The sequence below is a fragment of the Blautia sp. OM06-15AC genome (assembly GCF_003481425.1).
GTDB classification, from domain to species: domain Bacteria; phylum Bacillota; class Clostridia; order Lachnospirales; family Lachnospiraceae; genus Fusicatenibacter; species Fusicatenibacter saccharivorans.
Genome location: NZ_QULD01000004.1, coordinates 115,343 through 173,013 on the forward strand (window position 1 = coordinate 115,343; position 57,671 = coordinate 173,013).

The 57,671-nt window shown below is 49.0% G+C and carries 45 protein-coding genes (2 of these 45 running past the window's edge); 9 read left to right on the forward strand and 36 right to left on the reverse strand.

Annotation, left to right across the window (positions count from 1 at the left end):
• The 6 genes from DXB83_RS07575 to DXB83_RS07605 all read right to left on the reverse strand — a co-directional run.
• Positions 1–3, reverse strand: partial view of a DUF6145 family protein gene (locus DXB83_RS07575; protein WP_117510128.1) — the start only. Its footprint begins 381 nt before the window's first position; 3 of the gene's 384 nt are visible here — the first part of the coding sequence; it begins with the start codon at positions 1–3; its stop codon lies off the left edge, out of view.
• A gap of 32 nt (positions 4–35) precedes the next feature.
• Positions 36–1,028 carry a biotin--[acetyl-CoA-carboxylase] ligase gene (locus DXB83_RS07580; protein ID WP_118697402.1) on the reverse strand — a complete coding sequence of 331 codons (993 nt, stop codon included), beginning with the start codon at positions 1,026–1,028 and terminating at the stop codon, positions 36–38.
• 167 nt (positions 1,029–1,195) lie between these two features.
• On the reverse strand, positions 1,196–2,185 hold the full coding sequence (gene argF / locus DXB83_RS07585; RefSeq protein ID WP_118697403.1) for an ornithine carbamoyltransferase: 990 nt from the start codon (positions 2,183–2,185) through the stop codon (positions 1,196–1,198).
• Between the two features lie 355 nt (positions 2,186–2,540).
• Entirely contained in the window at positions 2,541–3,509 is a 969-nt protein-coding gene (locus DXB83_RS07590; RefSeq protein ID WP_117761275.1) for an SPFH domain-containing protein, read from the reverse strand.
• Positions 3,506–3,973, reverse strand: a complete 468-nt coding sequence (locus DXB83_RS07595) for an NfeD family protein (protein ID WP_117805259.1) — start codon at positions 3,971–3,973, stop codon at positions 3,506–3,508. Before DXB83_RS07595 ends, DXB83_RS07590 begins: the two co-directional genes overlap by 4 nt.
• An 819-nt stretch (positions 3,974–4,792) precedes the next feature.
• Positions 4,793–5,767: a cell wall hydrolase gene (locus DXB83_RS07605; RefSeq protein WP_118697405.1), complete on the reverse strand. Its 975-nt coding sequence runs from the start codon at positions 5,765–5,767 to the stop codon at positions 4,793–4,795.
• 563 nt (positions 5,768–6,330) lie between these two features.
• Here DXB83_RS07605 and DXB83_RS07610 point away from each other — a divergent pair.
• Positions 6,331–7,458: a hypothetical protein gene (locus DXB83_RS07610; protein ID WP_118641165.1), complete on the forward strand. Its 1,128-nt coding sequence runs from the start codon at positions 6,331–6,333 to the stop codon at positions 7,456–7,458.
• A gap of 89 nt (positions 7,459–7,547) precedes the next feature.
• Here DXB83_RS07610 and DXB83_RS07615 read toward each other — a convergent pair whose 3' ends face one another.
• The 6 genes from DXB83_RS07615 to DXB83_RS07640 form a co-directional block, all read right to left on the reverse strand.
• Positions 7,548–8,273 carry a glycosyltransferase family 2 protein gene (locus tag DXB83_RS07615; RefSeq protein WP_118697406.1) on the reverse strand — a complete coding sequence of 242 codons (726 nt, stop codon included), beginning with the start codon at positions 8,271–8,273 and terminating at the stop codon, positions 7,548–7,550.
• Positions 8,274–8,371: 98 nt separating this feature from the next.
• The gene (locus DXB83_RS07620) at positions 8,372–9,301 is read right to left on the reverse strand and encodes a nucleotidyltransferase family protein (RefSeq protein ID WP_117801631.1); all 930 of its coding nucleotides are present in this window, start codon (positions 9,299–9,301) and stop codon (positions 8,372–8,374) included.
• A 15-nt stretch (positions 9,302–9,316) separates the two neighbouring features.
• Entirely contained in the window at positions 9,317–10,576 is a 1,260-nt protein-coding gene (locus DXB83_RS07625) for a M20/M25/M40 family metallo-hydrolase (RefSeq protein WP_118697407.1), read from the reverse strand.
• A 33-nt stretch (positions 10,577–10,609) separates the two neighbouring features.
• Positions 10,610–11,356, reverse strand: a complete 747-nt coding sequence (locus DXB83_RS07630) for a copper homeostasis protein CutC (RefSeq protein WP_118660421.1) — start codon at positions 11,354–11,356, stop codon at positions 10,610–10,612.
• 86 nt (positions 11,357–11,442) lie between these two features.
• Positions 11,443–11,700 carry a sporulation transcriptional regulator SpoIIID gene (gene spoIIID / locus DXB83_RS07635; RefSeq protein ID WP_055220903.1) on the reverse strand — a complete coding sequence of 86 codons (258 nt, stop codon included), beginning with the start codon at positions 11,698–11,700 and terminating at the stop codon, positions 11,443–11,445.
• 65 nt (positions 11,701–11,765) lie between these two features.
• Positions 11,766–12,590: a C39 family peptidase gene (locus tag DXB83_RS07640; RefSeq protein WP_158581093.1), complete on the reverse strand. Its 825-nt coding sequence runs from the start codon at positions 12,588–12,590 to the stop codon at positions 11,766–11,768.
• 320 nt (positions 12,591–12,910) lie between these two features.
• On the opposite strand from DXB83_RS07640, the gene DXB83_RS07645 reads away from it, so the two are divergent.
• Entirely contained in the window at positions 12,911–13,291 is a 381-nt protein-coding gene (locus DXB83_RS07645; protein WP_022463049.1) for a 4Fe-4S binding protein, read from the forward strand.
• A gap of 221 nt (positions 13,292–13,512) precedes the next feature.
• On the opposite strand, the gene pulA is transcribed toward DXB83_RS07645, so the two are convergent.
• The 9 genes from pulA to DXB83_RS07695 all read right to left on the reverse strand — a co-directional run bounded on the left by pulA (position 13,513) and on the right by DXB83_RS07695 (position 30,447).
• Positions 13,513–17,478, reverse strand: coding sequence for a type I pullulanase (gene pulA, locus DXB83_RS07650; RefSeq protein ID WP_118697409.1), 3,966 nt, complete (start codon positions 17,476–17,478; stop codon positions 13,513–13,515).
• Positions 17,479–18,002: 524 nt separating this feature from the next.
• Positions 18,003–18,881: a sugar ABC transporter permease gene (locus tag DXB83_RS07660; protein ID WP_243108873.1), complete on the reverse strand. Its 879-nt coding sequence runs from the start codon at positions 18,879–18,881 to the stop codon at positions 18,003–18,005.
• A complete protein-coding gene (locus DXB83_RS07665; RefSeq protein ID WP_118697411.1) occupies positions 18,881–20,254 on the reverse strand; it encodes a carbohydrate ABC transporter permease in 1,374 nt (457 codons plus the stop codon). The genes DXB83_RS07660 and DXB83_RS07665 overlap by 1 nt, the downstream gene beginning before the upstream one ends.
• 101 nt (positions 20,255–20,355) lie before the next feature.
• On the reverse strand, positions 20,356–21,669 hold the full coding sequence (locus DXB83_RS07670) for an extracellular solute-binding protein (protein ID WP_118660367.1): 1,314 nt from the start codon (positions 21,667–21,669) through the stop codon (positions 20,356–20,358).
• A gap of 277 nt (positions 21,670–21,946) precedes the next feature.
• Positions 21,947–23,680 (reverse strand): extracellular solute-binding protein, encoded by a 1,734-nt coding sequence (locus DXB83_RS07675; protein ID WP_118697412.1) that lies wholly within the window; start codon positions 23,678–23,680, stop codon positions 21,947–21,949.
• Positions 23,677–25,407: a sensor histidine kinase gene (locus DXB83_RS07680; protein WP_158581094.1), complete on the reverse strand. Its 1,731-nt coding sequence runs from the start codon at positions 25,405–25,407 to the stop codon at positions 23,677–23,679. The genes DXB83_RS07675 and DXB83_RS07680 overlap by 4 nt, the downstream gene beginning before the upstream one ends.
• Before the next feature lies 1 nt (position 25,408).
• Positions 25,409–26,932 (reverse strand): response regulator, encoded by a 1,524-nt coding sequence (locus DXB83_RS17015; RefSeq protein WP_118697414.1) that lies wholly within the window; start codon positions 26,930–26,932, stop codon positions 25,409–25,411.
• 220 nt (positions 26,933–27,152) lie between these two features.
• Positions 27,153–28,724 (reverse strand): AAA family ATPase, encoded by a 1,572-nt coding sequence (locus tag DXB83_RS07690; protein ID WP_117805275.1) that lies wholly within the window; start codon positions 28,722–28,724, stop codon positions 27,153–27,155.
• 148 nt (positions 28,725–28,872) lie between these two features.
• Entirely contained in the window at positions 28,873–30,447 is a 1,575-nt protein-coding gene (locus DXB83_RS07695; RefSeq protein WP_117805276.1) for a carboxylesterase/lipase family protein, read from the reverse strand.
• A gap of 299 nt (positions 30,448–30,746) precedes the next feature.
• Between DXB83_RS07695 and DXB83_RS07700 the strand changes: the two genes are divergently transcribed.
• A complete protein-coding gene (locus DXB83_RS07700; RefSeq protein WP_117805277.1) occupies positions 30,747–32,108 on the forward strand; it encodes an MATE family efflux transporter in 1,362 nt (453 codons plus the stop codon).
• 114 nt (positions 32,109–32,222) lie between these two features.
• Here DXB83_RS07700 and DXB83_RS07705 read toward each other — a convergent pair whose 3' ends face one another.
• From DXB83_RS07705 to DXB83_RS07745, 8 genes are all read right to left on the reverse strand, one after another.
• Positions 32,223–32,933: an HAD family hydrolase gene (locus tag DXB83_RS07705; RefSeq protein ID WP_117805278.1), complete on the reverse strand. Its 711-nt coding sequence runs from the start codon at positions 32,931–32,933 to the stop codon at positions 32,223–32,225.
• 309 nt (positions 32,934–33,242) lie between these two features.
• Positions 33,243–34,127 (reverse strand): homocysteine S-methyltransferase family protein, encoded by an 885-nt coding sequence (locus DXB83_RS07710; protein WP_055220913.1) that lies wholly within the window; start codon positions 34,125–34,127, stop codon positions 33,243–33,245.
• A gap of 214 nt (positions 34,128–34,341) precedes the next feature.
• Entirely contained in the window at positions 34,342–34,614 is a 273-nt protein-coding gene (locus tag DXB83_RS07720; protein ID WP_118697415.1) for a hypothetical protein, read from the reverse strand.
• Positions 34,615–34,861: 247 nt separating this feature from the next.
• Positions 34,862–36,241: a SurA N-terminal domain-containing protein gene (locus DXB83_RS07725; protein WP_118666874.1), complete on the reverse strand. Its 1,380-nt coding sequence runs from the start codon at positions 36,239–36,241 to the stop codon at positions 34,862–34,864.
• A gap of 187 nt (positions 36,242–36,428) precedes the next feature.
• On the reverse strand, positions 36,429–39,953 hold the full coding sequence (gene mfd / locus DXB83_RS07730; RefSeq protein WP_117805280.1) for a transcription-repair coupling factor: 3,525 nt from the start codon (positions 39,951–39,953) through the stop codon (positions 36,429–36,431).
• 5 nt (positions 39,954–39,958) lie between these two features.
• On the reverse strand, positions 39,959–40,543 hold the full coding sequence (gene pth, locus DXB83_RS07735; protein WP_022462621.1) for an aminoacyl-tRNA hydrolase: 585 nt from the start codon (positions 40,541–40,543) through the stop codon (positions 39,959–39,961).
• A gap of 220 nt (positions 40,544–40,763) precedes the next feature.
• The gene (locus DXB83_RS07740) at positions 40,764–41,723 is read right to left on the reverse strand and encodes a TIGR03943 family putative permease subunit (RefSeq protein WP_022462622.1); all 960 of its coding nucleotides are present in this window, start codon (positions 41,721–41,723) and stop codon (positions 40,764–40,766) included.
• A gap of 198 nt (positions 41,724–41,921) precedes the next feature.
• Positions 41,922–43,109 carry a CobW family GTP-binding protein gene (locus DXB83_RS07745; protein WP_117805281.1) on the reverse strand — a complete coding sequence of 396 codons (1,188 nt, stop codon included), beginning with the start codon at positions 43,107–43,109 and terminating at the stop codon, positions 41,922–41,924.
• Between the two features lie 227 nt (positions 43,110–43,336).
• Between DXB83_RS07745 and nhaC the strand changes: the two genes are divergently transcribed.
• The 3 genes from nhaC to DXB83_RS07760 all read left to right on the forward strand — a co-directional run bounded on the left by nhaC (position 43,337) and on the right by DXB83_RS07760 (position 46,835).
• Positions 43,337–44,752 carry a Na+/H+ antiporter NhaC gene (gene nhaC, locus DXB83_RS07750; protein ID WP_118697416.1) on the forward strand — a complete coding sequence of 472 codons (1,416 nt, stop codon included), beginning with the start codon at positions 43,337–43,339 and terminating at the stop codon, positions 44,750–44,752.
• Positions 44,753–44,825: 73 nt separating this feature from the next.
• The gene (locus DXB83_RS07755; RefSeq protein WP_117801662.1) at positions 44,826–45,701 is read left to right on the forward strand and encodes an MBL fold metallo-hydrolase; all 876 of its coding nucleotides are present in this window, start codon (positions 44,826–44,828) and stop codon (positions 45,699–45,701) included.
• A gap of 294 nt (positions 45,702–45,995) precedes the next feature.
• Positions 45,996–46,835 (forward strand): TraX family protein, encoded by an 840-nt coding sequence (locus DXB83_RS07760; protein WP_022462626.1) that lies wholly within the window; start codon positions 45,996–45,998, stop codon positions 46,833–46,835.
• Between the two features lie 143 nt (positions 46,836–46,978).
• On the opposite strand, the gene DXB83_RS07765 is transcribed toward DXB83_RS07760, so the two are convergent.
• A complete protein-coding gene (locus DXB83_RS07765) occupies positions 46,979–47,482 on the reverse strand; it encodes a GNAT family N-acetyltransferase (protein ID WP_117805283.1) in 504 nt (167 codons plus the stop codon).
• 215 nt (positions 47,483–47,697) lie between these two features.
• Here DXB83_RS07765 and DXB83_RS07770 point away from each other — a divergent pair, with 215 nt between their 5' ends.
• Entirely contained in the window at positions 47,698–48,159 is a 462-nt protein-coding gene (locus DXB83_RS07770) for a hypothetical protein (protein WP_118697417.1), read from the forward strand.
• A 22-nt stretch (positions 48,160–48,181) separates the two neighbouring features.
• Here the strand turns inward: DXB83_RS07770 and DXB83_RS07775 are convergent, their stop codons facing one another.
• From DXB83_RS07775 to DXB83_RS07795, 5 genes are all read right to left on the reverse strand, one after another.
• The gene (locus DXB83_RS07775) at positions 48,182–48,847 is read right to left on the reverse strand and encodes an MBL fold metallo-hydrolase (protein ID WP_243108875.1); all 666 of its coding nucleotides are present in this window, start codon (positions 48,845–48,847) and stop codon (positions 48,182–48,184) included.
• 113 nt (positions 48,848–48,960) lie between these two features.
• Positions 48,961–50,919, reverse strand: coding sequence for a 1,4-alpha-glucan branching protein GlgB (gene glgB / locus DXB83_RS07780; RefSeq protein WP_118697418.1), 1,959 nt, complete (start codon positions 50,917–50,919; stop codon positions 48,961–48,963).
• A 14-nt stretch (positions 50,920–50,933) separates the two neighbouring features.
• Positions 50,934–52,295, reverse strand: coding sequence for an alpha-amylase family glycosyl hydrolase (locus tag DXB83_RS07785; protein WP_022461596.1), 1,362 nt, complete (start codon positions 52,293–52,295; stop codon positions 50,934–50,936).
• Between the two features lie 25 nt (positions 52,296–52,320).
• Complete coding sequence (locus tag DXB83_RS07790) at positions 52,321–52,902, reverse strand: TetR/AcrR family transcriptional regulator (protein WP_022461597.1); 582 nt, start codon at positions 52,900–52,902, stop codon at positions 52,321–52,323.
• 551 nt (positions 52,903–53,453) lie between these two features.
• On the reverse strand, positions 53,454–53,657 hold the full coding sequence (locus DXB83_RS07795; protein WP_243108877.1) for a hypothetical protein: 204 nt from the start codon (positions 53,655–53,657) through the stop codon (positions 53,454–53,456).
• Between the two features lie 93 nt (positions 53,658–53,750).
• On the opposite strand from DXB83_RS07795, the gene DXB83_RS07800 reads away from it, so the two are divergent.
• The gene (locus tag DXB83_RS07800; protein WP_118697419.1) at positions 53,751–54,785 is read left to right on the forward strand and encodes a threonine aldolase family protein; all 1,035 of its coding nucleotides are present in this window, start codon (positions 53,751–53,753) and stop codon (positions 54,783–54,785) included.
• Positions 54,786–54,917: 132 nt separating this feature from the next.
• Positions 54,918–55,766 (forward strand): LD-carboxypeptidase, encoded by an 849-nt coding sequence (locus tag DXB83_RS07805; protein ID WP_022461125.1) that lies wholly within the window; start codon positions 54,918–54,920, stop codon positions 55,764–55,766.
• Here the strand turns inward: DXB83_RS07805 and DXB83_RS07810 are convergent.
• On the reverse strand, positions 55,748–57,671 hold the 3' portion of the coding sequence (locus DXB83_RS07810) for an NlpC/P60 family protein (protein WP_022461124.1). 80 nt of this gene lie beyond the right edge of the window; 1,924 of the gene's 2,004 nt are visible here — the last part of the coding sequence; the start codon falls outside the window, past its right edge — the gene reads right to left on this strand; it ends in the stop codon at positions 55,748–55,750. The genes DXB83_RS07805 and DXB83_RS07810 overlap by 19 nt on opposite strands.

The following is a 57,671-nucleotide window of genomic DNA, read 5'->3' on the forward strand; positions in this document are numbered from 1 at the left end:
CATGATTTTTCCTTTCTCTTCCTTTTCCGGTCTCTCTATACGTAGCTGTATAAGCCTCGCACCGAAACCTCGCCGGAATGCACCTCAACGATCGTTCCGTCCTCTTTTTGCACGCGCAGCTCACCGGTCGGCGTGATGCCAAGTGCAACGCCCTCGAACGGTTCCTTCGGATCGAGTACACGCACCGGCTGGTCTTTGTTTGCAAGCACAGCCTCATATGCTTCCTTCAGCCCGGAGAGATCCCCTGCTTCCAGGAATTTTTCATAGTCCTCCTCAAATGCCTCCAGCACTGCTGCGACCACTTTCGCCCGGTTGACGGAATGACCCATTTCTATCGCCAGTGAGGTCGCAATCTCCGCGATTTCTTCCGGAAATTCCATCTGATTGACATTGATTCCGGTTCCGATGACAACATAATTGATGTAATCGATCTGTGCACTCATCTCTGTCAGGATCCCACAGAGCTTTTTCCCATTCAGCACCGCGTCGTTCGGCCATTTGATTTTCGTATCGACACCGAGCGCTCTTTGCACACCCTGCACTACGGCAAGTCCCATTACAATCGTCAGCATCGGTGCTTTGGCCGGCTCAAGATCCGGGTACAGCAGAATCGACATCGAAACGGAAGTTCCCTCCGGCGATTTCCAGACTCTGCCACGGCGGCCTTTTCCGGCAGTCTGCGTCTCGGCCGTTGTCAGTGTGCCGTTCGGCGCACCCTCTTCCGCCAACCGCTTCGCCCACGTGTTTGTCGAATCCACCTCGCGGCTGTAATAAACCGTCTGTCCGACATATTTCGTATGCGTGCGGCTTTCCAGCTCATCCTTCGTTACGAGATCCGGCTCATTTAACAGACGGTATCCCTTATTCTGAACAGCCTCAATTTCGTATCCTTCTTCTTTCAACTGATTCATCATCTTCCATACTGCGGTGCGGGAAATCCCAAAATGTTCACACAGCTCCTGTCCGGAAACATTTTTTCCGGATTCCCGCAGAAGACGCAGCGTCTCGGCTCTCTTATTTTCCAGCATATCGTATTATCACACTCCCTGTGTTGCTTTCTGACTATAAGAAGCACGCTTTATGCATTTCGAAAAATCAACAGCAGCGCTGCGGAAGAGTTTTCCGCAGCGCTGCTGTGCGTGTTTCTTCGTTATTCTATTATACACAGTCTATTCCGGTTTTTCCACCCAAAACTTTATGCTCCGAGGGTCGCTGCCATAACTGCTTTGATCGTATGCATACGGTTCTCTGCTTCTTCGAATACTCTCGACTGCGCAGATTCAAACACCTCATCGGTTACTTCCATCTCGTTCAGGCCGTAGCGGTCGTGGATCTCTTTTCCGATCTTTGTTTTCAGATCGTGGAAGGACGGCAGGCAGTGCAGGAATACGGCGGTATCTTTTGCATTTGCCATTGCTTCTTTTGTGACACGGTACGGAGTCAGATCGTGGATTCTCTCCTCCCATACGCTGTCCGGCTCACCCATAGATACCCAGACATCGGTGTAGATAACATCGGCATCTTTTGTTCCCTCTTTTACGTCCTCGGTGAGGGTGATGGTTGCACCGCTCTCCTTTGCATACTCCTCACACTGAGCCACAAGCTCTGCGTTCGGGAAGTATTTCTTCGGTGCACAGGCCACAAAATCCATTCCCATCTTGGCAGATGCAATCATCAGGGAATTTCCCATATTGTAGCGGGCGTCACCCATGTAAACGAGTTTGATGCCTTTTAAGTGGCCGAACTCTTCCTGGATTGTCAGCATATCGGCGAGCATCTGGGTCGGGTGGTACTCGTTCGTCAGTCCGTTCCATACCGGGACTTTGGAATATTTTGCCAGCTCTTCTACGATCTCCTGGCCGAATCCACGGTACTCGATTCCCTCATACATACCGGCAAGAACGCGGGCTGTATCTTTAATGCTCTCTTTTTTGCCGATCTGGGAACCGATCGGATCCAGATACGTTGTTCCCATACCGAGATCGTGTGCAGCTACCTCGAAGGAACAGCGGGTTCTGGTGCTGGTTTTCTCAAAAATCAGTGCAACGTTTTTACCACGCAGGGTATCCACCGGAATGCCTTTCTTTTTCTTCTCCTTCAGCTCTGCGGACAGGTCCAGCAGATAGGCAATCTCTTCCGGTGTAAAATCTTTCAATGTCAGAAAATCGCGTCCTTTTAAATCCATGGCTTGTTCCTCCTTATATCTGCATATGGTGTATTTTATTATTTCCTATACTGTGATGTTGGGTCAAAAAGTTTTTTGCCCCTTGGTTTCCTTGAATATTCTCTATTATGAAACAGGCCTGTTCATCTGTCAAGAGGAAAATGTATATTTTTGCGTATTTTCTTTATATTATTCATATAATATGCATTTTTATGCACTTTAAAAACACTCTCTTTCCATTTTTCCCGTTATCACGGCTGTCACCGGGGGCTCTTGTAACTGCGGACTTTTGTTCGCTGTCCATGAAAAATCTCCCACATCCGGCATCACGCTTTCTGTGGGAGAATTCTCTTTTTCTTATCGATTTATCTCTATTTTACTTCTGCACTTCTTTTCCTGCCGGCACTTTCTGTTCCTCCACAATACCTTTGAATGTGGTGGCCAGACTTGCCAGTCCCTGCAGATCGGACGGAACAACAATCTTTGTTGCCTTTCCATTTGCCAGAACACCGAGTGCCTCGAGGCTCTTTAAGGTAAGAACAGCATCGTCTGCACCGGCTTCTTTGATCGCGCGGATACCATCGGCATTTGCCTGCTGTACTTTGAGGATTGCCTCTGCCTGGCCTTCTGCCTCACGGATCCGTTTCTCTTTTTCTGCCTCTGCGCGAAGAATAGCCGCCTGTTTTTCAGCCTCTGCATCGAGGATGGCCGACTGTTTTTTACCTTCGGCAACAAGGATGGTCGATTTTTTCTCTCCTTCTGCAATCAGGATTGCTTCACGGCGTTCACGCTCTGCCTTCATCTGTTTCTCCATCGCTTCCTGGATGGCTGCCGGAGGCATAATGTTTTTCAGCTCGACACGGTTTACTTTAATTCCCCACGGATCGGTCGCGATATCAAGCGCAGCCTGCATCTTCGTGTTGATGATCTCACGGGATGTCAGCGTTTCATCGAGCTCCAGATCTCCGATGATGTTTCGAAGCGTTGTTGCCGTCAGGTTTTCAATTGCCATCAGCGGATTAACAACACCGTATGCAAACAGCTTCGGATCGGTAATCTGGAAAAATACAACGGTATCAATCTGCATCGTAACATTATCTTTTGTGATAACCGGCTGCGGCGGGAAATCCACCACCTGCTCTTTTAAATTCACGCGGATGGCCACGCGCTCGATAAACGGAACTTTAAAATGAAGACCGGTTGCCCAGGTGCCTTTGTATTTTCCAAGGCTCTCAACAACGTAAGCACTGGCCTGCGGCACGATCTTCACACACGATGCTGCAATAAACAGTACAATCACAAGAAGCACAATCAATAAAATTCCTGCAACTCCTCCACCACTCATGTTTCATTTCCTCCTTCTTTTTCTTTGACCTTTACAATCAGCTTGACGCCTTCCACACGGAGCACTGCAACAACAGTGTCCACGGGAATCGTGCCTCCTTCGTTTTCTGTCCGCGCGGTCCAGATATTTCCGCCAAGCGAAACCTTTCCGGTTCCCGCAAGATTGGAGATTTCTTCCGTCACGACTCCTTCCATGCCAACCACACGGTCCACGTTCGTCTTCAGTGTATCCTTATTCAGAAAGCGAACGGCGAACGGACGTGTAAAAAACAGAAGTACCAGCGATACAACAAGAAACAGTACGATCTGAATCACAATCCCTGCTCCGCACATGGCAGCGATCAAAGCAACAAGCGCCCCACCTGCAAACCAGATCGTCGCAAGACCAAGTGTTGCTGCTTCAATCACTAAAAAAACGACGAGTGCGATCAGCCAGTAAACCGGCAGGTAAGCTGTAATACCCATGCGTTTTTCCCCCTTTCTGAAAAAATTGGCTGTTGTATTCATCATACTATAATGATGAAAAAATAACAAGCAAAGTTAAAAACATTCAGAAAAAAGAAAGATTTGTCAGGAATCGTCTACAGACTGTCAATTCCAAGCCGGGACATGAAAACGAGGATTGCTGACAGAAAACCATATGCGTGAAGACGTAAAAATAATACGAGGGTGAAGCTTAATAGTTTCCAGAATACCGATTTGATTTGAACTACGTAATGCAGGCAATTCCATATCGTCAGAGTTTTTCGAACAAACGGATCTGACCCATATTGTTTCAGCAGCTTTCTGACCGCAGAAACATTTTTTCCTTCATATGTCATCTCTTCCTTCGCCAGATACATTGCACCAATCACCAGGTGAAACAGCATCAGGTCGCCATAAATGTGTGTTGCTCTGGCCGGTATTTTGGGGAATCACTTTTTTCTGTTTTCTCTCCAATACCTACCGCGTCCGCCATACAACACTACGTCAGACATTAGCAGACTTCCGCGCCGATAACCAGAAAACCAAGCTGTTGAAAATTTTTGAAAATAACGATGTCCCGTAACTGGAAATCCAACAACATTTCCTGTAAAACTCCATAAGGATAGTCTGCACTTTTTGACTATCCGGTAGTATTTGTTTCAGAGTAAAAAAAGAGTAAGTGAACGTCTCCCCTTGTTCACTTACTCTTTTTTCTATACCGTCGATTCCATCTCATTTTTCATGACTTTGAACCGATCACAATCTATGGAAATGCATGCTCCCTCCGCCTATCCCCTTGCGAAGGTTCCACGCCTGTTTTTAATAAAAATGCTGATATCCGATCTGGATTCCGCTGCCGTAGCCGCTGTTAAAATACAGGCATCCGCCAACCGGGCTCTCGCCGGAAAGTGCTGCCTGTGCAGCTGCATAACAGTCACTTCTTGCTCCGCGGGAAAGCACGCTCTGGAAGGTTCCGGTCGCAACCGGTGTAAACTGTCCACCCTGATAAATAACGCCGGAAACACTGTTCGGGAAGGAACCGCTGTTGACACGGTTTACTACAACCGCTCCGACTGCCACCATTCCTGTGTAGCTCTCGCCGCCTGCCTCGCACTCGATCAGTGCTGCAAGCATTGCCACATCATTGCTGTCTGCGGAAATTACCGATGCACTGCCTGCTGTGGAGGCTGCTGCTGCGCTGCTTGCCGCACAGGCCTGTGATGCCTGGTATTCCTCCATGGAAACAGCACCTTTTAACTCCTCTGAAAGTGTCACATAGTCTCCATGAACGTATGCGCTGCTTCCGCTGTACTGGATCTGATACCAGTCTGCCTCTTCGCCGAATACGCTGACCTCACCATTCTGTGTCAGTGTTCCGATCTGCGCAGAATCTGTGGATGCTGCCTCACGGACACGAAGGCTGTCCGCCTGAACAACTCCGGTGATACCGCACATATTGCGGTAATGTGCTTTTGCCTCTTCCCCAAATACCAGATATTCATTCTTTATGTAGCCTTCTACACCATTGGAAGAGATCTTGCTCCACTCGTCTCCTTTTTCTGTTACAGTAACCGCATAGCCCGGCATCAGAACTCCGACGATCTCGGAATCTGCGTTTGCCTCGCTGCGGATGTTGGCATATCCTTCTACGTTTGCTGCAGCCATTGTGCTCCAGTTTGTTTTATTTAAAATGGTTTCTTCCTTTGTCTCTGCTTTTACGGGTGCAGCCATGATGACAGTCAGTGTGAGCACGCTCCCCAGGATGCCCGGCACATAACTTTTTTTGAATGTCATACTTACCTCCTGAACAATTATTACGTTTTTGTTACATCTTGTTACAAATCGATTCTACCAGTGTTACATCTTTTTGTCAACTAGAATATTTCGACAACATTCCTGTCTTTTCCCATCATTTTTTTCATAGAACCCACAATTTTTCACCACTTTTCCGCTTTTTTGACGAATTGGATCGGTTTTTATTCCCACTTTTTCTTCTGCATGCGGCCTGCCTGGAATACTTTTCCGTGTCTTGTTTCCTTCTTTTTATTTTGCTTTTGTTTCACATTCTGCCCTTTCTGCCCTCTTTTTCCGCAAATATTTTTTAAGAAATTGTGACAGTTCTTTTTCTATTTTTCGACATGCATTACAAACCTTTTCCACTTTTGACGCATTTTCAAATTTTCTTTTAATTTTTTATTTTTACATGATATTTCTTTCTACATATGGTATAATCTTTAAAAAGAAAGAAAATTTATATTTTATCAATTATTTTTTCTTTCAATTTATACGTGAAACTTACCGCAGAAAAATAAAACAGACCGACATTAGAAACCGATCAGGTGAAAGGAGGATGTCATATGTTACACAGCACACAGACAACGAAAAAACACACAGGAAATTTGATTCTGAGATTCGGAATGGCAGGCCTCCTGGCGGCCGGATTATTTTTTTCCGCTCCGTATTCGGCAGCAGCCGAGACAGTTCCAAGTGCAGAAAATACAGACGCCGGTGAAATTACCATTCACTTCACCCATTACGATGCACAGGACCTGGAATTCTATCTGAACACCGATCAGGCGGCTCTTGCTTTTACCGATGCTGCCCTGACATTTCAGGATTCCACAATGGATGCGCCGGTCACCATGTCATATCTTTCCGATGATGGTTCCTATGTCCTGTATCAGAACAGCGAACCGGTCGAGGAAGTAAACGGAACGTTCTCCGTATCGATGGTTACGGAACCTGGCTACACACTGGATATGGATCAGATTTCCTTCTATGTTAATGGACAGGCCGTTTCCAATGGCGGTTCCGTTGTGATTACGGATTCTTCGGCGGCGATGACTTCTCTTGTTTACTGTACCGCAATCCCGGAAACACCGGCAACTGACCCGGAGCCATCTCTTCCAGAAGAGCCATCTGCACCGGAAGTTCCAGAAGAACCGGCCGCTCCAGAACCATCCGTTCCGGAACAGCCATCCGCACCGTCAGAAACCCCGACCGTGGTACAGCCATCTGCTTCGGAACAGCCGGCACAGGAAAATATTCTTCCGGAAACCGCAGCTCCTGCATCCAAAACCGCACCGGAACAGGTTCCTGCATCCGAACCGATCGCAGCAGAACCGATTGCCAGCGCAGTTGTTACAGAAGACGAAGAAGTTGATCTTTCCACCATCCACCCGGAAGTTACCGCATCCGCTGTTACTTCTTCCAGCCAGCTTCCAGCCGCAACGCAGATTGTACCATCTGCCAGAACAACAGACCCGGATGCACAGATTATTACTTCGGAAACTGCAGCTCTTGAAAATGCCGCACAGGCCGAGAATACACAGACTGCACACACAGGAATCGGCTCCTGGTTCCATCAGCGAACAAATCAGATCCTCGCAGTCATGATCGCTGTGATCCTGCTTCTGATCCTGATCGAATCACTTCTGGCACTAAAGGATTCCATGAATCAGAAAAGATCGCATCGCTTCTATTAAAAATAAGGTCCATAATAAAAAATAAGCATACAAAAAGAAGGAACGTATCTCATGAAACATGGGATACGTTCCTTCTCTTATATTATTTTTTATCCTCTTTTTTTCGCAGCCGCTTTCTGAATCTCACAGAAATCGTGCAGCGCCTGACGGCCGATTTTTACAATTTTACGGATGTTGATGGAATTTGTTCCTCCCTGACGCGGCTTGAAGCTGATCGGGATGAAACGGATTTTCCGGTGAAAATACGCTCCGAAGGCAGTCAGCAGTGCGTTCGGCAGATTGTAGTTTTCCGGCATCAGCGGCAGATACTCGGCCACGTAGTCTGTTTTCATCAGACGGAACGGGGCATTTGCATCCGGCACGGATACGTGGAAATAGGTCCAGAGCACCGCGCACAGCACTTTTTCCACGACAGCGCGGGAAAAGCCGTCGCCGCGGCTTGTGCGGTTTCCGAAAATGGCGTCGTAGCCCTCGCGGATCTGCCAGAACTTTTCGAACTCCTCCGGATCGGTCTGACCGTCGGAATCGGTCTGGAAGATATAGTCCGCACCGTTTTCAAGTGCATAGCGGTAGCCGTACAGAACGGTGGAACCGTGGCCGCCGTTTGGCTTCGTCAGCACGGTGAGCAACGGGTGGGTTTCGCACTCTGCTGAAGCAATTTCATACGTATCGTCGCGGCTTCCGTCGTTGATGATCACAAGACGGGACGCACCGCCGCCGTTATGCTTCTCCACGACGGGACACCATTCCTCGATCGTTCTTTTGATATTTTCCGACTCATTATAGGCTGGTATTACAATATATAAGGTATCCATTGGTATTCTCCTTGCATTTCCTTCCATCCATTATACAGGATTTCTTTTCATTGCGAAAGATGCACTCATGGAGAAAATTTCCCAGTACCGTTCGTTTGTTATTCTTCCCACAGTTTCTGCGGATAACGGCCCTCGTCTTTTAATTTCTGCAGTGCTGCCATGACATTTTCTTTGTCTTCTTTGTACGTTACGCCGTACCAGTTATCATAGGAGCGGAGTACGGTGACTTCCGCTTTTTTCTCCTGAAGCAGTTCATCGACAACGAACGGCAGGAAGTATTCGCCTTTTAACGGGTTGGTTTTGTATACATTCTCGAGGAACGGCAGGAAGCGGCGTTTCAGCTCGATCAGAATGCTCGGTGTGAAGCCCCAGAGGTTCATGGAAACGACGGTTCCCTGCGGCAGTCCAGTCCAGGTTGCGCCGTCATCCTCGGTGTATTCGGCCTGTCCGCCGTGGTTTTCGATTCTTGTGCGCTCATGAATGCCGACAAGGTGATTCTGATCGTCTGCGGTGCAGATGCCGCGGGCTACGTGGCCATTGTCGGTCAGGGTTTTGTACAGGTCGTAGGCAACCATCGCGTACTGATAGGTCGCGCCGTCCTGCTCGGTTGTCAGCTGGCGGTAGATCTCCTCGAATGCCGTTCTTCCATAATAATCATCGGAATTGATGACGGCGAACGGTGCGCCGTCGATGGCTTCTGCCGCACAGAGAATCGCATGACCGGTTCCCCACGGTTTGACGCGGCCTTCCGGCACTTCGTAGCCTTTCGGGAGAACGTCGAGTTCCTGGTAAACATACTCTACATCCATGTATTTCTCAATTCGCTTGCCGATGCCCTCGCGGAATGCCTCGTCGATGGCTTTTTTGATGATAAAGATGACTTTCTCAAAGCCTGCCTGTTTTGCATCATAAATGGAAAAGTCGATAATCATATTTCCGTACGGGTCAACCGGATCAATCTGTTTTAATCCGCCGTAACGGCTTCCCATTCCTGCTGCCATGATGACTAATACTGGTTTTTTGCTCATGATCTTCTCTCCTTTTTATTCTCCAAAATAAACTTTTAATCTCTCCGCAAAGTCTGCCGGGATTTCTCTTTCAAATGGAAATGGTTCTGCATCCGCCAGATACTCGGCGATTTCGCCCAGGACACCGGCGCTCCGGTTCAGTGACCAGGCGGAGATCCAGTCGATCGTATCGTGGCAGGTGTGCATGCCGAAACCATCGCGGTTCAGCGTCATCGCCGGGATGCCCTTCCATGCGAAGGTGTTGGAATCGCTGCTCCAGATGTTGTTGATGAGCGATACGCCTTTGTCCGCCTGTTTTAAGTGCTCCATGATCGCGTCGCATGCCTCTTTCGTTGCTGCCACGCCAAGCACGGTTCCGCCGATGGCCTGTCCGGCGAGGTCGACGTTCATGTTGAAGCGGTGCTGCGCCAGCTCGGCTTCGTGCGCTTTCACATATGCCCGGCTTCCGCAGAGACCCAGCTCCTCCGCGCCGAACCAGATGCATTCCAGTGTCCGTTTCGGGCGGTTTTCGGCGAAGTAGTGTGCCAGCTCCATGATGATCGCTGCGCCCGCCATGTTGTCGTATGCACCAGGTCCCTGCGGAACGGAATCGTAATGAGCCGTCAGCGTCAGGATTTCCTCTGGCTGCTCGGTTCCCGGGATGCGCAGGATGATATTTTTCGACGTTCTCCTGATTTTTTTCTGCTGTAAAACGAGGCGTGCACGGCTCGCTCCCCGTTCTACCAGTTCCATCGCATCAAGATAATGAATGACGGCGCACGGCAGTTTCGGATTTTTTACGCCGCGCAGGGTGCGGTAGTCCGGCAGACGGTCCTCGTCTTTGTCCAGCGGCGTTCCGGTCAGGATCAGAAATCCGACGGCTCCTGCTTTTTCCAGTTTTTCATAGTTTTCTGCATTGGCACCGCCGTTGATCAGGACGATTTTCCCTTCTGCATGGGAAAGGCTGACCGGGTCGCCGTTTTCTACGTAGAGGAATGGTGCCTCCACGCCTTCCGGAGCGGTATTGGCTGCCGCGAAGCAGCCGCGGACGGTGTATGTTTTCTCATATGGCTCTGTGACCGTAAAGACAGCTTCGTCAACCTGCCATGTCTCAATCTCGAACGGCTCGCGGCGGATCTGCAATTCGCCCTGCCCCCATTTTTCTGCGATTTCAGAAAGTTCTTTTTCGATCCGGCAGGCTGCTTTTTCTTCGCCTTCCGTTCCGGCTTCGCGGATGTAGTTAAACTGGCTGACGAACGCATACTGCCGCTGGCCGCTGATGGTATTTGCTTTCATAATAATGTTATGTCCTTTTCTTTTTTTATTTTCTTAAAGTTCTTCCAGTACCGCTCTCGCGCTGCGCACGGCTTTGACGTCCGTGCGGTAGAGGGTGTATTCGCTTAAGGATGGAAGTCCCATGTTCACATTTTCTTTCCGATACTGCATCGGGCTCGCCAGTTCGATTTTTCCGGACATGTGGTAGGCGGTCACGCCGGTTTTCGGATACAGCTCGCGGATCGCATCCGCGCAGATACCGCCGCCCGCCTGAATACGGATGCGTCCCGCCGCCTGGCGCTGCAGTTCGGCGAGAAGCTCTGCTCCTTTTACCGCACTGTTCTGCTGACCGGAGGTAAGAATGGTGTTCATACCAAGCGATACCGCCTGCTCAAGCGCTTCTTTGGGATCGCGGCAGACATCAAACGCGCGGTGCAGCGTCACGGACATGCCGTCGGCTGCCTCCATCAGCTGTTCCATTGCCGCCATATTCATCGTTCCATCCTCTTTCAGTACACCGACCACAACGCCCTCTGCACCAAGTTCGCGGTACATCGCGACTTCCTCGCGGATTTCTTCTAATTCATATGGGGTGTAGCAGAAATCCCCGAACCGCGGGCGGATCAATGCATGAATCGGAATGGTTGTCTGTCTGCGGATCACCTCAAACAGCTTCGGACTCGGCGTTGTTCCGCCGATCACCAGATTTTGACACAGCTCCAGCCGGCTTGCCCCGCCTTTTGCCGCCGCAAGCGCCGACTCCGCCGAGTCCACGCAGACTTCCAGGATATAATCGTTCATAAAATTCCCTCTGTTTTCGTAATTTTCTTTCTCTATCATACCCTATTTGAGGCAATTAGGAAAGAGCTTCTTTGTTTCACTTTCGTTCACTTCTGCTTCTGATGCAGATATTTTTCTCTCGTTGCCATGCCGCCGCGAATGTGGCGTTCAGACTTGTTCACATCCAGAATTTTCCTCGCCTCTGCCGCCAGACCCGGATTCACCTGTACCAGACGTGATGTCAGATCCTTATGCACGGTACTTTTGCTCACTCCGAATTTTTTCGCCGTCTGCCGTACGGTCGCTTTCGTCTCAATCATGTAAATTGCTGTCTCCACAGCACGCTCTTCGATATAGTCCCTCACAAAAAACCTCCGAAGACGCTGTTTTTACAGTGTATTCGGAGGCTATGACAGGTATGTCTTGTATTTCATTTATAATACACCCATACCGCTTTCGTCTGTTCCAGCACCTGATCGATATCCCAGGTTTTTTCGGAATTTTTTCTGCTGTTTGGGTCGTTGATTTTCAGTCTGCCATTCTGTAATCCGGTAAGAACGATAAAATGACCGTTGCTGGTAAACTCCCCGGGTCCCATCAGGGCAATGATGGGGTTTCCGGCCTGCAGGTTGTTTTCCACCCGTTCCCGTTCCACAGGGATTTCTTTGCTGGAAAGGCCGATCTGCCGGGCTCCTTCCAGCATCAGAGACCAGGCGGTTCCGCTGCCGTCTACGGCATAGCCGTTCTGTGAGGCGAAATCGGCGACCCAGCGCGGATTTTTTGTGATATCGCCGGTCATGAAAATGGCAACCATGGAAAGTGCTGTCGGTCCACAGCCGCTTAATCCCATCTCTTCACCGGCATATCGGTGATAGCCCCATCTCTGATCCCACTGCAAGAGAAGCGGAACCTCCGATGCGGATGACAGGTCGCTCAGGTCAATCTCCGGCTCCTCCTCTTTTTTCAACGGATATTCTTCGACGAACGTCTCCGTCTCATTGTTTCTCTCGTAAAGCGACAACAGCTCCTCCGGGTACTGATCCATTGAAATGCCGTTTGCTTTCGCATACCGCTGGATCGGATTCTGCCGGAAGCGCCGCACACCGCCCAAAAACAGAAGACAGCCGAACAGCAATAGCAGCCCGCGGATCCGCCATACCTTTCTTTTTCGTCTCCGTGCTCTTTCTCTTCTTCGCATCATCTTTTTTCGTTCTGCCGTCTCTTGCCATGTCAGTGTATTGCTTTCACGGATCATGAAAAATCCCCCTCCCGATCTTATTGTGTACTCCCAAAATCTTTCCATTTCTGATTTTGTGAGATGCTTGAGAGTACATTCTTCTCTTTCATCATAACAAATTTCCGATTTTTCTTTTTGTATATTTTCCGAAGAAAAACTGCAATTTTTCTGTCCCCTTCCTTAAGATTTTTTGTAGCTATGCAGAGCCATGCGAAATGGAAGATGGAAGAAAAATCGCAAGTAGGAAAATAATAGCAAATTCCGGAAATATCGTTGAGAAAAAATATCAAAAATGGTAGAATAAGGAAAACACAAACTTTAAGCGGAGGATAAAACAAATGAAAAAACTGAAAGTTAAAAAAGGCAGTACCTGTATGGCTTGTCTTGCCTGTGTGGGAGCATGTTCTGAGGCATTTTATAAGGTATTTGATCCGGACAAGGCATGTCTGCAGATCGTAGAGAAAAAGGCTGTTCGCCCGATCGCCTGTCCGCAGTGCGGTAAATGTGCCGAGGCCTGTCCGGAAGGCGCCATCACCCAGAACCCGAAGGGCGTTTACATGATCAACAAGAAAAAATGTACGGGATGCGGAGCCTGTGCGAAGGCCTGTCCATTTGGCCTGATCGTAAAAACCGAGGGAAATCCGGCTTCCAAATGTATCGCCTGCGGTATCTGCGCGAAAGCCTGCCCGATGGATGTACTGGAAGTTGTGGACGAATAATGATCCGAACTCTTAGATACCGCCAGGATCTCATGTAAGCACAGATCCTGACTCATTGCTCACATAAACATAAAAATGCACTGTGGAACGTCGTCGGACAATTCCACAGTGCATTTTTCTGTTAAACGAAAAACAATTGATTCCCGCTCGCCGTCTGGCAGAATGATCGATGCCCGTTTCCGCAGACAGCATTCCGACAAAAAGGGACAAAATTTACAATTTTACTCCCGCGCCAGCAGAACCATCGATTTTGCCGGAAGCATCATGCTTTCTTTCATCTCTGCTCCATCCTCTGCACAGCGTTTTCCATCGCAGAGCAGTTTCCAGTTTCCTTCCGGGAGTTTCTGCAAAGCTTCTTTTTCCCATGGATTGTAGAAGACGCAGACTGCGCGGCCATTCGGGTATTCCAGTTCGTAACCTGCGATCTGGTTTTCACGGAAAAATGTCTTTTTACAGTCCGGCTCGCACGTTCCGTATGCCTGAAATTTTCGGCGCAGAGCGAGAAGACCACGGTAATAGTCCACCAGCTCTTCCTGCTCTAAGGCGCGTGTCCAGTCAATTTTGTTGAGCTGCCACGACGATTTGAAGCTGTTTCCTTCGCCATGCTTCGTGCGCGCAAATTCCTCACCCGCCTGGAAAAACGGCATTCCCTTGCAGGTCATCACAATGCCCGCCGCCAGACGGTTCATCGAAAGCGTCCGCTCATCCATCTTGTCAAAATCCGGCTCCGCATCCTCCTTCCGCTTCGGATCGGACAGTTTTAATTTATCCCACAGTGTATAATTATCATGTGCCGACACATACGGAATCAGCTGGCTCGCATTGCGCGGCTCGTAGGCTCCTTTTCCGTCCATCCAGCCATCTGTCGCAGAAAGTATTCCTGCGGAAAGACGCTCTTTTCCATTGACATAGCCTCCCTCTGCGGCAATAAAAACGCTTCCCTTGATCGAATCTCTCGTATCGTCGCAGAACATGGAAATGCCATCCATCAGCCTTCCGATATTCTGTTTATCCGACGGAAAATATCCCTCCTGCATTGCGCTTGCCGCTGCTTTCCACGGTTCACCGTAAACCAGAATCTCCTCGCCGCGCGGCATCCGGTTCAGCGCTGTGCGGATCGCATTCATTGTCTCCGTATCGTGCAGTGCCATCAGATCGAAGCGGAATCCGTCGATGTGATACTCCTTCGCCCAGTAGCAAACCGAGCGCACCATAAAGCGGCGGAACATCTCCCGCTCACTCGCTGTCTCGTTTCCGCAGTCGGAACCATTGGAAATCGTGCCGTCCTCCCATTCACGATAATAATAGTAAGGAACTGTTTTCTGAAACGGCGAATCGAGATTGTACGTATGATTGTATACCACATCCATAATCACACCGATGCCGGCCTTATGCAGTGCCTGAACCATTTCCTTCATTTCCCGGATACGTACCTCCCCGTGGAACGGATCGGTTGCATAGGATCCCTCCGGCACATTGTACTGCACCGGGTCATATCCCCAGTTGAACGCTTCCGCATCGTCTTCCGGCACACTGCCGAAATCGAAAACAGGAAGCAGATGCACATGAGAAATGCCAAGCGATTTCAGGTAATCGAGCCCGGTCGCATGAATCCCGTCGCCGTTCAGCGTCGTGCCTTCTTCCGTAAACGCCAGAAACTTTCCACGGTGCTTATCCGAAATACCGGAATGCGGATCACTCGAAAAATCTTTCACATGAAGCTCATACACACAGCGGTCCTCCGGCCGGATTTCCGGCCTTTCATCCTGCTCCCAGCCTGCCGGGTCCGTCTCTGCAAGATTCACCACCATGCTCCGCTCCGAATCAATACCGGAAGCCACGCCGTACGGATCTGTCGTATCAAAGACACCATCCGAGTGCAGGATATGATACGTATAATACGTTCCATACCAGGCTCCCTGCATTGCACAGCTCCAGACACCCTTTTCGCCGCGTGTCATCGCAAGCGAAGCTATTTTTCGGTCCCCATTCTCCCGGCTGCTGCCGCGGGAAAACAGCTCCAGCGAAACCTCCATCGCTGTCGGCGCCCAGAGCTTCCATTCTGTCATAAACTGCTCATCCTTTTTCGGCATCTGCCAGTTTCCATCGCACTCCCCGCTCTTTTTTATCGAAACACCGAGGTCATCCCCTTCGTACGTAAAGTTTTCCACAAATTCTTCCGATTCAAAAAAGCTTTTCCACTCCGCCGGCGTTCTTTTCACCACTGCATTCATCTTCTTTCCCTCTATTTCTTTGTAAACTCGCAGAATCTCTCCGACACTCCACGCCTGCGCATAGCAGCCCTTCGACATCACCGGCGCCGCACCATCATAAATCTCCGCCAGATGAAACAGACATCCTTCCTGCATCCAGCTCGCAAGACGGTCCAGTCCGCGGCGCACTTCCTGTTTTCCCTCCTTCGGGAAATAGTTCAGCACCGCACGGAAATACGCCCCAAGCGGAAATCCCCAGACTGTCCCCTGATGATATGCCCTGTCACGCTCCGCCTGACTTCCGCCGATCCATGGATGAAATGCCGGATCCTCCATCTCCAATGACCGCAGTCCTGCTGTCGTATACAGCTTTTCTTTGACCGCCTGTAAGACCCGCTGCCCCTGCTTCTGACTCACCATCTGAAACGGAAGCGCCAGCACAAAGACCTGATTGCATCGGAACTGCTTCTCTTCATACGTGCCGTTCAGCACATCCTTCAGATATCCTTCCTCTTCCATCCAGAACTTTTCGAGGAAACTCTTCTTCACCTGCTCCGCAAGCTTCCCATACGCCGATCCATCCTTTCCGACAAACGGCGCCAGCTCTTCCAGAATCCTCAGACCATTATACCAGTACGCATTAATCTCCACCGGCTTCCCGTGACGCGGTGTCGGCAGCTCCTTGTCAATCCGCACATCCATCCACGTCACCTGTTCCAGACCGCCCCCGGCCATAATCAGCCCGTCACTGTCCATTTTAATATGGAAATCCGTTCCCTTCTGATACCAGAACACAATATCCTCCATCACCGGAAACGCCTCACGTACAAACTCCACATCTCCTGTCTCAAGGTAATACTCATACACCACATCCAGAAACAAAAGTGCCGCATCCACCGTATTATACATCGGAAGCGCATCCCCCTCCGGAAACAGGTTCGGCATCAGTCCTTCTTTTGTATATGCCATAAAAGTCCGAAGAATGCTCTTACACTCCTCATACTCCCCAATTGCCAACGTGCACCCCGGCAGCGAAATCATCGTATCCCGCCCCCAGTCCGCAAAATAAGGAAAACCAGCCATAATACTCTTCCCACCTGTCGATGCACGTTCCGTAATATACTGACTCGCACTCACCGCCAGCCGCTTTCCCACCGGATCAGAAATCCCGGACTTTTCCGCAATCATCTCCTGCCGCTTCTCTTCCTCTTCTATCCACAGCGCAATCCTTTCCTCATCCCACTTATCCACATCATCCGCGAGACTATACACAACAAAAAAGACCTGCTCCCTGCCGTCTCCCGTCATCTCAAACCGAATCCGGTGATTCACGACAGCACTTCCGATACCATCTCTTCCATCCCGTGCATCCTGCTCAAAAAACAAATCCCTCCAGATCCTCTCCTTCTCCATCTGAAGCTCCCCATTCGTTCCATAAGAAAGAATCACACCATTGCTCGCAATGCACTTCCGGTCCACCGCAAAATTCTGTCCCTCCTGCAGCTGCTCTCCCTTCGCAGCAAACCGCATCACCGGCCGAACCGAAAAACTTCCCTTCTTCCCACTTCTCACCCGATACCGAACAAGAACCGTATTCTCCCCCTGAACCATCCCAATCGTCTTCTCAATCTCAACACCCTTCACCCGGTAAAACCATACCGGCAGACTCCCCATCTCAAACCCTTCCAGAAACCGAAACCCCTCCGTATTCTGCGTCCGATTCACAAACTCCTGTGAAAACAGCTCCGTTTCCTCTCCATCCACCTCCAACGTCTCCCAGACATTCGAAATCAGATGCTCCCGCACCGTAGGCGCCTTCAATGCTCCCATCAACAGCGCCTGATCATTCCTCGCCGCATTCCCCATCACCGTCAGCGAACAATAACCTCCCAGTCCGTTTGTCAGCAAAAAACACTTCTTTTCTCCACTCCGAAAATCCATCCACTCCGACGCATTCAACCTAATCTTATCCATCTCTAAAAACCTCCAACATCTAATCATCTATCTTCAAAACCCAAATTTCCTCATAACAACCTCACGCCGATCTGCCTCCGGCAGATCCAGACCTCAGCCTCCCGTCCCTCGCAAACCTCTCGCATCGCCACAACAATCTCGCGCCGATCTGTCCCTCCGGGACAGATCCAGACCCCCTCCCGTCCCTCACAACGAAAATAAGGATCTCGCTTCAGGTTCCGCGGCTCCTGCCGCGCATCCGGGCGCATTGGCATCGGCGGAAGGTGAATCCTGTGCGCGCGGACGGCGGTGGGTGGGGGATGACGGACGGCCATCAGGGCCGGGAGTCAAGAGGCTCTGAGACGGGAAATCATCAGATTTCCTGTCGAATAGCCTCGGTTCCCCCGCACACCGCCGCCCACACGTCAGGCATTCGCCCGCCGATGCCACAGCGCCCGGATGCGCGGCAGGAGCCGCGGGACCTGAAGTGAGATCCGCCCCCATAACCAAAAGAGCAGCCAACTCCCCGTCGGCTGCTCCACACATCATCCCTTGACGGCCCCCGAAAGTCCGTCTGTATAATACCGCTGCATCACCACAAACAGTATCGCAATCGGCACCGAAATACAAACCGCGCCCGCCGCAAAACAAGTATACCAGCTGTCGATATACTCCTTCTCCAGCATCTTCCAAAGTCCCAGTGCCACCGTATAATATTTCGCATTCGCGCGGCAGATAACCTTCGCGAAAATAAAATCCAGCCATGGTCCTAAGAATGCACTTAAAACCGTGTACACAATAATCGGTTTACTAAGCGGAATCGTCACCTTCGTAAACACCTGGAATCTCGTCGCTCCATCCAGATAAGCCGCCTCATCCAGTGCCTTCGGAACCGTATCAAAAAATCCCTTTGCAAGCAGGAATCCCGCTCCGGAACCGCCCGAGTACACCAGAATCAATGCCACACGGATCATCGATCCCTCCGAAAGGCCAACTGCCTTTAAAATATAGTAGACAGCAACCATCGACATAAATGCCGGGAACAGACCTAAGATCATCGCGATGTTCATGTAAGTCTTACGGATTTTAAACCGCATTCTCGACATGCAGTAAGAAACCGAAAGCACAAATATTGTAGAAATCAGACAACTGAACACCGCAATGATAAATGTGTTCTTAAACATCTGCGGAAAGTCTAACACCTGCGTATCTGTAAACAGACGCACATAATTATGAAGCGTATATCCCTTTGGGAAAAAGCTGGTAACATAAGATCCCTTCTGTGTACTGAAGCTTAAGAGTGCAATCCACAGAACCGGAATCACCCACACAATCGCAAGCAGTGCCAGAACCACATGTACAATCACATCGGAAATCATTCCGCGCGCTTTCATGGAGTGTGTTTTTTTCTCTTTGTTATTCATTATTGGAATCCCTCCTCGTTCTTGTAAGAACCAGTATTCCGGTACGTGATCAGTGAAACTACCGCCAGAATGACAAAGGTAAGAATACCGACAACCGCACCAACGTTAAAGTACTGTAAGTCAACCGTCAGCTTGTACAGCCAGGTAACCAGAAGGTCCGTCTTTCCGGCGGTTGCTCCGACCGGAACCGGTGCTCCTGCAGTCAGCAGATAGATAACGTTGAAGTTGTTGATATTACCCGTAAACGTTGTAATCAGATACGGAGTCGTGACAAACAGCATATACGGCAGCGTAATTTTAAAGAAAATTGTCACAGGGCCTGCGCCGTCCACACGGGCTGCCTCGTAAAGCTCACCCGGAATGTTCTGTAAGATACCGGTAACCTGCATCATGGTAAACGGAATACCAACCCAGAGGTTGATGATAACAACCGTCGCTCTCGCCCAGGTCGCATTTGTCAGGAACGGAAGCGGACTGCTGATCAGCCCGGCCTGAATCAAAAGATTGTTGACCAGGCCGTTGTCCTTTAACATCGTACGCATCAGAAGAAGAGAAACGAACTGCGGAATTGCAGCGGAGAGCATAAAGCAGAATCTCCAGAATCCCTTGATGCGGGTCGTTTTACGGTTGATGACAATCGCAAGAATCATACCAAAAATATAGTTCAGGAAGGTAGCGAGCACAGCCCAGATCAGGGTCCATCCAAGAACAGACCAGAATGTCTTGCCGATCGAGTTGCCCATGCCAAGAACCGTACTGAAATTTTTCAGTCCAACCCAGTGAAAAATCGTCAGATGGTCGCCGACTTTACTGTAGCTGGTGAAAGCCATACAGATCATAAAGACCAGTGGAAGGATTGTGAAAATCACAATACCGAGAATCGGAAGTGTCAGCAGGGTCCAGTGCAGTCTTTTGTCAACGAGTGCTTCCAGATCCTCTTTGATGTTGTTGATATGTTTCCCTTCCTTTGCACGACACTCTACCTCATAAGCGCTCTTCATATTGACACGCCAGATCATAAAGAAGAGAACCGTAATAAAAATCGTTGCTACTCCGTAGAGCAGGAACAGAATTGTCATATCGCCGCCGGTATATTCATAAATACCCTTGGCCTCGTTCCACACCTCTTCCTGCGCACGGCCGCCCAAGGTGATGAGATGATAGAGATTGTTGATACCGCCTTCAATCATAAACAGGAGATACGCAATTTCTACTGCCAGAAATAAAATACCCTTTACGATCTGTTTGTGAGCCAGATTTCCCAGTCCCATGACAAACATGGAAAGTTTCGTGACCGCATCGCCCTTTGTGATGGCTTTTGTCACCGGATAGGGAGTCTCAAACTCTTTGGCGCGTTTTTTCAATGATGCCATAATCTATCCTTTCCGAAAGACAGGCATTGTCAATCCTGGTGTCTGACAATGCCTGTGGTTTCAATCCTGTTGATTTCCGAACACTTCAGTGCCTGTCTTGCTTACTCGACTGCAGAAGTATTCATGCTTGTGTTCAGTTTCTCTGTCATTTCTGCAGCGTTATCATGGGTAACTTCACCGTTGACCAGAGATTTACCAAAATTCTCTGCCGGAGTCCAGTAGTTGCTCATATTCTTAACGAACGGCTGGATGATAGAAGTATTGTTGAAGGTATCGTTCTGAGCAGTTACCAGTGCATCGTCTGTGATCTGGGAAAGCAGCTCTTCGTTACACGGAACTACGTTTCTCAGTTCATAGTGTGCTTTCTGAGCATCTGCGCTTCCGAGATATCTTGCAAGAGCAACTGCAACCTGCGGATATTCACAGTTCGGATTCACACCGATTGCTTTAGAACCGGAGAAGGATTTCATCTGTTTCTCCTCACCGTTGATGGTGATCGTCGGAAGCTGTACAACACCATAGTTGTCGCCGAGTGCCTCTTTGACTGCGGACGCATCCCAGGAACCGGAGAACATTGCTTTTACAGAACCGTCACGCAGACCGGAAAGACCGGATCCGTCTGCATCAGATACGAAGTTCGGATTGTTTACCAGGTCAACCAGGTAATCGGTTACTGCTTTTGCTTTATCGCCTTCGAAGTCAACGCCTGCTGCCTCGTCTGTTCCGTCCTCACCGAACAGCGTACAGCCGTTTGCTACGTAGAAGGAAGCAATGTACCAGGAGTTTGTAATCGGGAAGGAAATCTTGTCTTTTGCGATCATGGTATCCAGGTTTTTCACTTCATCCTCAGTGAATGCAGATTTATCATAGTACATAAACCAGGTGTTTGTGGTGAATGGTACACCGTAGATATCGCCGTCAACGGATACGGAATCTACAATTGCCTGAGAGTTGTTCTCTTTTACCTCCTCAACTGTCTGTCCGCCGAGTTTTGAAATTCCGTTTGCAGCGATCAGGGATGTCAGGTTGTCGTTTGCAAACATGTAAACATCTGCTGCTCCTTCAACGTCCTGTGTTACGGTATCTTTTGCATCGCTCTCTGCGCATACACCGTAATCAAAGGTAATGTGCCAGGATGGATGCTCCTCTGCAAACTGATTGCACATGGTCTGCAGCCACTCACCGCTGTCGCTTGCCTGATCCTCTGATGGAGACCATACGGTAAGGGTTGTGGTAATTTCCTCTTCCTCTGCTGCGTTGGAAGCAGATGCGCTTGTGCTTCCTGCCTCGGATGTGCTCTTGGAATCGTTTCCGGAAGCGGCATTTGAAGAACCGCTGTCGCTGTTTCCGCATCCTGCCAGCATGCCAACTGCAAGTGCTGCGGTCATCATAATAGATACTACTTTCTTTTTCATATTGAAAATCCTCCTTGTATGATTTTTCTTTCTGGAACGTCTGCTGTCATATCGCATTTGCTGCTTGGTATCTCTCGTTCTTGTTGATTTTATTATAGCAGTCGGCGGATTTTCCTGAAATATCAAGAATCTATGATCTATGTTGGATTTCTACGTTACATTTCTACACCAGTGCATATCCGAAAACTCATTTCCGCAAGCCGCAGGATTCTTTTCCGCAACCCAAAAAGAGACAGCGCACCGTTTTCCCGGTGCGTCCTGCCTCTTCTTCTGTTTTTTATTCTGCTTTTTTTTCTGTCTTCTGTTCTTCCTGTGAATTCAGGCTTTTCCTTTCCTGAATCATCTCCTGAATGATCTCATTTCCGCCTTCCTCCTGCCACTCTTTTACAAATTCGTTAAAAGCAGAAAGCTCAGACTCACCCCGGATAATTTTTAAAAAGGTCTCCGACTCCAGTTCTTTTAAGGTGTAACGATATGCTTCTGTGGTCTTCGTCCGGGTCGGATAAATCGTATTCACTCTTTGAATCTTTTCGTCGCTCAAAAGCGAGCAGGCTTTGATACGGGATAAATACGCGCTCCACTCCTCCGCACTCGCTGTTTTCGGGTTCTCCAGATAGGCGCGGCATACCTTTTCGAACGATCTTTCCAAAATCTCCAGCTCATCCTCCGATTTTTCCCCGTTCAGTGCCGCCTGCAGATTTTCGTAACAGATCGTCAGTGCCTGATTATAGTCGAGATTGATTGCTAAGGGGCGTGCCGTCGGATCGATATTTCCCGTATAATATTGCTGAAATTCTCCCCTTGGATCATCGTAGGAATAGCGCATATAATCAAACATCACCGACAGAATCTTCGGCACAATCTCCGGATATTCATACCCTTTTCGCACTACCACATAATTTCCGGTCAGCTTTTCGTTGCAGTATCGCACACTTCCATCCTTCCCGGTCCGAATCAGAAACGGCTGCCAGTCGGCCTCCGGATCCGTCTCATGACAGCGCCAGAGCGGGTTGTTCGGTGCCCACCACGGTGCGAAGAAAATGCCGCAGCGTCCCTGGGCAATGAGCTCGGCAATGTCATCCTGTGTGCGGATCAAAAAGTCCCGGTCAAGGACGCCCTCCTGGTACCAGTCGGCCAGCATGCCAAGTGCGTCTTTTACATTGGGCTGAACGGAACCATAAACCGGCATTCCTTCCGCATCCGTCAGCCATCTTCCCGGATATGCACCAAATGAGGCAAAAATAAGATTCATGCCGTATTCCGAAGAAATGCCCGTGCCGCCGTACAGAGTTGTGCTGACTGCAAGACCGATGTTACCCATCTCCTGGTTTGCCGGATTCTCCTCTGCAAACGTCAACGCAATATGTTTCACATCATCGATCGTTTCCGGTACGGAAAGTCCCAGTTTTTCCATCCAGTCCTTCCGCACCCATAGAAGATTCGGACCGTCCGAAATGTTGGTTTCCGGGAATGCCATCAGCTTTCCGTCAAAGGTACAGCCCTGCAGAATCTCCTCACCGTAGCTTGCATAAATATCCTTGATACGGTCGCTGGCACAATTTGCATAAACCTCTGTAAGATCGGCAAGCTGATCGTTTTTCTGCATGGCATTCATCGTTTTTTGATCCACAACCATGATATCGGCAATGTTTCCTGTTGCAATCATGGTAGAAATGCCAACGTTATAGGTATCACCGTAGTTTTCATAAACATCCTCGTTCTGTACATTAATGATTTCGCGGATCAGGCGTGTATAGGCATTGTCCTCATAGGTTTCTCCCTCCGGGAGATTGGAATTATTCACACCCGTCATTTTTGCCAGCGTGTACGTGATGGTTTCCGGGTAACGTCCGTACGGCGTTGTTTTCGCTTCCGTAAGAGCCGCAGCCTCATTTCCGGCAGCATCGGAAACAGAATCATTTCCTGCTGCGCCACTTTCTCCGCAGCCACCCAGAATCGTTCCCGCTGCCAGCAATACAGCGAGGCCTGCCGCAAGTTTTTTTTGCATCATGCCTGTACCTCCCTTTCCACGCCCGGAATCCGCACCGTCACTTTTGTTCCCTTTCCCGGCTCACTCTCAATCGAAAGACCATACGCTTCTCCGTATTCGAGCTGAATCCGGGAATTGACATTCCGCACACCGTAGCCGCTGCTCTTCTCCGTCAAAATTGTCTGTGCTTTCTCCTGTTCCATGCCAACGCCATTATCCGCCACGGAAAGCACCACACAGTCTCCGTCGCGCCGTCCGCTGATTGTGATCACGCCTGGCTCACTGCCGCGCCGCCGGTCAATTCCATGTGCAATCGCATTTTCGGCAAGCGGCTGCAGAATCAGGTTCAGTGTACGGTAATCCAGAATATCCTCCGCCACATCCATTTTGACCGTAAAACTGTAGTCGTGAAACATTTCCTGAATCTGCAGATACGAACGCACATTGTCGATCTCCTCGCGGATGGACATCGTATTTTTGCCTTTGTTCAGAGAAGTCCGGTAGTACCGCGAAAGCGCCAGCGTAGCCTTGCTGATATCATCCGAACCGATTTCCAATGCTTTCCAGTTGATCAGCGACAACGAATTATACAGAAAATGCGGGTTAATCTGCGCACGGAGCGCCGTCATTTCATACTGCTTCTGGCGGATGCGGCTCTCATAGACTTCCTGAATCAGCTGACGGATGCGTGACAGCATCTGATTAAAGCCACGCGTCAGATCACCGATTTCATCCCTTTCTGTAGAAACCAGTTCCACTTCCAGATTTCCTTCTTCTACCTCGGACATTGTCATTTTTATCTTTTCAAGGCGGTGCGCCATGTTTCCGGAGAATTTCATAATCACGACCGCAGAGAAAAGGACGCAGCCCGCCCACATCAGAAGAACTATCAGAAGAATCGGCTGCATCGGACTGATGATGCCTTTTTTCGGCAGATAGCACGCGGCATGCCATCCATTCTGCTCAATCTCCTTTTCCAGGAGAATGTAGTTCGCTGTATTCTGCTTCTCTTTTTTTTGTATCTTCTGAAAGTCTGAAAATTCCATCTGGTATTTCGCATTCCTGGTCATCTTCTGATTTTCATACAGCACTTCTTTGTCCTCATTGTAGACGAAAACACCGTAATCCTCATTGACTGCAAGCTCCATGGAGCCAAAAATCTTACTGTAGTCCATGGAAATGTATAAAAAACCGCCTTTTCCGTCATCAATCAGCGGCATAGACCGCACCATCGTCACCGTTCCCTGATCCATATCGGCATACCAGTGAACGTCATTGTCCGCCGGTGCTGTCCATTCATCATTTTCAATTTCCTGCGCCGGACGCAGATACGTGCCGTGCGGAATGACGAAATCACGCACATAGACCGTAGATTGTCGGATTTCCGGGTAAAAATAACTTAAGGAATCCATCATCGGATCAAACTCTTTCACCATGCGCTCGTATGCTTCGAAGCTGTTTTTGTCTTCTGCCTTTATAATCTGAACAATCGTCTGGTCGAATGCCAGATAGTCCGACATACTCTGGTGCAGCGCAAGCTCCGTATTCACATCGTCCACTGCCTGATCAAAGGTGGTCTGCAGATTTTTGATCTCACGCTCGACAAGTACACGGCGCATCTGGGTGTAAAACAGTGTGAACATCAGGCACATTGGGAAAAGTCCTGTGAGAACGTAAGCCACGATAAGTTTCCGGTGTACCTTCATATCTGAAAATGCTTTTTTTATTCTGCCGGCAAATGATGTCATCTTACTCCCCCTGATCCCGGTATTTCTGCGGGCTGATTCCAAAATATTCGCGGAAGCTCTGACAGAAATAGGACACATTCACAAAACCGCATTTTTCGCAGATTATACCGATTTTCTCATTTGTATTTTCAAGCATCTCCCGCGCACGCTCCATGCGGAAACCTTTTAAGTAGCGGCTCAGGTTTTCTCCTGTATTTTTCTTGAAAATGCTGCTCAGATAATTCGGTGTCATGCCAACCTCGCGCGCAAGCTGGTCAACACCCATGCCACTGTCAGAATAGTTCTCACAGATATACTGTTTAATCTGCTCGACTTCTCTGCGTTTCGCAACACCGCCGTCTGCGCGGAAGACCGTTTCGAGCCGGTCAATACCCATACGGACCGCTTGAATCACACCGGTCATGTTGCTGCTGTGATACAGGGCGTCGATCTCACGGTCCAGCTCCCGCTCATCTTTTCTCTCGAGATTGTCGTAAATCTCTTTCAATAAGTTGGAAAACATAAATTTGATGTAAATCTGAGAAAAAATCGTCTGGTGCTCATACTTTTCGCAGAACTGGTCAAAGTGTTCACGCAGGCTCTCCAGATCCTTCATGCGAATGTCCTGCTGGATCTGGCGGATCAGGATTTCAGCATCAATCTGCACCAGCACCTCGGACTGCTCCTCCTGAAAGGGAAGAAAAACATGGTTTCCCGTGTGATAAAAGCGACGCTCCATGAGCTGCTCCGTCTGTGCAAATGCATCGTAAAGCTCAACGTCCGGCGTGATCTCACCCGACACGGCCAGAAAGCATTCCTGGTCCCACATTTCACGAATATAATGGTACAGCTTCCGTCCGAACGCTTCCCAGCCGCCATCCGGCTCCTCGCTAAAAAACAGGATGGACTGCTGTGGGTTCAGGTTCAGATAGTGAAAGGGCATCTGCAAATCGCTCTGCATCTTTTCAATCTGTTCGCTGTTTACCTGTTCAAAATAGTTGTTGGCACACTCCAGCAGTACCATACGGCAAAAATCCCGGACAAAGCTCATATCGAGAAGCGTCTGTGTTTTCTCCTGCATTGCGCTGCGGCTCTGCCCATTGACCATCAGATACAGCAAATGTTCCCGCAGAAACTCCATACTTTCGTCCTTCCGTTTTTCCTCGCGCTCACTTTTTGCAAGCTTTTCCGTGATTTCACCAACCACCTTTTCAAATTCTTCCGGGTTGACCGGTTTTAAAATATAGGCGGAAACACCGTAGGAAATCGCCTTTTTTGCGTAGGAAAACTCATCATACCCACTGAAAATCACCGTTTCCGTCCCCGGATACTCCTCATGAATCCGGGAAAGAAGCTCAATTCCATCCATGAACGGCATATTGATGTCGGTCAGCAGTACGTCAATTTTCTCTTTTTCAAACACCTCCAGCGCTTCCTCTCCATTGGAGGCCTCCAGAATATTCTCCCGGATATTCATCCGCGAAAGCAGCATCCGAATGCCCTTTCGCTCTATCATTTCATCATCTACAATCAGATATGTGTACATGCATCGATCCTCTTTCTAAGCAGCCTGCCTAAAGCGGCGCATACTGGTTTTATTATACCATTCCCGCGGCAGAATTGCATAGCATTTACCGCTCAAAACCGTTACCGGAAACGCAAAACCAGAGCCGGTGAAAACATTCTCATCCGACTCTGGTTTTTCTATTACATGATTTCAGGACACCACTCATCCTGTCCCGAATCAGGCCTTCGTCCTCTCCCTTTTACTTCTGATATTCCTCAATTCTGCAAACATGTTCTTTTGTCTTTTTATTATAATTAATTCCTACCAGAAGCAAGTTTCCCTGATATTCTTCCAGACTTCTGCAATATTCTTTGTCCTTAATCTGCGCAAGCGCACCCTCTGCTGTTTTGTCCCATTTCAGTTCTACAACCAGCGCCGGTTTGTCCTGGTATCTTTTTCTTGGTACGAAAACAAGATCCGCAAACCCTTTTCCCCCAGGCAGTTCACGGTAAACCGTGTAAAAATTCCGTGCTGCATACAGCGCCAGTGAAATCGTATAGCTCAACGCATTTTCATCATTGTACTGAAGCTGTGACGTTTCAAAATGTGCCAGCCGAATTCCCTCTGCTACCTGTGTTTCCTGTTTTTCCCACACAGCCTGCAGAAGATCTGCGGAATTTTTCAGTGCCTTTGAAATATCTCCCCATTGGGAAACGGTTACCGCACTGGCATATTCTGACTGTACCTCGGCATTCGGAATAAAAACATATTTATTCTGTTCCTCATAACCAAGATATCCAAGATGAATCAGCAGTGTCAGCACATCATCCTCTGTCCGGAAAGTTGTCATATCATTCGTAAAACTGCCCGTGTTCACCGGAATCTTTTTCCCTGCCATCATCTGCAGTACGTCATCCCGCAGGCCGTCAAAATTCAGATCAATATACCACTGTAGTGCTTCAAATGTTTCTGTCTGATTCCAGTAATTGCCGATTTTCCGGAATCGCATGGCATTGACAACCGAACGCGGGCTGTAAACCGAACTTTCTCCCGGGAACGAATAGCCGTCATACCAGTTTTTAATTTCTGCCAGATCCATCTGATACCGGCCGCAGAGTTCTTCTACTTCCTGCTCCGTAAATCCTACATATTCTGCGAGCGGCCCTGGATCAAGCATTGTAAATTCATCAAACATATTCAGTGCAGAATGGGTTCCATATTTTTTGATCGGCAGAATACCCGTCAGATAGGCAAGTGCTACGTAAACCTTATCTTTCAGAAAATCCCGCAGGAAATCAAGATACTCTTCCTGTGCTTTTTTATCCTGCTGATATTCCCGGAAAACACAGTCCCATTCATCAATGATAATGACAAACGACTGTTTTGTTGCCGCATAAATATCCTGCAGCGATTCTACCAGATCCGTATCGTCAAAGTAGTCCACGTCCGGATAACTGTTTTTCAGTTCCCGCAGCAGCATTCTTCGAACACGGTCAATCACCTGGCCAATTTCCTTGCTCCGGCTCAGAAATTCCTGCATATTCAAAAAAATCGTAGGATATTGATTTAAGTGCTGTCCAAATACAGCATTTTGAGAAATTTTCAATCCAGAAAAAAGTTCTCTGGAATCGCATTCCTTCCCATAATAAGCCGTCAGCATATCCGCCGTCATAGATTTTCCAAAGCGCCGCGGACGGCTGACACAGACATATCTCTGCACAGTATTAATCACCTGATTGGTATACTCGATCAGCCCTGTTTTATCCACATAAATTTCGGACTGAACCGCTTTTGCAAATTTTTCATTTCCCGGATTCAGATAAACTCCCATATTCCACCTGCGCCTTTCTCTTTCTACCTCTATCATACGATATTCTTGCCTTAAGTTCAATTTAGCATAAGTTGAAAAATGCCAGAATGTTTTTAACTGAGGCAAAACATTCTGGCTGTTTTTTCTGGGATTGCTATGAGTCAATTAATTAATGAATAAAGAACGCGTCCTCTTCCTCGTCTTCCACAACCGGTGTCATCGGGTTATACTCGGTTTCCACCAATTTTTTCACCAGCTCGTGATCGAAGTTGCGGCGGATTTCACAGGTTCTGTCGAAAATCATGGTTGCTTCATCCCCTGGGGTGCATGCCGGCCAGTTCGGGAGGGATGGGGTTTCCGGACTTCCGTAGCGGGCAAAGTTGATCCAGGCGGTGGCCATACGCTCCTGCAGACGGTCTGTTTCGCCCGGGACATTGCATACGGCGATGCGGTCGATGTTATGGAATACGAACGGAATCTCGGCACAATGCCATGCGGCTTTTCCGCCATCGATCGGGAATTCATAGGTAAACTGATAGGAATAAGTCGGCGCTTCTGTAAACTCCGATTTCTGACGAATGAATTCGATCGTGTCCGGACGGAAGAACGTATCCACAGACCACAGATCCACAATTGTTTTGTCCGGATATGCTTTTTCAAAAAGAGAAATCAGCTCCGGCGTTGCATCACCATATTTTCTCGTCAGGAACGCAATCTGTTCCTCACGGTTCATCTCATGTTTTCCCGGCACAACCGGTCCAAAATCAAACTCACCGATGTTGGTTCCTGCCAGCACAGGAATCGTTTTAGCGTGATCCGTAAATCCGCACTTGATCGGATTTCCGCGGAACCAGCCATTCTCCATCGGTCCCTGTCCGATATAGCAGCCTTTCGCAGCAACCTCTGCCTCAACTTTATTGTACGCATTTGACAGCTCATAATACGGGATCGTCTCAAGCTTCTCCACCTCGGACTCGTCCAGATTCAGTTCTTTTAACAGAGCCTTCACAATCGCGGTGCCGTCTCCGTCCTCTTTCTGATAAACCTTTGCCTCATAAACACCGCTCTCGATGATACCCTTCTGGAACAGGCCGTCTGCTGCCGGCGTATTCATCAGCGTTGCCACCTTCATACCGCCGCCGGACTGACCGAAAATCGTAACATTCTCCGGGTCTCCGCCGAATGCCGCGATATTGTCATGTACCCACTGCAATGCAGCTACCATATCTGCGTTTCCTGCATTCGCAGAATTTTTGTATTTTTCGCCAAACGGCGAAAGATCGAGATAACCGAGGATATTCAGCCGATGGTTCACGGAAACAACAACGACATCACCGAACTCGCTTAAGTGATCCCCCTCATATGCCACATGCTCAATCGCAGAACCGGCGCTGAAGCCGCCGCCGTGGAGCCATACCATGACCGGCTTTTTCGCACCCGGATCAAGACTCTGTGTCCAGACATTCAGGTTCTGGCAATGCTCGTCCTGCGGCCAGTAACGATGCGGTACCAGCACCTCCATGTTCGGCTCATCCTGCTTTAAAAGCGGACATACATAGCCGTACGCCAGTGCATTTTTGATTCCTTTCCATGGTTTCACCGGCTGTGGCATCTGGAAACGGTCCGCCTCAGCGTAATGGATTCCATGAAACGCGTATGTCGTATTCAGGCGGAAGCCGCGTACCTTTCCCGCCTTTGTCTCTACTACCGGATCTGTTTTACTGCATACAAAATAATCTCCCATATTTCAGTTACCTTCTTTCTATCCTGTTCTGTGACGCGCAGTTTCCAAAAAACCACCGCAAAATCCCCCTGATCTTTCCGTTTTTGCACCGGTCTTTGAAGCATCTGTTGTTTTTGCATTTACGCATCTGCTCCTTATTATACCAGACAATTTTTTCAGAAACAATTCTTTTCACTTTTATTTTCGGCTGTTTATATCAATAAAGTCCGAAAATCGCGTCAAAAACTGATATTTCCATCACAACTTCAAAGTGCTACAATAAAAAAGAAGGTAAAATCAACGTAAAAAAGGGGACTACTATGACGAAAACAGTACAAAAGAGCAAAGCCCGCGATATGACCCAGGGCTCCATCTGGAAACAGCTTCTTCTCTTCTCGCTTCCGCTGATGGCCGGAAATCTCTTCCAGCAGCTTTACAACACCGTTGACAGCATCGTTGTCGGCAACTTTGTCGGCAAGGAAGCACTCGCCGCCGTCGGCTCCGTCGGTCCGATCATCAATTCTCTGATCGGCTTTTTCATGGGACTTTCCACCGGTGCCGGTGTCATTATCTCTCAGTATTATGGCGCAAAGGCGGATGAAAAGGTCAGCCGCACCGTCAGCACGACACTGGTGATGACATTTTTTCTCTCTATTGTCTTTACTATTCTCGGCATCTTCATTACACCGTACATGCTCCGCATGATGAGTACGCCGAACGACGTCATCCGTGAGTCGGCAACGTATCTTAAAATTTACTTTGGCGGTGTTGCCGGTCTGATGTTCTACAACATGGGCTCCGGCGTTCTCCGCGCTGTCGGCGATTCCCGTCATCCGCTGTATTTCCTGATTTTTTCCGCTGTTGTCAATACCGTGCTCGATCTTTTGTTTGTCGTTTCCTTCGGCATGGGAATCGAGGGTGTGGCGCTTGCAACCGTTATTGCACAGTGCCTTTCGGCGGTTCTGACGCTGTATGTGCTGACCACAACAGACGGCCCATACCGCATCTGTTGGAAAAAGCTCTGCATGGACTGGTCTTTGCTGTACCGCATCGTCTGCGTCGGACTGCCGGCAGCGATCCAGCAGATGGTGACTTCCGTTTCCAACGTTTTCGTGCAGTCCTATATCAATGTATTCGGCTCGGATGTTATGGCAGGCTGGAGTGCCTGCATGAAAATCGACCAGTTTATGATGCTGCCGATGATGAGTGTTGGTCTTGCTTCGACCACCTTCACCGGACAGAACGTCGGTGCCAGCTACATTGACCGTGCAAAGAAGGGTGCTACAACCGCATTCCTGCTTGCTGAGCTTGTAACCATTGTGATGATGATTCCTCTGCTGATTTTCGCTCCGCAAATGGTCTATCTGTTTAACCAGGAGGCAGCTGTGATTCGTTACGGAACCCTGTTCCTGTATCTCCTCTCCCCGTTCTACATTCTCTGCTGCGTCAACCAGGTTTATTCTAACGTCCTGCGTGGCGCAGGAGACACCAGAACACCAATGATCGTAATGCTCGGAAGCTTCGTCGTGTTCCGCCAGATTTACCTGTTTGTGATGTCTCATATATTTGATTCCATCATTCCGATTGCACTTGGTTATCCGGCGGGATGGCTGGTATGCAGTGTTCTGATTTATGCCTGCTATCGGAAATTCCGATGGGATAAAGGAATGCGGAAAAACTGAAGGATTCCTTTCCGGACATAAGCAAAAGGGGCTGTCGCACTAAGAAAATGAACGTAGTGCGACAGCCCCTTTTTTCGCATTATTTTTTCAGGAGTGCTGCTGAATGCTCTTTAATCAGAACAACTCTGCAATCGCCGCGATCTTCTCACAGTTTTCCGGCAGCGGACCATTGATTTTCGGTGACTGGCGCGTTGCCACGTAACAGCTTGCGATTCCGGCAGAGGCTGCACCGTGGCAGTCAGCGATGTCGTCATTTCCTGTCATCAGGCATTCTGCCGGATCGAGGTGATACTGCTTCAGCAGCATCTCATAAAACGCCGGATCCGGCTTTTTCACACCGGCATCCGATGAGAGCAGGATTCCGTCAAAGTATTTCGTAAGGCCGAGCAGGGAAATTTCCGGCGCGGTGAAAAGCGCCTGTGCGTTGGACAGCAGAAAAACCTTCTTTCCTGCGTCTTTTAAACGCTGCAGCATTTCCGGCACGCCGGGGAACAGTTTCAGTTCTTCTATCGAAATCGCACGGAACATTTTCGCCAGATCTGCAATTTCTTTTTCCGTTACCGAAACAGCTTGATCCTCAAACAGCTGCCGGAACACATCCGCAATGTCGATTTCCGGTACATGGCTGCCGCGGCATTCCATTTTAAGCGCAGCTTCCTGCTCTTTGATTTTTGTCTCATACGCCATCCGGAGTTCTTTCGGCTCATAGGCGGCCCCTTTCATGCCGAAGAACAGGCTCATTTTTTTCCAGAGATACGCTTTCTTTTCATTCGTATGTATATCTACCAGAGTTCCATATAAATCAAAAATATAATTCTGATACATCCTTCATCATCCTTTCTTACGGAAAGTTTTCCACACGACACGTATTCTACCAGACTTTTCTCCACAATTCCATGTCTTTTTTCCAGACTTCCTATCTTTTTTCTCCACCCGGGCTTTCCATCAGACCAGATCGTTGAAACCTGTTTTGTCTTGCTTTCTGTAAGAAAGAATCCTGCCAGGAGGGCTTTTTACTTTATCGGAAAATTCAACGAAGTTTCTGGTAACGCAAAAAATTCCCCTGTACAGATTTTGTCCGCAACAGGGGAATTCATTACATCTCACAGTTTCCTGCGAATTGTAATCTTTGATTTACTTTCTCGCATCCAGCATTTCTTTCACCAGACGAATATACTCCGGTGTCGTTCCGCAGCAGCCGCCGACAATGCCTGCACCCGCGTCTACCAGAATGTTCATATATTTTGCAAACGTCGGCGCATCCATGCTGTAGATTGCCTCACCGGTCGGCGTGATTTTCGGCAGGCCGGCATTCGGTTTTACGATAACCGGTACTCTTGCCACTTTTTTCATGGAATTTACGACTGCCTCAAGCTGATCCGGTCCGACCGAGCAGTTCAGTCCTACGGCGGATGCTCCCATTTCCTGCAGTGTCTCAACTGCTTCCACAGCGTTTCCGCCGAACAGGGCAGAACCGTCTGCTTCCAGCGTCAGAGAACACATAATCGGCAGATCGCAGACAGAAAGTGCAGCATCCATAAAGACACACGTTTCGTCTACGCTCAGCATCGTCTCCGCTACCAGAAGATCAACGCCCGCATTTGCTACCGCTGTTACCTGCTCTGTGTAGGATTCCAGCAGCTCTTCATAAGAGAGATCGCCTTTTGGCTGCAGCATTTTTCCCGGTGTGGAAAAATCTCCCGCGATCAGCGCACCCGTTCCGGCAAGCGCTTTTTTCGAGATATCCACCAGGCGTGCGTTCAGCTCCTCCACCTCGTTTTCTCTTCCATAATCCGCTAATTTCAATCTGTTTGCACCAAAGGTCGGCGCATAGACAATCTGGCTTCCCGCCTCCACGTAAGCCTTCTGTAAATTTGCCAGAATATCAGGGTGCTCCAGAACCCAAAGCTCTGTACTGACTCCTTTTGGCATTCCCGCTTTTGTCAGATTTGATCCGGTTGCGCCATCCAATAAAATGACACCTGCTCCGGCAAGCTGTTCAAATTCTTCTCTTGTCATTTTCTTTTCTCCATTCTGCCCGAGTTACCTGCAGCACATGTCCGCGTATACTGACAAATCCCGGCTGTTTTTTCTGAACCTGCCGCGCTTTTCGCGTCAAATTCATGTTCAGTATAGCATTGTATTGTTTTCCCGACAAGTAGAAAAGAGGTATCCGTTTTGGATACCCCTTCTCCTGTTTCCGTTCACGGATGTTCAGCAAACCCTGACATCCTTAATCATGATGCGCGTCTGAATGATGTGTCTCCGAATGATGTGTCCTGCCCGAGCTGTTCCCTCCACCGGATGTGGTATTTTTCGGTGACCCCGGAGACAAATTTGTTCCCTGATTCACACGGGTTGCTTTCTGTCCATTTTCCACCTGCGAGGATGCCGATACCGTTGAAACACCCGAATCGGAACTGTTTTCCGTTGCAGCATTTTTTCCACACGCAACGAAAGCCAGTACTGCTGTACCGACAAGTACGGAAATTACTGCCTTCTTCATTTCTCCACCTTCTTTCCTGGTACATCGTTTTCGCCTGAACATTAGAGCGTGTCTGAAAAATTATTTCCGCAATTTGCGAGATACACTCTGGTTGTAATTTCATTTTAAATGAACTTCTTACTATTGTCAATTTACTCTACAAATTCCCTATTATTTTCTTTTTTTTATTCAAAAATATTTTCAGACACAAACAGCAGCCGGATCCCTCTCCCGGATCCGGCTGCCGTTTGTCCTGTATCGTATGCTTTTATTCTGCAGTGCTTGAAGACGTTGAAGCAGTGCCTGTGCTGCTTGTCGATGTCGTTTCGGTACTGCCTGATGTCGTGCTGTCAGACGTTGTACTGTCGGTTGTGGTTCCATCTGTGGAATCTGTAGAAGCGCTGTCAACTGTCATCGTATACAGATCTGCGTCCGTTACTTCAAGTTTTTTCCAGTTGGATGCGACCTTGATATCGCTCTCCTTTACCCATCCATCCAATGTATCGTTGTACTTATCCGATTTGCGGTTGGAAATGATAGTCTGTCTTCTGGACTCGGTTTTGTCCTCGTCGAATGCTTTATCTACACGGATCACATAATATGCATCGTCGCCTTCGATGACACCGTCATAATACTCGCCATCCTTCAGCTTTGCTGCTTCTTCCGCTACTTTATCTCCAAGAGAACAGGTATCGTCATCGTCTTTCTCCGATCCGGTTCCAAAGGATGTCTCGGAAGAGGTCAGATAAGAAACCTCAGAGGAGGAATCGCTGGCGGAACTGCTCGATGTGCTCGCGCTTGAAGCGTCGGATGCGCTTGTGTCGGAAGCATCGGAAGAAGAGCTGCTCTCATCGGAGCTGTCGGCAGAATCGGTGGAATCTGCGGTATTCTCCGCATTTAACTGATCGTTCAGCTCCTTGCGCAGATCGGTAAACGATGCGGTTGCCGGATCCTCAGACTCTTTTAAGAGATCCAGGAATCTCTGTGCGATTTCTTTCTTTGCCGCTTTTTCCTCGTCCGTCAAATCAATCGTTTTTCCATCGTCATCCTTCTCGGTTCCTGCTGTGGATACCGTGATGTAGCTGATGGAGGTCTGCTTTGCCTCTTCATCGGATACCTCGGTATCTACATCTGCGATGATCGGATCATAAATTCTGGTCTGAATAACATACAGCTCCAGTGCATCCTGGATGTCCTCAACGGTTGCGTGCAGCTTTTTCATCACATCGTCACCGTTCTTATCTGCGAATGCCTGTGCAGCCTCTTTCGCCTGCTGTTTTTCCTCGTCTGTCAGGGAAATTCCGTATTCCTCTGCGTGCTGCCGCATCAGAAGCTCTTTTTCGATCGTATCAAGAGACTGCTCCTTGAACGTTTCCCCGGTAGTCTTTCCATCGTCGCCTTCCTTGTCGTACATCTCAGACGGCATCTGCATTCCGTACATAGAGTACATCTTGGAATAATAATTGTACATGGTTGCCTGCTGATATCTCAGCATGAAATTTGCCTGTCCGAGTGTAATCGACTCGTCATTTACAGTAACTGCCGTTTTTGTTCCGTCCACATTGTCGGAACCGCAGCCGGTCAGTCCCATCGCTGCCATCGAAGCACTCAGCATAACGCAGACTGCTTTTGCTTTTAAATTTTTCATTACTTCCTCCTCATGCAGGACGAAATGTATGCTCAAAAAGAGTTTTTCTTTTTACACATTCGAATTTCCGGTCCTGCATCGATTTTTATAAACGCTTTTTCTATTATACCCTTTTTGCTGATACAGGGCAACTTTTTTCTTCCCTGTTCACGCCTTTTTCACACGATTTTGGGGGTATGCGAGTGTTTCACTCCTGCGTGATCTGCAGCAGATCTTCCACCAGTGCATGGCTCTTCTCCAGCAGATCGATCTTTTCCTTTGAATTTCTCCGCCGCGGCGTGTAGACAAACGCCAGCGACTCCATCTGGAATTTCAGTTCGTCTCGGTATTTCTGCAGCAGCTCCGGAATCCGCGCCACATCGATTTTTGCATGCTGCTGTAAGGTGACTCGTACCGAATCGCCCATCTGTTTCAGCTCCGTCACATACGCACAGTGCGCCAGCGCTTTCAGTTCTGCAACAGCCAGAAGATTCTGTACATTTTTCGGCGGTTCCCCGAAGCGGTCGGTCAGCTCCTCCGTCATGTCCTCATACTCTTCCTTATTTTCAATCGCCGCAATTCGCTTATAGGTGTCAAGCTTCAGAGACTCGTTGCTGATGTAGCTATCCGGAATATAGGCACTGACATTCAGATCAATCGTTGTCTCGAACGCCTCTGCCGGTGCGATGCCCTTCGCCTCCTGGACAGCCTCTGCGAGCATTTTACAGTAGAGATCGTATCCTACCGACTCCATATGGCCTGACTGCTCCGCGCCCAGCAGATTTCCAGCGCCGCGGATCTCAAGATCACGCATCGCAATTTTAAAGCCGCTTCCCATCTCCGTAAATTCACGGATCGCATGGAGACGCTTCTCCGCCACTTCCTTCAACATCTTGTTTCTGCGGTACATCAGAAATGCGTAGGAAGTCCGGTTCGACCGTCCGACGCGGCCGCGGAGCTGATAGAGCTGTGACAGTCCCATCTGGTCGGAATCATGGATAATCATGGTATTGACATTCGAAATATCGAGTCCTGTCTCAATGATCGTTGTTGACACGAGCACATCGATCTCTCCGTTGATAAAGCCGTACATGATCTTTTCCAGCTCACGCTCTTTCATCTGTCCGTGCGCAAAGCCTACATTTGCATCCGGCACGAGCTTCTGAATCGTGTTCGCCATATCCGCAATCGACTGGACACGGTTATAGACATAGTAAACCTGCCCACCCCGCGCCAGCTCACGGTTAATCGCCTCGCGGACCATTTCTTCATTGTATTCACAGACAAAGGTCTGGATCGGCTGACGATCCTGCGGTGCTTCCTCGAGCACACTCATATCGCGGATGCCGATCAGGCTCATGTGCATGGTACGTGGAATCGGCGTCGCCGTCAGTGTCAGAACATCCACATTTTTTTGTAGCTGCTTGATTTTTTCTTTATGCGTCACGCCGAACCGCTGCTCCTCATCGACAATCAGAAGGCCAAGATCTTTGAACTTCACATCTTTCGACAGAACGCGGTGTGTTCCGATGACAATGTCCACGAGTCCTTTTTTCAGATCCTCCAGCGTTTTTTTCTGCTCGGCCGGTGTGCGGAAACGGCACAGAAGATCAACGCGCACCGGGAAATCCTTCATGCGCTCGACAAATGTATTGTAATGCTGCTGTGCCAGAATGGTGGTCGGAACGAGGTAGACGACCTGTTTGCTCTCCTGCACTGCCTTAAACGCTGCACGGATCGCAACCTCGGTCTTGCCGTATCCGACATCGCCGCAGATCAGGCGGTCCATAATCTTTTTGCTCTCCATATCCGCCTTTGTCGCCTCAATCGCCGCAAGCTGATCGTCCGTTTCCTCAAACGGAAACAGTTCCTCAAATTCCTTCTGCCAGATCGTATCCTTTCCGAACGGATAGCCGGATGACGCCTGCCGCTCGGCATACAGCTTCACGAGATCCTGTGCAATATTTTTTACCGCATGGCGAACCCGTGTTTTCGTTTTATTCCATTCCTGACCGCCGATTTTATTCAGCTTCGGTACCTTTGCAGCTTCGCCGGACGCATACTTCTGCAGCGTATCGAACTGGGTGGCCAGCACATAGAGGTTCGATCCGCCCGCATACTCGATTTTCATGTAGTCACGCGTTACGCGGTCCATCTCAATTTTTTCGATACCGCGGTAAATACCAAGACCGTGGCTCTCATGCACGACATAGTCACCGATCGATAGATCCGCAAAATTCTGGATTTTCTGACCGGAATACTCCGATTTCTTCCGGTTTTTCTTCTTCTCTTTTCCAAAAATATCCGTCTCTGTAATCAGCACAAATTTCTGCATCGGATATTCAAAGCCTCTGCGGGCCGCGCCGTGGATCAGCATGACCTCGCCCGGTTTCAGAACACGCTCCTCATTCTCGCTGTAGAAGGCCGGAATCTCCTCATTCTGCAGGTCCTCTGCCAGATGCTGCGCCCGCGTCCGCGACGGACTCGCCAGTACAATACGGTAACCCGCTTTTTTCCAGGATTTCAGATCTTTTACCAGAAGCGGGAACTGATTGTTATACGAATTGACCGATTTCACCGTCACACTGAATTCGTCACGGATATTCCACTCGCCCTTCTGCGGCTCCATCAGCGATACGGCAACACAGCCGCGGCGGTTTAGTTTTGCCACAAGCTCCGCCGTACTGCACATCAGCTTCGCCTGTCCCGGCAGGAGGTATCCCTTTTCGAGACGGTGGCTCACGCTCTCCTGAAATTCTGCTTCCAGCGCATCGGCACACTCGATGATGCGGTTCGGCTCATCGAGGAAAATGCGGCTGTTCTCCGGCAGATACTCAAGAAACGAGACGGTCTCCGGATAAAAATAGTGAAGATACTGTTCGGCTCCCTGCAGAATTTCGCCTTCTCCGATCTGGTCGCAGATTTCTTCTGCTGCATGGCGGATCCTTGCCGCTTCCTCTGTCATCATTTTGTCGCGGAATTTTGTGCTTTGCGCTTTCGCCTCTTTTTTAATCGCTTTCACACCGCGCGCAATCGTATTCTCTGTTAAAATCAGCTCCGATGCCGGATAGATTATGATTTCCTCGAGGTTTTCAATCGACCGCTGGCTCTCCGCATCGAAGCTTCGGATGGAATCTATCTCATCGCCCCATAGCTCAATCCGGATCGGGTTCTGTTCCGTCAGCGGATAAATATCGAGAATGCCGCCGCGGACGGAAAACTGGCCGGTCGACTCCACCTGAAAGGTACTCTCATAGCCGAGCCGCACCAGCTCTTTTCTTATTTTATCCAGATCGAGTTCGCTGTCATTGCGCAGATGGATGCAATGTTTTTCGAACACGCCAAGAGGCAGAAGAAAGTCCATACATCCCCCTACACTGGTGATGATGGTAACTTCCTTCCGCTCAAGAAGTGCCTGGATCACCTGAAGCCGCTGCCGGATCAGCAGATTTCCGTGAATGTCTGCCTGATAGAAAATCAGGTCCTTCGCCGGATAATACAGCGTCTCCGCATCGTACAGCCGGTAATCCTCATATAATTCTTTTGCTTTTAATTCATTTTCCGCGATCAGAAGCCGCACCGGGGCATCCTCGGAGAGACCTGCGATCATATGGGCTTTCTGGCTTTCCAGACAGCCCGAGATCACCGTCACACCTGCGGTTCCTTTTTTCAGATCACGGAACAGCTCGTCAAAACGGGCAATTTCTTTGATCGGTTCTAATAACGCTTTCATTTTCCTTACTCTGCCGGGTTTGCAGATTTGCGGTTATACTCGTTCATGGCTGCGTCCACATCCCCGTTCAGCATCTGCTCGATTGCTTTTGCCGCATGCTCGATCGCCAGATTTACAAGGGGACGTTCGTCTTTCGTAAACGGACTTAACACGTAGTCCGCCAGATCCCAGTTTTTCGGTTTCTCACCGACGCCGACCTTCACACGCATAAAATGGTCGGTGCCAAGATTAGCGATGATGTTTTTGATGCCATTGTGGCCGCCCGCGCTTCCTTTTTTGCGGATACGGATCTGTCCCGGCGCCAGGCTGATATCATCGTAAACCACGATCAGCTCGCTCTCCGGATCCACTTTGTAATAGTTCACCAGCTCCCGCACGGACTCACCGCTCAGGTTCATATATGTCATCGGCTTTGCAACGATAACCTTCTGACCTGCGATCATGCCTTTTCCGAACAGAGCCTTGTGGCCTGTACCGGAGGAAGGGATCTGATATTCATCGATCAGATAATCGATGGTATCAAATCCGACATTGTGCTTCGTCCCTTCGTACTGGCGCGTTGGATTTCCCAGACCTACTATAATATACATAAATTCTCCTGTCATCAGACCATTTTCCGGCGCAGTTTTTGTTCACGTCACGGTCAAAACGGATATTCTCCATCCACTTCGCTACTTGCGCATAACCGAATAGCTGCTTCGCCGCACCGAAAAATGATATATTGTTTTTCCATCTGTCATAAAGAAAGAACACGAACAAAAGAGCAGCCTTTTTCCTGCTCTTTTATTCGCTGAAATGCTTCGGCAATGTTTAGTTAAAGTATACCAGTTCGCTCTCCGGTTTCTTGGCCGGTTTGATTTCTTTTGCATACAGAACCGGGCCTTCGCCATCGTAAACCTTCATATAGCCCCATTTTACCGTTGCAGTCACGTCAACCCAGGAACCCATTACGAGAGATTTGGCGCTTGCGCATTTGCAGACATAGCCGATAAAAGAAGTATCATCTGCACAGCAGGTCATTGCCATACGACCCGGAACAAAGAAATCGGCTCCGACATCCTTGCTCTTTAATACCATACCGCGGAAATGAACAGTCTTGCCCTCGTAACGCTCCGGGTTGTCGCCCATATCGACATACCAGATTCCGTAATCGGCGTCATCAATCTCGATCACATCGGCATCGGTATCAAACGGCATCTGATCCTCAAAAATGTTGTCAATTTCGCCTTCTTCGTTCTCAAACAGAACGTCGCACGCCTGGTTGACTACTTTGATGCTGCGGCGGAAGGATGGAAGCGGATCTTCCGGACGACAGCGGTTGAACATAACCATATCCGCATTTTTTGCCATCTCCATGAAAACAGATTTCATATTCTGCATATAAATCTGGAAGCAGCTTGCATCGACTGTCACAATCTCCTGTACAATGCCCCAGCCGCGCGGCAGCTCCATTTCTTCGAGTTTTTTTACACTCCAGAGCGGATTGTATTCCAGAATAATACGCTCCGGGCGATATTTACGGTTCAGTTTTTTCAGGTAATCCAGGGTAAACTGCTCTGGTCCTTCTACGATTTCCAGGACGGTGTTGTGTTTGAGCAGTTCTTTTTCGTCGTACTCTACTTCACCTTCTTCGGTTGTGATCAGAAGGGTCGGTCCGTCGATCTGGAAATAGTCCTGTGCTACGGTAAAATTGATAAAAGAGGTTTTTCCACTCTCCAGAAATCCTGTTATGAGATAAATCGGAATTTCTACTTCGTCTTCTTCGTACATTTTGTACCTCCGTTGTCTTTGACGTACTCCCGGAATCTTTCTGCACTTGCTTTTGCGGCTGAGATTCCGGACGTGCCTTTTGCTTTGTCTCTAAATCAAGAAAAAAGCTGCCACATCGGATTTTGTTTCTGATGCGGCAGCTTCACTACAGTTCACAGGTACCCTGCGGACCGTAATTTTCGCAGCTACTTTGTATTTTTACAGTCCGAACAGCTCTGCCAGCTTATCTTCTGCTAATTTGGAACCGATGACACAGATTCTTCCGGTGAATTCCGGTGCTCCGTCACGTACTTCGTACTCTTCCGGAACCATATCGAAATAGATCCACTGTCCATCGGCGCCTGCTACCATACCTTTGGCCCGAAGAACCATACCATAAGCGGTATCCTCGGAAAGTTTCTTTAAGATGCCTTCGATCTGCTCTTTGGTGAAGGTCTTCACAGTCTCCTGACCCCAGCTTGTGAAAACTTCGTCTGCGTGATGATGGTGATGATGATCATGACCGCAGCAGCACTCGTCATCGTGGTGATGATGATGCTCATGGTCGTGATCATGGCCGCAGCAGCACTCGTCATCATGGTCGTGGTGATGATGCTCATGCTCCTCGTCGTGATCGTGGCCGCAGCAGCACTCGCCGTCATGGTCGTGATGATGATGTTCATGTTCGTCCTCATCATGATCGTGATGATGGTGCTCATGCTCCTCATCGTGGTCATGGCCGCAGCAGCACTCGTCGTGGTCATGATGATGGTGATGATGCTCTTCCTCTTCTACCTGCGCAAGGTTGATGATGGCACCTTCCATCGTATCGAGTACTTTCTTACCACCCAGTACTTCAACCGGTGTGGTAATAATGTGTGCTTCCGGATTCAGCTCGCGGAGCATCTTTACTGCTGCCTCTACTTTTGCAGTGTCAGCCTTATCGGTACGGCTCAGGATGATGGTTCCTGCGCTCTTTACCTGATTCTCGAAGAATTCGCCGAAGTTTCTGAGATACATTTTGCATTTCATAACGTCGACTACGGTTGTTGCGGAATTCAGGGCTACGCCTGCTTCTTTTTCTACGCCGTCTACCGCTTTGATGACGTCGGAGAGTTTACCTACGCCGGACGGCTCGATGATGATGCGGTCCGGGTGATATTTGGTGATAACGTCTTTTAATGCTGCGCCGAAGTCTCCCACAAGAGAGCAGCAGATGCAGCCGGAGTTCATTTCACGGATTTCGATACCGGCATCTTTTAAGAAGCCTCCGTCGATTCCAATTTCACCGAATTCGTTCTCGATCAGGACAACCTGCTGGCCTTTCAGCGCGTCTCCGAGGAGTTTTTTGATCAGGGTTGTTTTTCCTGCGCCCAGGAAACCTGAAATAATGTCTATTCTTGTCATTGATTTAACCTCTTTATCTTGTTGATTCCGTTTATAGTTAGCTATAAAAGGGCCGAAGTTTATCCTCCGCCCCACACTCACGCCTATTATAGCAACCATAGAACAAAAAATCAAGGGGATTTCCCTTGCTTTTTCTGCATTTCACCATTATAATATATTACATGTCTTTTCTACTTTAACGCGTTGAATGGGCAAATCATTTTACCTATGAATGGGGGACTTTTTTTATGAGTGGAACGAAAGAAAAAAAACTCAATCTGCCACAGTCACTGCTTTTGCTGCTGCTGATCATCGTATCCGTCGCAGTCTGTATCCGCCTGAAAACCGGCGGTCCTATGATCGGCCTGTTTGCAAGCTGGATTTTTATCTATCTGTTTTGTAAAATTTTCGGTATTTCTTACGCCAAAATTGTTGCCGGCGCATACGATGCCATCCGTATGGTCGTCCCGACGCTCTGCCTTCTGATGACCATCGGTGTCATGATCGGCACCTGGCTGCAGAGTGGCACCATTGCCACCATCATTTCCTGGGGCTTAAAAATGATTAACCCGTCCTGGCTGCTGCCTCTGACGCTGCTGTTCTGCTCCATTTTGAGTATTGTAACCGGTACTTCCTATGGTTCCGTCGGAAGCGCAGGTGTTGCCATGATGGCGATCGGAAACGCCATGGGTATCCATCCTGGCATGGTAGCCGGTGCTGTCATCTGCGGTGCCATGTTCGGTGACAAATTAAGTCCTCTTTCCGATACCACAAACCTTGCTCCGGCCGTTGCAGATGCCAAACTTGGCGATCATATCCGCTCGATGCTCTGGACCACCCTTCCAACGTATGTAATTACCTTAATTCTTTTTACTATTCTCGGTTTCCAGCAGACCAGCGGAAGCTATACCGAGGGAAGCATTACCGTTTACATCGATGCTTTAAACGATGAATTCCAGCTCGGATGGATTACCATGATCCCTGCCATCCTGATTATTGTATTGCTCCTCTGCAAAGTAAATGCGATCTCTGCACTTGGTCTTTCCAGCTTCGCTGCCGGATTTGTTTCCTATTTTGTGCAGCACGATACTCTGCAGGGCATCATCCGCACAGCTTACAACGGTTACACAACCACAATCGAAGAACCGGTATTACAATCCATCTTAAACCGCGGCGGCATGGGAAGCATGCTCCAGTACGTAGCCATTATCTGCTTTGCTGTCGGCATGGGCGGCATGCTGGAAAAACTCGGTGTACTGGATCACATTCTTCAAGCGATTGTAAAGAGAATCAACAGCGATGGAAGTATGATCCTTGCAACGATGATTGTCGGTTACGTGACCAGCCTCATCAGCTGCTCCCAGCCGATGGCACACGTTCTGACCGGCCGTCTGATGGCACCTGTCTTTCAAGAGCGCAAGGTTGCACCGGAAATTCTTTCCCGCTGCCTCGAAGACTCCGGAACTATGGCTGGTCCTATGATTCCATGGCATGGCTACGGCGTATACATGGCCGGCACACTTGGTGTTGCATGGTCGGCATTTTTCCCGTACTTATTCCTGCTTTACCTGACCCCGGTTTTCAGTATTTTCTATGGATTTACCGGAATTTCCATTAAGCATCTTCCGGAAACCCAAAACAATGAATCAAAAGAAGAGAAATAAGGCAAAAGCAGAAATCGTAACAGAAAATCATAAACAGAAACAGAAACAAAAAAAGAAAAGGAAAAGAGAAAGAATGCAGACAAAACTTGTTCTTCTCGGAACCGGCACACCAAATGCGTGTCCGAATGCCAACGGACCTTCCTCCGCTGTCGTGGTCGGTGACCGTGCTTATCTGGTAGATTTTGGCCCTGGCGTTGTCCGCCAGGCCTCAGCCGCCTATTTTAACGGCGTGGATGCCCTGCGGCCGGATCTTCTGACCGTTGCGTTCTGTACGCATCTGCACACAGATCACACTGCCGGATATCCGGATCTGATTTTTACCCCGTGGGTGCTGGAGCGTCCGGTTCCGCTGAAAGTTTACGGACCAAAAGGCCTGCGGCATATGACCGATCATATCTTACAGGCCTATGAAACCGACATTGATTTCCGAATTCACGGTTTCGAAAAAGCAAACGAATCCGGCTACCGCGTTGAGGTAACAGAAATTGAATCCGGCATTATCTACCGGGATGACCTGGTTACGGTGGAGGCTTTTCCGGTCAGCCACGGAACACTGGAATGCTACGGCTATAAATTCACCACACCGGACCGCACGATCGTCATCACTGGCGATACCGCTCCGCTGGATCTCGTGGCAGAAAAATCGAAAGGCTGTGATATCCTGCTGCACGAAGTGGAATACGCCGCCGGAATCTCCTGCCGCGAACCAAAATGGCAGAAATACCACCGGGAAGTGCATACGTTAAGCACGGATCTTGCCGGTGTTGCAAAAAAGGCAAATCCGAAACTGCTCGTTACGTATCACCGGATTTACCATATGAATGTACAGGATAACCACAAAAACCTTGCCGCCGAGATGGCATGGCGCGATGCCGCGATTCTGGATGAAATCCGGGATGCAGGGTATGACGGATATGTCGTGAACGGAAAAGACCTGGATGTATTTTAAAATACGGGGCAGCGTACCAATTCTGGTTTACGAATTGGTACGCTGCCCCGTTCGTTTTGGGATGAGCCCGGAGACGCTTTCTATTTTCATTTACCCGACTGGCAGATTCTACCATACTCTGCGTTATTTCAGAACTGTTTTTTCTTTGACATTAACCTCCTCAGAACGTATAATCATAGTATTACAACTCTGGCAAAACAGCAGGATTTTCTGCTGTTTGTCGTTACAGGAACCTGATCCGCAGACGGCTTGCACAGTCTGCCTTTCGTTTGCGTTCCAGAAAGGATGTTTTATATGGCAGCTACTACTGCGAAACCCGTAAAAAGCGCCGGTAAAATTCCCGGCAGTACCTTGAAAATCATTGCGATGGTCTGTATGCTGATCGACCACACTGCAGCTGTACTTTTCGACCGAATCCTGATTTCCCGTGGTCTTCTGGATGCGGTGAACGCTTCGGACGGAGGCGCATCATTTCTCTCCACAGGAAACACAGCTGTGATTTATTACGCGGACATGATTATGCGTGCCATCGGACGAATCAGTTTTCCAATTTTCTGTTTTCTGTTAATTGAGGGATTTCTACATACACATGATGTGAAAAAGTATGCTCTGAATCTTGGTATTTTCGCACTGGTTTCAGAAGTTCCGTTTGACCTTGCATTTGCGGGAAAACCGTTTTATCTGAATTATCAGAATGTATTTTTCACTCTGTTTATCGGCCTTGTGATGATGATTTTCCTGCAGAAGATTGATGAAAAAACGCATCAGGACGGTACAAACTGGCGGGGAGCCAACTGGAAAGTTTCCATTGGAAAACTGCTGGTGATCGTAGCGGCATGCACTGTTGCTACACTGCTGAAAACCGATTACAGTGCGATGGGAATTCTGACGATTGTTCTGATGTATAACCTGCGTAACAATAAGATGTATTGTATTGGAATTGGCTGCGCCGTACTTACGCTGCTGAGCCTGAATGAAATCACCTGTTTTCTGGCGATGATCCCGGTGCATTTTTATAACGGAAAACGAGGATTGAATCTGAAGTATCCGTTTTATGCGTTTTATCCGGTGCATCTGCTGGTGCTGTTTGCGATTGCGGCGGTACTGGGGATGGCGGGGGTTGCGGTTGTTTAAAAAACGGACACCCGGAAGTGCACCTGCGCCGCCTGGGACTGTGCCCTGGGGCACAGTCCCAGACGACACAGACGCACTTCCGGGCTGACATTGAGGCGGGCGGTGGGGAGGTCTGGATTTGCTGCGCAAATCGGCGTGAGATTCTACTTAATATACTTCTTAACTTCCAACGGATACCCCAAAAGCTCTTCGCTGCGAATCACTTCAAAATTCTCCGGTTGAAAATCTTTGCGTAACGTCACAGTGTTCAGGCAATGATATCCCAATCTATGATAGAGTTTTATCGCTCCAAAATTTCGTGCAGCTACCTCAAGATAGACAGATTCAGAATACTTTTTTATCTCGGCTTCGACCAGCGCAATCGCATGACTTCCGTATCCGTTTCCCTGGTATTCCGGAAGTACGAAAAGATCTTCGATCCAGTCAACTTCCGCCCCGCGGCTTCCGAGATGCACAAATCCAATGGGGATCTCTTCTTTTAAGATAAAATAAAACACATGCCCTTTGTCTGTCCAGGCAGCAAGATTCTCCGCGGCCTCTTCGTCGGTTATAACATAATCACCATGAGCCAGCCAAAAGCCTCGAATCAGCTCTTTTGCAAGTTGTGCTTCGTTTTCATATTTCTGTAAAGCTATAATTTCATTCATTTTTTCATCTCCCTTGTTTGTTTAACCGAATCAAGTAAGTCCCAACCCCCTGCTTATTGCTTCGCGCAATGGAAGCAGGTGACTTGCTTGATTCGGTTAAACTATGATATACTCAAATCATCATGATACCAGGCTCAAAAAGCTAATGCAAGCTCGCTTGCAAGAGGATTTTTGAACTCTTGACCTGTCAAAAACATGACGAGGAGTGCAATGATATGAAAAAAGCGACAAATTTGATATCCTTTCTGATTTTAATGATGGTACTGGTCGGCTGTAGCAAAGAAACGGTCCATATCGACTTTCCTTTTGAAGTTGGAGATGTTGAAAATATCGAAATGTACCACTATGCGGGAGCACCGGTATCAGCAGAAAAGAAAATAGTCGTTGCAAAAACTGATATAACAGACTTGTATCATATGTTTGAAAACTTATCATTGACAGACAAACAAGTCGAGGAAATCACAGGCGCAGATGTGACCAGTTTTCGATTTAACCTTTCGGATGGGACAAACTACGAACTGGTTTATGTCTGCAATGGAGTCAAGAACGGAAAGCTGAAATCTTCCACGGGCAATTTTGAATACTTCACAAGTTCAGATATCGGCTCATATTGGTCAAATATGGATCTTGAATCAGTTCCAGTGAAAGAAAGTGAATTGCCGAAGTGGCATAACTGATTCAGCCTCGAAGGACTCCCTGTCATACGCGCTGGGGTGTTTTTATATATGATTCATCTCGTTTCCGTTTCTCATAAATCGCTTCCATCCATTCCAGCACATCCTCTTTGTTCTGCTGAAACGGTTCGCTGTGGCTCAGGAGAAAATACGGCGCACGCACGTTTTTCAGAACTCGGATTTCTGCCAGCAGGCGCTCGGCATTATAAACGGTCTGTCCGTTTTTCTGCGTCGCATATGCCGCATCCCCGAGAAAGCACCACGTCTCATCCACTTCCAATGCAAGCGATCCTTTGGCATGACTCGATGGAATCGGAAATAAATGTAACCGCACGTCACCGTCCTGAAACCACGTATCTTCTTCTATCACAGTTCCTGTTTTTGTATAACGAAACGTATTTTTCCCCTGGTAAACCGCTTCGCACGAAATCTCCGACAGATTCCCAATATGGTCGGGATGAAAATGGGATAAAATCACCCGAATTTTTTTTCCTGTCTGTTCTGACTTTTTCTGCAGAATTTCTGAAACCGCAGGATGATTTCCCACGTCATATACCCAGAAAAATGCATCACCCTCGATGATCACAACATTTGCCGAAAGTGGATGTTCTGTCGGTGTAAGATAGGAAATGTGATCGTTGATTGTCTGGATGTGCGGAATCTGTATCGGCTCTTTTCTTTCTTCTTTCATCAAATCAACACCTCTTTTCCTTCGAACACAAAACACAATGACCGACAGATTTAAGAAATCTCTTTCGTTCTCTGCCGGTCATGATATTAATGAAAATTAGTAGCTATCTTATTTTAGAAGCTGAACACCGCCACACCATACGCCGGAAGTGCATATGCAATCCGATATGGCTGGCCATCGCATTCTCCGTCTTTGGCGCGGTAGACCATCTGGCGTTTTTCGGTCGGGCCGCCGTATTTCATATCGGAGCTGTCGAGTATCAGGCGGTACTGTTTTTTGCGCGGTACGCCGCACATGTAGTCCGGTCTCTCGACTGGTGTGAAGTTGCAGACAAACAGCAGATTGTTCTTGCCTGTCGGTGACCAGCGGACGAAGCTGTAAATGCTGCGGTCGCCGTCGTTGGCATTGATCCACTGGAAGCCTTCGTAGCCGCAGTCGTTCGCGTAGAGTGCCGGGTACTTGCGGTACATTTTCAGCAGGTCACTGAAGAAGGTCTGCAGATGCTGATGCCCCTCATCTGCCAGCAGGAACCAGTCGATCTCGCGTTCCTCGCTCCACTCGCGGAGCTGTCCGAAATCCTGTCCCATGAACAGAAGTTTTTTGCCCGGGTGCCCGAACATGAAAGCATAGCCTACCATCAGGTTCTGGAATTTTTCCTTCAGATCGCCCGGCATTTTGTTGATCATCGAGCATTTCAAGTGGACAACCTCATCGTGCGAGAGCACCAGAATGTAGTTCTCGGAAAATGCATAGGTCATGCCGAAGGTCATCTTGTTATGGTTGTATTTGCGGAAGTATGGATCGAGCTTCATGTAATCGAGGAAGTCATGCATCCATCCCATGTTCCATTTGTAGGAGAAATGCAGGCCGCCGTCCTCTACGCTTCCCGTTACCTTCGGCCACGTTGTGGACTCCTCGGCAATCATGATGACACCTTTGTTTCGTCCGCGCACCAGGGTATTCAGGTGTTTGAAGAACTCGACGGCTTCGAGATTTTCATTTCCGCCGTTCTTGTTCGGCACCCACTGGCCCGGCTCTTTTCCGTAGTCGAGATACAGCATCGAAGCAACAGCATCGACACGGAGACCGTCTACGTGGTACTCTTCTACCCAGTAAAGCGCATTTGCCAGCATAAAGTTTTTCACTTCATTTTTGCCGTAATCAAAGATCTTCGTTCCCCACTCCGGGTGCTCGCCCTTTCTCGGGTCGGCGTACTCATACAGCGGCTGGCCATCAAAATCAGCAAGGCCGTGCGCATCTTTCGGGAAGTGTGCCGGTACCCAGTCCAGAATAACACCGATTTTATTTTTATGCAGATAATCAACAAGATATTTAAACTCTTTCGGTGTTCCGTAGCGGGAGGTCGGTGCGTAATAGCCCGTTACCTGATAGCCCCAGGAACCGTCAAACGGATGCTCTGCAATTCCCATCAGCTCTACGTGGGTATAGCCCATTTTTTTTACGTAATCGGCAAGCGAATGTGCGAACTGAACGTAATTGTAAAATCCGTCCGGGTTGGATTCGGACCACGGATGTTTCATCCAGGAGCCCGGGTGCACTTCGTAGATAGAGAGCGCGGATTTCTGAACGTCAAATTTTTTGCGGTTCGTCAGCCATTCGCTGTCACCCCAGCGGTAGCCTTCGATTTCCGCTACTTTTGACGCGGTACCCGGCCGTTTTTCGGATGCAAATGCGTATGGATCTGCTTTGTACAGTTCTCTTCCGTCCGGTGTGCGGATGTAATATTTATACATCATTCCCTCGGTCACGCCCGGAACGAACACTTCATAAACGCCGTCCTCGCCGACTTTCCGCATCACATTGGCATGGGCATCCCAGCCGTTGAATTCGCCGATGACAGATACTTCCGCCGCATGCGGAGCCCATACGGTGAACCAGGCTCCTACTTTGCCGTCTTTTTTGTCCAGGTGCGCACCCATTTTCCGGAAAATATCGTAATGGGTTGCCTGACCAAACAAATACTGATCCAGTTCAGAAAATCTTGGCTGATAGCCCACCGGTTTTTTTGGCGCTTTTCTGGTTTTTGCTGTTGTTTTTGCAGTTTCCTTCATAGAAAAAATCCCCTTTATGATTCTTTTTCAATCAGAACACAGCCGCACGGAGGTACTTCAACAAAAAGTTTTCCATTTTCCGGAGAAATGGCTTCTCCGGTTACCGCGTTTTTCCATGTTCCGTCGCAAGATGCAGGAATCCAGACTCCCGCACTCTGGTTTTCATCATTATTTACTGCTGTGATCAGAGCGTCTGTCTCATCCAGGCGTGCAAAGGCATACTGGCGGTTGGTCAGCATGAGTTCGCGGTATCTTCCCGTTCGTGCTGCAGGATGTTTTTTTCTGACGTCTGATAATGTTTTGATCCATGCCGGAAGTTTTTCTGCCGGCGGATTTTTCTCCAGTTCTTCCAGATTCAGCGCCGGACGCAGCGGATCGTCGTTTCCGCTTTCTTTTCTTCCCTCGATGCCGAATTCCGATCCGTAATAGATGGACGGGATGCCCGGCAGGAAGTACAGCAGCGCATAAATTGGAATCATGTTTTCTTTTACGTTCAGCTTGCTGGCCAGACGGTCTACGTCGTGGTTGTCAACGAAGCTGTACAGTTTCTTTCCTTTGTAAATGCCGCCGTTTTCGTCAAATTCGCGGCGGATCGTATGTGCAATTTCGAAGTAGTTATGATCGTTATGTCCCGAATAAAGTCCTTTGTGAAGCTCGTAGTTTGTGACACTGTGCAGCAGATGCTGGCCGTCTCCGATGTAGCGCGCATAGTCGCCGTGGATGACTTCGCCCATCAGCCAGAAGTCCTGTTTTTTGGCGGATGTGCGTGCGCGCATCTGCTCCATGAAGCCGAAATCCAGGCAGTCGGCGCAGTCGAGACGGATGCCGTCGATGTCGAATTCGTCGATCCAGAAGTCGATGACATCAAGGAGATAGTCGCGGACCTGCTGGTTCTGGAGATTCAGGTTGACGAGTTCGAAGCAGTTTCTCCATGCTTCGTAGGAGAATCCGTCGTTATAGCAGGTGTTTCCGCCGAACCAGATTCCTTTGTACCATCCGCAGTACGGGGACTGTTCTCTTTTTTCCTGAATGTCGCGGAAGGCAAAGAATTCGCGGCCGGTGTGGTTGAAGACACCGTCTACGACGACTTTGATGCCGAGTTCGTGGGCTTTTTTTACGTATGCGGCAAAGTCCGCGTTGTCGCCTAAGCGGCGGTCTACCTGTTTGTAATCTTTTGTGTCGTATCCATGTGTGGTTGATTCAAACAAGGGGCCGATATAGATTGCGGTACAACCGAGATCTGCGATGTGCGGAAGCCACTGTTCCAGTGTGGAAAAGCGGTGTACGGTTTCTTCCGATTCATTTTTCCTCGGCGCACCGGTCAGTCCGATCGGATAGATGTGATAAAATTCTGCCTCTTCATACCATGGTGCCATTTTGTTTGTCCTCCTTGTTTTTGGGTTATGAGTAAATTCCATACATGAACTGGTGTACCAGACGGTAGACTTCTTCGTCCCGGACGACGAGGTTGGAAAGATCGGATTGATCTCCTGCTGTCATCATCAGGTAGTGCATCAGGATTCCGGAGAAGCCTACGGCGAATTGTTCCTGACGGCCGTTCATGTTGCCGAGTTCGGCGCTGGCGTTGTCGAAGACGTCGACGCACAGGTGATAGAACCGGTCAATCATGGGGTATACGGTGCGGAAGCCTTCGCTTTTTCTTCCGGAATAGAACAGTGCCATCATCAGCATATGGAATTTCGGGTCTTCGGAGGCTCCGTTGAAGAAGGCACGCGCGATGCGGTACAGTTTTTCGGGGATGTTTTTCCCGGTTTCGGAGGCTTCGATGAGTTTTTGTTCCATGGGCTGAAAGTGCTCGTTTAGCAGGGCTTCGAGGAGGCCTTGTTTGCTGCCGAAGTAATAGTACAGGGTTGGTTTGGATACTCCGGCGGAGTCTACGATCTGCTGAACACCGACGGCGTCGTACCCGCTTTCGTAGAAGAGGGTCAGAGCTGAGTTCATGATTAGCTGACGATTGTCCATTTTGAATCCTCTTTGTTGCGGAAGGGACGCTCTCTGGAGTTCGCCTGACCGCGGTGTGTTTGGGTGGTTGTTTGTTACGTGTGAGTTGGCATTTGTTTTGGTTTAAAATGCTTTTGTTGATTTTGTATTTAAGAAGTCTGCTTTTGTGTGTGATGGTCGAATTGCGTGAGTTTTTGGCAATTTTGACGAATTTTGTTGGATTTTGCAGGTTTCTTATGTGTGTTTCTGTTATCATTATACCAATCGGTATATAAAAAGTCAATGCGAAATATATAATGGATGAAAATAGATGCATAGAAAAAGAACCGGCGGGGAAATCTTTAGTTTAGTTCTCAGATTTCTCTGTCGGTTCTTTTCTTATTTTCCGATACTGTTTTTATACGAACTGAACCTCACATGACTAAAGTCACGTGCTTCAGACCGCTTTAGGCGGCAGACAAAATATCGGCGGATACGCCTGTTTCTTAGATCTTGCGCGGATACGCGCTTCTTCCATGCCGGATACGGCAGGTCTCCACATAACAGGTAGTCCACGGTATATCTGCCTGTGTTTATGCTGCTTTTCGCAGTTCCATTTCTGAAATTAAGTCTCTCAAATCCGCATAAACACATGAGGTTCTACTCTTTACTGCAGGAACTTTTGCCTCCAGCAAAGACCTTTCCGTTTCCGGTAAGGGTTTTAAAATTTCACGAATAAAATATCTTGCTCCAATATTGTACGATGCAGATAGTCCTCCTTCTGCATTTTTTTGCATTTTCTCTTTTTGTTCTCCAATTGCTGTTTTCCTTCAGATGCCGTATAATGGAAACAGCATTTTTCAAATTCAAATTAAGGAGAACGTAAACTGATGATACGATTTAATAATGACTACAATCACGGTGCGCACCCGGAGATTCTGGAGGCGCTGGGGGCTATTAATGGGAACAGTTATGGTGGATATGGGGAGGATGAATGGTGTGAGAAGGCTGCGGAGCTGATTCGGGAGAAGATTCGTTGTGCGGATGCGGCGGTTCATTTTTTTCCGGGGGCGACGCAGGCGAATTTTATTGTGACGGCGGCAGCGCTTTCGCCGGTGCAGAGTGTGATTGCGGCGGATACCGGACATATTAACTGCCATGAGGCGGCTTCGATTGAAAATACCGGGCATAAGATTCTGGAGCTGCCGAATACGGATGGTAAAATTTCGGCGGAACAGATTGCGGCGTGTGCGGCGGCTTATTATGAAGGCGGTGAGCCGGAGTATCTGACGGAGCCGAAGATGGTATATCTTTCATTTCCGACTGAGCAGGGAACGCTGTATTCGCTGCAGGAGCTGACGAAGATTCACGAGGTCTGCCGGAAGTATGATATGTATCTGTTTGTGGACGGGGCACGGCTTGGATACGGGCTTGGATCAGAGAAGAATGATGTTTCTCTCGAGGATCTCGCTGCTCTCACAGATGTTTTCTATTTCGGCGGAACGAAATGCGGTGCGCTGTTTGGTGAGGCCGTTGTGCTTACAGCTGACTCGCTGAAAAAGCGGTTCAAAGCCTACATGAAACAGAACGGCGCTGTCCTCGCAAAGGGATGGCTGCTCGGACTGCAGTTCCACTGCCTGCTGGGGCATGATCTTTATTTCACTGCGACACGCCGCGCCGATGAACTTGCCATGAAACTCCGCAAAGCATTTGCGGCGCAGGGGATTCCATTCTGGGTGGAGAGTTTTACGAATCAGCAGTTTGTGATTCTCACCGATGTGCAGAAGGAAACTCTGGAAAAACGCTATATTTTCGAGCCAATGGGGAAATCCGCGGACGGCGGAAATATTGCGCGGTTCTGCACCAGCTGGGCAACGACGGAAGAGGAAGTGCAGACACTGATTGATGACCTCAAAGCTTTATAATTTTTGTCCAAAACGGCATTCTACAAACACCGGCGATCTCTAAATCTGCTTTGCAAATTCAAAGAAAAAGCTGTACCGGTGTGCCACGAAAATGCAGATTTTGCCTTGTTTTACTCCGAGAAAGGAATCTTTATGTCTCATAAAATTGGTATTACCGCCTGCTCCAACCCCATGCATCCTTCCTTTTCCGCCGATCTGGCGCGTCTCTGTCAGATTCTGCGGGAGCTGGGCTTCGATCCTGTTTTAAGCCCCTGCCTCTACGACAACGGTTCCAGCTTTTCCGGCACGGGCGCGGAGCGGGCGGATGCGTTGATGAACCTTTACTGTGACCCAGAAATCACGGATATTTTTGATGTTTCCGGCGGCGATATGGCGAATGAAATTCTGCCGTATCTGGATTTTTCTGTCATCGCCGCCTCCGGCAAGCGCTTCTGGGGATACAGTGATCTCACGACGATTGTCAATGCTGTCACGACTGCGACTGGAAATGAGTCGATGCTGTATCAGGTTCGAAATCTGCTGTACGACCACAGCGCCGAACAGATCACTCTGTTCCAAAACGCTTTTTCCGGGCAGTCTCCCAGCCTCTTCGACCTCCCTTGCACATTTCTGCAGGGCGATCACATGGAAGGTGTGATGATCGGCGGAAATATCCGCTGTTTTCTGAAGCTCGCCGGAACGGATTTTCAGCCGGATTTCCGCGGAAAAATCCTGCTCCTCGAAGCCATGGGCGGCGGCGTTCCGCAGATGGTTACGTTTCTGTCCCAGCTGAAAATGATGCATGCCTTTGAACAGATCAATGGTATTCTCCTCGGAACATTTTCCCAGATGGAACGCGACCAGCTGACGCCGGATATGCCGCAGCTTGTCCGCCAGGCGGCCGGACCGGATCTCCCGATTGCAAGGACTCCGTATATCGGCCACGGCACGGATGCACATGCCGCCGTGATCGGCAAATTTTATCAGATTTCTTCTGACTGATATACATCCGCGTAGCGCACGCCGAACTCCTCTGCGTCTGCATGGCGTTCCATATAGATATCAATGTGGCCGTACGGCGTGCCGCGGTCCTCGACCGTATAAATTTTTCCGCCGATATTCAGCTTCGTTCCAAACGGCAGAACGCCGGTTGCAATGGTCCGGCCCTGCACCGGCATTTTTCCGGATGCGGTCGGGCCGCCCGCCCAGCGGCCACAGCAGACGGCGCAGTTGCAGTAAGCGGTCAGTTTAAAATTGCCGAGATATTTTCCCGAAGCGCTTTCCAACCGATCACCTGCGGTACTGTTTTCTGCACTTGTATTCTGCACATTTTCTGCTCCCGCCTTCTGTTTTCCACCATTCCCGTTTTCTGTTGTCTGGTTATCCACAGAGTTTCCTTCTTTTCTCCCATTATCCACATCTCCCGTTTCTATTTTGCTCTCACGCATTTCCTTCGAAATCACCCGCACAGCAAATTCTGTCGATTTCTCATAGTTAAAATCTGAAATCAGAATCCCCGTCGCCTCGCTTCCAGCGTGGATTACTTTTCCATCACCGAGATAAATCATGACATGGTAAATAAACCCGCTCTCCCGCTGGTAAAACAGCAGATCACCAGGCTTTGCCTCCTGCACCGGAATGCGTGTTCCAGCTTTCGCCTGCTGGCGTGAGGTTCTCGGAAGGGTATACCCGAAATTAGCAAAAATCTGCTGGGCAAAGCCGGAACAGTCGCAGCCGTTTGTAAGACTCGTCCCGCCCCAGACGTACGGATTTCCCAGGAATTTTTTCGCGTACTGCAGGACCTCGCCGCGCGCTTCGTCAGAAGAAAGAAGTGTTCTCGTCGTTGCATATGTATAGGTGTACGCCTTATTATTCCATGGCTTCACCCACATTTCCGCCATGGGAAAACTTTCCTCCTGCCAACGGTTTACCTCTTTTTCAGCCTCTTCTCCGCGCAGGAGATACCGCGCGCAGACAAATCCACGGACATCGCCGGATTCCACATAAACCCAGTCAGAATCCGCATCCGCTAAAATATAACAGAGGCTTCCCTTCGGCAGGATTCCGACGATTTTCTGATTTGTGCCTTTTCCTTCGCGGACGTGAAGCCAGGAATTCACATCGGCGATAGCATATGTTTTTTCAACCGTATGAAACAGCCACGGCATACGGGAAATCGTGACTTTTTCAGCTTCTGCCGCCTGCCACTCACTGTAGCTTTCCCGCGTGCGCTCAGCTTCCTGCTCTGCCGAAAAGACGGGTTCAGCCTCGGCGGCTGGCGGTTCCGCAGACTGTGATAAGTCAGAATCCGAAGAGACTTCTGCCGTCTTGTCCCCACCAGTTGCATCATCACTTCCTGCAGATCCGTTTTCTTCCTCCGGCGGTTCCATCTGCTCCCCATCTCCGCCGCCGATTTCTTCCTGCCCCGGCCATGGATCGTTGGAAATATCTTCCCCTTCGCCCGGCCACGATCCATCCATTTCACTGTTTCCCGGTGTTTCCGGCATGTCTCCCTGATCTCCCGGTTCTGGATTTTCCGGCTCCTCTGGCTCTGTCTCGCCTGCCTCTCCCGGTTCTGCATTTTCCGGCCCCTCTGGCTCTGTCTCGCCCGTTTTTCCCGGTTCCGTCATTCCTGCATTCTCTCTGCCGTCAGGCTCCTGCGGTTCCGGTTCCTCCGGGACTGTCTCATCTTCTTTTCCCTCGGATCCACTTTCCTCTTCCATCTCATCATTCTGCGTACCTTCCGGTTCTGTCACCTCTTCCGCTTCCGCAGGTGCCTCCTCCGCCGCATCTTCCTCCACGCAAAAAGAAGCAGCCCCAACGGCTGCTTCCCCTGCAATCTCAATTCCAATCTGTCCCGGATCGGCCGTTTCCTCTTCTGCTGCATAAACGGCTGTCGGGTTTCCC

What these genes read in the sequence shown, in the direction of transcription:
- DXB83_RS07580 (WP_118697402.1), bottom strand. Translation starts at nt 1,028, where the DNA reads ATGCTGGAAAATAAGAGAGCCGAGACGCTGCGTCTTCTGCGGGAATCC.
- argF (WP_118697403.1), bottom strand. Translation starts at nt 2,185, where the DNA reads ATGGATTTAAAAGGACGCGATTTTCTGACATTGAAAGATTTTACACCG.
- DXB83_RS07590 (WP_117761275.1), bottom strand. Translation starts at nt 3,509, where the DNA reads ATGAGTGGTGGAGGAGTTGCAGGAATTTTATTGATTGTGCTTCTTGTG.
- DXB83_RS07595 (WP_117805259.1), bottom strand. Translation starts at nt 3,973, where the DNA reads ATGGGTATTACAGCTTACCTGCCGGTTTACTGGCTGATCGCACTCGTC.
- DXB83_RS07605 (WP_118697405.1), bottom strand. Translation starts at nt 5,767, where the DNA reads ATGACATTCAAAAAAAGTTATGTGCCGGGCATCCTGGGGAGCGTGCTC.
- DXB83_RS07610 (WP_118641165.1), top strand. Translation starts at nt 6,331, where the DNA reads ATGTTACACAGCACACAGACAACGAAAAAACACACAGGAAATTTGATT.
- DXB83_RS07615 (WP_118697406.1), bottom strand. Translation starts at nt 8,273, where the DNA reads ATGGATACCTTATATATTGTAATACCAGCCTATAATGAGTCGGAAAAT.
- DXB83_RS07620 (WP_117801631.1), bottom strand. Translation starts at nt 9,301, where the DNA reads ATGAGCAAAAAACCAGTATTAGTCATCATGGCAGCAGGAATGGGAAGC.
- DXB83_RS07625 (WP_118697407.1), bottom strand. Translation starts at nt 10,576, where the DNA reads ATGAAAGCAAATACCATCAGCGGCCAGCGGCAGTATGCGTTCGTCAGC.
- DXB83_RS07630 (WP_118660421.1), bottom strand. Translation starts at nt 11,356, where the DNA reads ATGAACGATTATATCCTGGAAGTCTGCGTGGACTCGGCGGAGTCGGCG.
- DXB83_RS07640 (WP_158581093.1), bottom strand. Translation starts at nt 12,590, where the DNA reads ATGATCCGTGAAAGCAATACACTGACATGGCAAGAGACGGCAGAACGA.
- DXB83_RS07645 (WP_022463049.1), top strand. Translation starts at nt 12,911, where the DNA reads ATGAAAAAACTGAAAGTTAAAAAAGGCAGTACCTGTATGGCTTGTCTT.
- pulA (WP_118697409.1), bottom strand. Translation starts at nt 17,478, where the DNA reads ATGGATAAGATTAGGTTGAATGCGTCGGAGTGGATGGATTTTCGGAGT.
- DXB83_RS07660 (WP_243108873.1), bottom strand. Translation starts at nt 18,881, where the DNA reads ATGAATAACAAAGAGAAAAAAACACACTCCATGAAAGCGCGCGGAATG.
- DXB83_RS07665 (WP_118697411.1), bottom strand. Translation starts at nt 20,254, where the DNA reads ATGGCATCATTGAAAAAACGCGCCAAAGAGTTTGAGACTCCCTATCCG.
- DXB83_RS07670 (WP_118660367.1), bottom strand. Translation starts at nt 21,669, where the DNA reads ATGAAAAAGAAAGTAGTATCTATTATGATGACCGCAGCACTTGCAGTT.
- DXB83_RS07675 (WP_118697412.1), bottom strand. Translation starts at nt 23,680, where the DNA reads ATGATGCAAAAAAAACTTGCGGCAGGCCTCGCTGTATTGCTGGCAGCG.
- DXB83_RS07680 (WP_158581094.1), bottom strand. Translation starts at nt 25,407, where the DNA reads ATGACATCATTTGCCGGCAGAATAAAAAAAGCATTTTCAGATATGAAG.
- DXB83_RS17015 (WP_118697414.1), bottom strand. Translation starts at nt 26,932, where the DNA reads ATGTACACATATCTGATTGTAGATGATGAAATGATAGAGCGAAAGGGC.
- DXB83_RS07690 (WP_117805275.1), bottom strand. Translation starts at nt 28,724, where the DNA reads ATGGGAGTTTATCTGAATCCGGGAAATGAAAAATTTGCAAAAGCGGTT.
- DXB83_RS07695 (WP_117805276.1), bottom strand. Translation starts at nt 30,447, where the DNA reads ATGGGAGATTATTTTGTATGCAGTAAAACAGATCCGGTAGTAGAGACA.
- DXB83_RS07700 (WP_117805277.1), top strand. Translation starts at nt 30,747, where the DNA reads ATGACGAAAACAGTACAAAAGAGCAAAGCCCGCGATATGACCCAGGGC.
- DXB83_RS07705 (WP_117805278.1), bottom strand. Translation starts at nt 32,933, where the DNA reads ATGTATCAGAATTATATTTTTGATTTATATGGAACTCTGGTAGATATA.
- DXB83_RS07710 (WP_055220913.1), bottom strand. Translation starts at nt 34,127, where the DNA reads ATGACAAGAGAAGAATTTGAACAGCTTGCCGGAGCAGGTGTCATTTTA.
- DXB83_RS07720 (WP_118697415.1), bottom strand. Translation starts at nt 34,614, where the DNA reads ATGAAGAAGGCAGTAATTTCCGTACTTGTCGGTACAGCAGTACTGGCT.
- DXB83_RS07725 (WP_118666874.1), bottom strand. Translation starts at nt 36,241, where the DNA reads ATGAAAAATTTAAAAGCAAAAGCAGTCTGCGTTATGCTGAGTGCTTCG.
- mfd (WP_117805280.1), bottom strand. Translation starts at nt 39,953, where the DNA reads ATGAAAGCGTTATTAGAACCGATCAAAGAAATTGCCCGTTTTGACGAG.
- pth (WP_022462621.1), bottom strand. Translation starts at nt 40,543, where the DNA reads ATGTATATTATAGTAGGTCTGGGAAATCCAACGCGCCAGTACGAAGGG.
- DXB83_RS07740 (WP_022462622.1), bottom strand. Translation starts at nt 41,723, where the DNA reads ATGTACGAAGAAGACGAAGTAGAAATTCCGATTTATCTCATAACAGGA.
- DXB83_RS07745 (WP_117805281.1), bottom strand. Translation starts at nt 43,109, where the DNA reads ATGACAAGAATAGACATTATTTCAGGTTTCCTGGGCGCAGGAAAAACA.
- nhaC (WP_118697416.1), top strand. Translation starts at nt 43,337, where the DNA reads ATGAGTGGAACGAAAGAAAAAAAACTCAATCTGCCACAGTCACTGCTT.
- DXB83_RS07755 (WP_117801662.1), top strand. Translation starts at nt 44,826, where the DNA reads ATGCAGACAAAACTTGTTCTTCTCGGAACCGGCACACCAAATGCGTGT.
- DXB83_RS07760 (WP_022462626.1), top strand. Translation starts at nt 45,996, where the DNA reads ATGGCAGCTACTACTGCGAAACCCGTAAAAAGCGCCGGTAAAATTCCC.
- DXB83_RS07765 (WP_117805283.1), bottom strand. Translation starts at nt 47,482, where the DNA reads ATGAATGAAATTATAGCTTTACAGAAATATGAAAACGAAGCACAACTT.
- DXB83_RS07770 (WP_118697417.1), top strand. Translation starts at nt 47,698, where the DNA reads ATGAAAAAAGCGACAAATTTGATATCCTTTCTGATTTTAATGATGGTA.
- DXB83_RS07775 (WP_243108875.1), bottom strand. Translation starts at nt 48,847, where the DNA reads ATGAAAGAAGAAAGAAAAGAGCCGATACAGATTCCGCACATCCAGACA.
- glgB (WP_118697418.1), bottom strand. Translation starts at nt 50,919, where the DNA reads ATGAAGGAAACTGCAAAAACAACAGCAAAAACCAGAAAAGCGCCAAAA.
- DXB83_RS07785 (WP_022461596.1), bottom strand. Translation starts at nt 52,295, where the DNA reads ATGGCACCATGGTATGAAGAGGCAGAATTTTATCACATCTATCCGATC.
- DXB83_RS07790 (WP_022461597.1), bottom strand. Translation starts at nt 52,902, where the DNA reads ATGGACAATCGTCAGCTAATCATGAACTCAGCTCTGACCCTCTTCTAC.
- DXB83_RS07795 (WP_243108877.1), bottom strand. Translation starts at nt 53,657, where the DNA reads ATGCAAAAAAATGCAGAAGGAGGACTATCTGCATCGTACAATATTGGA.
- DXB83_RS07800 (WP_118697419.1), top strand. Translation starts at nt 53,751, where the DNA reads ATGATACGATTTAATAATGACTACAATCACGGTGCGCACCCGGAGATT.
- DXB83_RS07805 (WP_022461125.1), top strand. Translation starts at nt 54,918, where the DNA reads ATGTCTCATAAAATTGGTATTACCGCCTGCTCCAACCCCATGCATCCT.